Annotated in this window: 53 protein-coding genes (1 of these 53 running past the window's edge); 20 read left to right on the top strand and 33 right to left on the bottom strand. The window is 41.2% G+C overall.

The genetic code is table 11. The features are described 5' to 3' along the window. The 3 genes from RMZ43_RS12840 to RMZ43_RS12830 all read right to left on the bottom strand — a co-directional run. Nucleotides 1-574, bottom strand: the 5' portion of a protein-coding gene (locus RMZ43_RS12840) for a TIGR01548 family HAD-type hydrolase (protein ID WP_322650302.1). It extends 242 nt beyond the left edge of the window; only the first 574 of its 816 coding nucleotides appear in the window; its start codon is at nt 572-574; its stop codon lies beyond the left edge, outside the window. A gap of 40 nt (nt 575-614) precedes the next feature. Continuing rightward, nucleotides 615-1,085 carry a DUF29 domain-containing protein gene (locus tag RMZ43_RS12835; RefSeq protein WP_322650301.1) on the bottom strand — a complete coding sequence of 157 codons (471 nt, stop codon included), beginning with the start codon at nt 1,083-1,085 and terminating at the stop codon, nt 615-617. A 66-nt stretch (nt 1,086-1,151) separates the two neighbouring features. Further along, a complete protein-coding gene (locus RMZ43_RS12830; protein ID WP_322650300.1) occupies nt 1,152-1,622 on the bottom strand; it encodes a DUF29 domain-containing protein in 471 nt (156 codons plus the stop codon). Between the two features lie 139 nt (nt 1,623-1,761). On the opposite strand from RMZ43_RS12830, the gene RMZ43_RS12825 reads away from it, so the two are divergent. Continuing rightward, the gene (locus RMZ43_RS12825) at nt 1,762-2,061 is read left to right on the top strand and encodes a 30S ribosomal protein PSRP-3 (RefSeq protein ID WP_069071048.1); all 300 of its coding nucleotides are present in this window, start codon (nt 1,762-1,764) and stop codon (nt 2,059-2,061) included. Nucleotides 2,062-2,071: 10 nt separating this feature from the next. Here the strand turns inward: RMZ43_RS12825 and RMZ43_RS12820 are convergent, their stop codons facing one another. The 5 genes from RMZ43_RS12820 to RMZ43_RS12800 all read right to left on the bottom strand — a co-directional run bounded on the left by RMZ43_RS12820 (nt 2,072) and on the right by RMZ43_RS12800 (nt 9,342). Continuing rightward, complete coding sequence (locus tag RMZ43_RS12820) at nt 2,072-4,036, bottom strand: serine/threonine-protein kinase (protein WP_322654909.1); 1,965 nt, start codon at nt 4,034-4,036, stop codon at nt 2,072-2,074. 104 nt (nt 4,037-4,140) lie between these two features. Continuing rightward, the gene (locus RMZ43_RS12815) at nt 4,141-6,252 is read right to left on the bottom strand and encodes an SPFH domain-containing protein (RefSeq protein ID WP_322654910.1); all 2,112 of its coding nucleotides are present in this window, start codon (nt 6,250-6,252) and stop codon (nt 4,141-4,143) included. Between the two features lie 153 nt (nt 6,253-6,405). Further along, nucleotides 6,406-6,819, bottom strand: coding sequence for an ATP synthase F1 subunit epsilon (gene atpC / locus RMZ43_RS12810; RefSeq protein WP_094348863.1), 414 nt, complete (start codon nt 6,817-6,819; stop codon nt 6,406-6,408). Between the two features lie 107 nt (nt 6,820-6,926). Beyond that, nucleotides 6,927-8,375: a F0F1 ATP synthase subunit beta gene (atpD, locus tag RMZ43_RS12805; protein ID WP_012410748.1), complete on the bottom strand. Its 1,449-nt coding sequence runs from the start codon at nt 8,373-8,375 to the stop codon at nt 6,927-6,929. Between the two features lie 238 nt (nt 8,376-8,613). After that, nucleotides 8,614-9,342, bottom strand: coding sequence for a PEP-CTERM sorting domain-containing protein (locus RMZ43_RS12800; RefSeq protein ID WP_322650297.1), 729 nt, complete (start codon nt 9,340-9,342; stop codon nt 8,614-8,616). Nucleotides 9,343-10,070: 728 nt separating this feature from the next. Here RMZ43_RS12800 and RMZ43_RS12795 point away from each other — a divergent pair. Next, the gene (locus RMZ43_RS12795; RefSeq protein ID WP_428850727.1) at nt 10,071-10,283 is read left to right on the top strand and encodes a hypothetical protein; all 213 of its coding nucleotides are present in this window, start codon (nt 10,071-10,073) and stop codon (nt 10,281-10,283) included. 701 nt (nt 10,284-10,984) lie between these two features. Beyond that, nucleotides 10,985-11,809 carry a SirB1 family protein gene (locus tag RMZ43_RS12790; protein ID WP_322654911.1) on the top strand — a complete coding sequence of 275 codons (825 nt, stop codon included), beginning with the start codon at nt 10,985-10,987 and terminating at the stop codon, nt 11,807-11,809. A 62-nt stretch (nt 11,810-11,871) separates the two neighbouring features. Here RMZ43_RS12790 and RMZ43_RS12785 read toward each other — a convergent pair whose 3' ends face one another. Continuing rightward, entirely contained in the window at nt 11,872-12,312 is a 441-nt protein-coding gene (locus RMZ43_RS12785; RefSeq protein WP_322654912.1) for an SRPBCC family protein, read from the bottom strand. A 326-nt stretch (nt 12,313-12,638) separates the two neighbouring features. Between RMZ43_RS12785 and RMZ43_RS12780 the strand changes: the two genes are divergently transcribed. From RMZ43_RS12780 to RMZ43_RS12770, 3 genes are all read left to right on the top strand, one after another. Then, complete coding sequence (locus tag RMZ43_RS12780) at nt 12,639-14,291, top strand: mechanosensitive ion channel (RefSeq protein ID WP_322654913.1); 1,653 nt, start codon at nt 12,639-12,641, stop codon at nt 14,289-14,291. A gap of 226 nt (nt 14,292-14,517) precedes the next feature. Next, on the top strand, nt 14,518-14,832 hold the full coding sequence (locus tag RMZ43_RS12775) for a ribbon-helix-helix domain-containing protein (RefSeq protein ID WP_322654914.1): 315 nt from the start codon (nt 14,518-14,520) through the stop codon (nt 14,830-14,832). A gap of 2 nt (nt 14,833-14,834) precedes the next feature. Next, nucleotides 14,835-15,278 (top strand): type II toxin-antitoxin system VapC family toxin, encoded by a 444-nt coding sequence (locus RMZ43_RS12770; RefSeq protein ID WP_322654915.1) that lies wholly within the window; start codon nt 14,835-14,837, stop codon nt 15,276-15,278. Between the two features lie 75 nt (nt 15,279-15,353). On the opposite strand, the gene RMZ43_RS12765 is transcribed toward RMZ43_RS12770, so the two are convergent. The 3 genes from RMZ43_RS12765 to RMZ43_RS12755 all read right to left on the bottom strand — a co-directional run bounded on the left by RMZ43_RS12765 (nt 15,354) and on the right by RMZ43_RS12755 (nt 18,485). Further along, nucleotides 15,354-16,274 (bottom strand): alpha/beta hydrolase, encoded by a 921-nt coding sequence (locus tag RMZ43_RS12765; protein ID WP_322654916.1) that lies wholly within the window; start codon nt 16,272-16,274, stop codon nt 15,354-15,356. A 112-nt stretch (nt 16,275-16,386) separates the two neighbouring features. Next, a complete protein-coding gene (locus RMZ43_RS12760) occupies nt 16,387-16,683 on the bottom strand; it encodes a hypothetical protein (protein ID WP_322654917.1) in 297 nt (98 codons plus the stop codon). 182 nt (nt 16,684-16,865) lie between these two features. Continuing rightward, on the bottom strand, nt 16,866-18,485 hold the full coding sequence (locus RMZ43_RS12755) for a hypothetical protein (RefSeq protein ID WP_322654918.1): 1,620 nt from the start codon (nt 18,483-18,485) through the stop codon (nt 16,866-16,868). Nucleotides 18,486-18,573: 88 nt separating this feature from the next. Between RMZ43_RS12755 and RMZ43_RS12750 the strand changes: the two genes are divergently transcribed. Next, the gene (locus RMZ43_RS12750) at nt 18,574-21,855 is read left to right on the top strand and encodes an alpha-mannosidase (RefSeq protein ID WP_322654919.1); all 3,282 of its coding nucleotides are present in this window, start codon (nt 18,574-18,576) and stop codon (nt 21,853-21,855) included. 76 nt (nt 21,856-21,931) lie between these two features. On the opposite strand, the gene psbN is transcribed toward RMZ43_RS12750, so the two are convergent. After that, nucleotides 21,932-22,063: a photosystem II reaction center protein PsbN gene (gene psbN / locus RMZ43_RS12745; protein ID WP_109011889.1), complete on the bottom strand. Its 132-nt coding sequence runs from the start codon at nt 22,061-22,063 to the stop codon at nt 21,932-21,934. 85 nt (nt 22,064-22,148) lie between these two features. On the opposite strand from psbN, the gene psbH reads away from it, so the two are divergent. From psbH to pth, 4 genes are all read left to right on the top strand, one after another. After that, nucleotides 22,149-22,352 (top strand): photosystem II reaction center phosphoprotein PsbH, encoded by a 204-nt coding sequence (psbH, locus tag RMZ43_RS12740; RefSeq protein ID WP_322650287.1) that lies wholly within the window; start codon nt 22,149-22,151, stop codon nt 22,350-22,352. A 160-nt stretch (nt 22,353-22,512) separates the two neighbouring features. Then, complete coding sequence (locus tag RMZ43_RS12735) at nt 22,513-23,337, top strand: Rpn family recombination-promoting nuclease/putative transposase (RefSeq protein WP_322654920.1); 825 nt, start codon at nt 22,513-22,515, stop codon at nt 23,335-23,337. A 272-nt stretch (nt 23,338-23,609) separates the two neighbouring features. After that, the gene (locus RMZ43_RS12730; RefSeq protein WP_322650286.1) at nt 23,610-23,882 is read left to right on the top strand and encodes a TatA/E family twin arginine-targeting protein translocase; all 273 of its coding nucleotides are present in this window, start codon (nt 23,610-23,612) and stop codon (nt 23,880-23,882) included. A 148-nt stretch (nt 23,883-24,030) separates the two neighbouring features. Continuing rightward, nucleotides 24,031-24,672, top strand: coding sequence for an aminoacyl-tRNA hydrolase (pth, locus tag RMZ43_RS12725; RefSeq protein ID WP_322650285.1), 642 nt, complete (start codon nt 24,031-24,033; stop codon nt 24,670-24,672). 271 nt (nt 24,673-24,943) lie between these two features. Here the strand turns inward: pth and rpsU are convergent, their stop codons facing one another. Next, on the bottom strand, nt 24,944-25,123 hold the full coding sequence (gene rpsU, locus RMZ43_RS12720; RefSeq protein ID WP_322654949.1) for a 30S ribosomal protein S21: 180 nt from the start codon (nt 25,121-25,123) through the stop codon (nt 24,944-24,946). Between the two features lie 1,031 nt (nt 25,124-26,154). On the opposite strand from rpsU, the gene RMZ43_RS12715 reads away from it, so the two are divergent. Further along, complete coding sequence (locus RMZ43_RS12715) at nt 26,155-26,997, top strand: SPFH domain-containing protein (protein WP_322650284.1); 843 nt, start codon at nt 26,155-26,157, stop codon at nt 26,995-26,997. On the opposite strand, the gene folP is transcribed toward RMZ43_RS12715, so the two are convergent. Next, nucleotides 26,994-27,854, bottom strand: a complete 861-nt coding sequence (gene folP, locus RMZ43_RS12710) for a dihydropteroate synthase (RefSeq protein ID WP_322654921.1) — start codon at nt 27,852-27,854, stop codon at nt 26,994-26,996. The genes RMZ43_RS12715 and folP overlap by 4 nt on opposite strands. Nucleotides 27,855-27,906: 52 nt before the next feature. Further along, entirely contained in the window at nt 27,907-28,638 is a 732-nt protein-coding gene (gene tpiA / locus RMZ43_RS12705) for a triose-phosphate isomerase (RefSeq protein WP_322654922.1), read from the bottom strand. Nucleotides 28,639-28,857: 219 nt separating this feature from the next. On the opposite strand from tpiA, the gene RMZ43_RS12700 reads away from it, so the two are divergent. Continuing rightward, nucleotides 28,858-30,339 carry a GTP-binding protein gene (locus tag RMZ43_RS12700; protein ID WP_322654923.1) on the top strand — a complete coding sequence of 494 codons (1,482 nt, stop codon included), beginning with the start codon at nt 28,858-28,860 and terminating at the stop codon, nt 30,337-30,339. Between the two features lie 15 nt (nt 30,340-30,354). Here RMZ43_RS12700 and RMZ43_RS12695 read toward each other — a convergent pair whose 3' ends face one another. Both RMZ43_RS12695 and RMZ43_RS12690 read right to left on the bottom strand, forming a co-directional pair. Further along, entirely contained in the window at nt 30,355-30,666 is a 312-nt protein-coding gene (locus RMZ43_RS12695) for a hypothetical protein (protein ID WP_322654924.1), read from the bottom strand. Between the two features lie 60 nt (nt 30,667-30,726). Then, entirely contained in the window at nt 30,727-31,497 is a 771-nt protein-coding gene (locus tag RMZ43_RS12690; RefSeq protein ID WP_322654925.1) for an SDR family NAD(P)-dependent oxidoreductase, read from the bottom strand. A gap of 201 nt (nt 31,498-31,698) precedes the next feature. Between RMZ43_RS12690 and RMZ43_RS12685 the strand changes: the two genes are divergently transcribed. Further along, a complete protein-coding gene (locus RMZ43_RS12685; RefSeq protein WP_322654926.1) occupies nt 31,699-32,046 on the top strand; it encodes a hypothetical protein in 348 nt (115 codons plus the stop codon). Next, nucleotides 32,034-32,309 carry a type II toxin-antitoxin system RelE/ParE family toxin gene (locus RMZ43_RS12680; protein ID WP_322654927.1) on the top strand — a complete coding sequence of 92 codons (276 nt, stop codon included), beginning with the start codon at nt 32,034-32,036 and terminating at the stop codon, nt 32,307-32,309. The genes RMZ43_RS12685 and RMZ43_RS12680 overlap by 13 nt, the downstream gene beginning before the upstream one ends. Nucleotides 32,310-32,467: 158 nt before the next feature. On the opposite strand, the gene RMZ43_RS12675 is transcribed toward RMZ43_RS12680, so the two are convergent. After that, nucleotides 32,468-32,956, bottom strand: a complete 489-nt coding sequence (locus tag RMZ43_RS12675) for a hypothetical protein (RefSeq protein WP_322654928.1) — start codon at nt 32,954-32,956, stop codon at nt 32,468-32,470. A 163-nt stretch (nt 32,957-33,119) separates the two neighbouring features. Between RMZ43_RS12675 and RMZ43_RS12670 the strand changes: the two genes are divergently transcribed. Next, the gene (locus tag RMZ43_RS12670) at nt 33,120-35,042 is read left to right on the top strand and encodes a serine/threonine protein kinase (RefSeq protein WP_322654929.1); all 1,923 of its coding nucleotides are present in this window, start codon (nt 33,120-33,122) and stop codon (nt 35,040-35,042) included. A 98-nt stretch (nt 35,043-35,140) separates the two neighbouring features. Here the strand turns inward: RMZ43_RS12670 and RMZ43_RS12665 are convergent, their stop codons facing one another. The 8 genes from RMZ43_RS12665 to RMZ43_RS12630 form a co-directional block, all read right to left on the bottom strand. Then, nucleotides 35,141-36,721, bottom strand: coding sequence for a tetratricopeptide repeat protein (locus tag RMZ43_RS12665; protein ID WP_428850726.1), 1,581 nt, complete (start codon nt 36,719-36,721; stop codon nt 35,141-35,143). A 141-nt stretch (nt 36,722-36,862) separates the two neighbouring features. Beyond that, nucleotides 36,863-37,525 (bottom strand): heterocyst differentiation related protein, encoded by a 663-nt coding sequence (locus RMZ43_RS12660; protein WP_322650273.1) that lies wholly within the window; start codon nt 37,523-37,525, stop codon nt 36,863-36,865. 236 nt (nt 37,526-37,761) lie between these two features. Continuing rightward, nucleotides 37,762-38,589, bottom strand: a complete 828-nt coding sequence (gene trpA, locus RMZ43_RS12655; protein ID WP_322654931.1) for a tryptophan synthase subunit alpha — start codon at nt 38,587-38,589, stop codon at nt 37,762-37,764. A 111-nt stretch (nt 38,590-38,700) separates the two neighbouring features. Next, on the bottom strand, nt 38,701-39,012 hold the full coding sequence (locus RMZ43_RS12650) for a DUF3007 family protein (protein WP_322650271.1): 312 nt from the start codon (nt 39,010-39,012) through the stop codon (nt 38,701-38,703). A gap of 24 nt (nt 39,013-39,036) precedes the next feature. Continuing rightward, on the bottom strand, nt 39,037-39,249 hold the full coding sequence (ndhL, locus tag RMZ43_RS12645; RefSeq protein WP_100900242.1) for an NAD(P)H-quinone oxidoreductase subunit L: 213 nt from the start codon (nt 39,247-39,249) through the stop codon (nt 39,037-39,039). A gap of 768 nt (nt 39,250-40,017) precedes the next feature. After that, the gene (locus tag RMZ43_RS12640) at nt 40,018-40,215 is read right to left on the bottom strand and encodes a hypothetical protein (RefSeq protein ID WP_322654932.1); all 198 of its coding nucleotides are present in this window, start codon (nt 40,213-40,215) and stop codon (nt 40,018-40,020) included. Between the two features lie 174 nt (nt 40,216-40,389). Beyond that, entirely contained in the window at nt 40,390-41,706 is a 1,317-nt protein-coding gene (locus RMZ43_RS12635) for a hypothetical protein (protein ID WP_428850725.1), read from the bottom strand. Between the two features lie 10 nt (nt 41,707-41,716). Continuing rightward, complete coding sequence (locus RMZ43_RS12630; protein ID WP_322654934.1) at nt 41,717-42,187, bottom strand: hypothetical protein; 471 nt, start codon at nt 42,185-42,187, stop codon at nt 41,717-41,719. 270 nt (nt 42,188-42,457) lie between these two features. On the opposite strand from RMZ43_RS12630, the gene RMZ43_RS12625 reads away from it, so the two are divergent. Together RMZ43_RS12625 and RMZ43_RS12620 are read left to right on the top strand one after the other, a co-directional pair. Beyond that, nucleotides 42,458-46,744: a caspase family protein gene (locus tag RMZ43_RS12625; protein ID WP_322654935.1), complete on the top strand. Its 4,287-nt coding sequence runs from the start codon at nt 42,458-42,460 to the stop codon at nt 46,742-46,744. A 538-nt stretch (nt 46,745-47,282) separates the two neighbouring features. Then, nucleotides 47,283-48,602 (top strand): hypothetical protein, encoded by a 1,320-nt coding sequence (locus RMZ43_RS12620; RefSeq protein WP_322654936.1) that lies wholly within the window; start codon nt 47,283-47,285, stop codon nt 48,600-48,602. A gap of 12 nt (nt 48,603-48,614) precedes the next feature. Here RMZ43_RS12620 and RMZ43_RS12615 read toward each other — a convergent pair whose 3' ends face one another. Then, a complete protein-coding gene (locus tag RMZ43_RS12615; RefSeq protein WP_322654937.1) occupies nt 48,615-49,535 on the bottom strand; it encodes a lysylphosphatidylglycerol synthase domain-containing protein in 921 nt (306 codons plus the stop codon). Between the two features lie 465 nt (nt 49,536-50,000). On the opposite strand from RMZ43_RS12615, the gene RMZ43_RS12610 reads away from it, so the two are divergent. Together RMZ43_RS12610 and RMZ43_RS12605 are read left to right on the top strand one after the other, a co-directional pair. Then, a complete protein-coding gene (locus RMZ43_RS12610) occupies nt 50,001-50,570 on the top strand; it encodes a DUF6658 family protein (RefSeq protein WP_322654938.1) in 570 nt (189 codons plus the stop codon). Nucleotides 50,571-50,668: 98 nt separating this feature from the next. Beyond that, nucleotides 50,669-51,262, top strand: coding sequence for a hypothetical protein (locus RMZ43_RS12605; protein WP_322654939.1), 594 nt, complete (start codon nt 50,669-50,671; stop codon nt 51,260-51,262). Nucleotides 51,263-51,607: 345 nt separating this feature from the next. Here the strand turns inward: RMZ43_RS12605 and RMZ43_RS12600 are convergent, their stop codons facing one another. The 5 genes from RMZ43_RS12600 to RMZ43_RS12580 all read right to left on the bottom strand — a co-directional run bounded on the left by RMZ43_RS12600 (nt 51,608) and on the right by RMZ43_RS12580 (nt 57,572). Next, entirely contained in the window at nt 51,608-52,885 is a 1,278-nt protein-coding gene (locus RMZ43_RS12600; RefSeq protein ID WP_322654940.1) for a glycosyltransferase, read from the bottom strand. Nucleotides 52,886-53,275: 390 nt separating this feature from the next. Continuing rightward, nucleotides 53,276-54,535 carry a glycosyltransferase gene (locus tag RMZ43_RS12595; RefSeq protein ID WP_322654941.1) on the bottom strand — a complete coding sequence of 420 codons (1,260 nt, stop codon included), beginning with the start codon at nt 54,533-54,535 and terminating at the stop codon, nt 53,276-53,278. A 252-nt stretch (nt 54,536-54,787) separates the two neighbouring features. Beyond that, complete coding sequence (locus tag RMZ43_RS12590; protein WP_322654942.1) at nt 54,788-55,255, bottom strand: DUF2141 domain-containing protein; 468 nt, start codon at nt 55,253-55,255, stop codon at nt 54,788-54,790. 79 nt (nt 55,256-55,334) lie between these two features. Continuing rightward, nucleotides 55,335-56,318, bottom strand: a complete 984-nt coding sequence (locus tag RMZ43_RS12585) for a glycosyltransferase family 2 protein (RefSeq protein ID WP_322650258.1) — start codon at nt 56,316-56,318, stop codon at nt 55,335-55,337. Nucleotides 56,319-56,567: 249 nt separating this feature from the next. Beyond that, entirely contained in the window at nt 56,568-57,572 is a 1,005-nt protein-coding gene (locus tag RMZ43_RS12580; protein ID WP_322654943.1) for an NAD-dependent epimerase/dehydratase family protein, read from the bottom strand. Nucleotides 57,573-57,671: the final 99 nt, after the last annotated feature.

Genomic DNA, 57,671 nt, shown 5'->3' with positions numbered 1-57,671 from the left:
ATACTACAGCTAATTTTTGCTCAATTCCATTATCTAACTCACGAACTGTAGCGAAAAGCCCCGTAGGGTCAGGTTTCCCTGGTGCATCTTCCATCGCAATCAACACCGGAGATTCCAAACCCAAGCGTTTTCCTAAGACATAGTTAGCAGAAGCACGAGTTGCACCACTAAAAAATCCCCAAGCAATCCCGGCTTGGGTAAGTTGTTCTAAATAGCTAGGTTGTAGTAATAAGGGTTCATTACAGATATACCCTGTAAAATTATTTGGATTTGAGCCACGGTAGCGGGATTGAAAAAAAGCAACGATCGCACTGTAATCTAATTGCAGTTCTTCACGCGTCTGTCCTTGGGTTTCAAAGTAGCGGTAAATTAATTCCTGCGATGCTTCCCAATCGTTATTCCATACGCCTTCAGACTTCAGTTGGTCAATATCCAGTGGGGTTGGACGATATGCTTGGATAGTAAAATATTCTACGGTATCTGCGATCGCCCGGCGATAGGAACCGCTAACATCGCGCACAACACCATCAATATCGAAAATAGCGATCGCTTTTACTGAAGTTTGTTGAGTCATGGGACAGAGAGCTAAGGAGTTTTACATCATCATAATGCGCTCATGACTCAGGTAAAAAATCGGGGTCAAGGGCTTGCTCTGGCGTAAAGAAAGATTTTTCTGGGAAAATAGCAATGTCTAATCCAGTTTCAATCACAGCCAGCCGTCTAGCAGTTTGATAGCTTTCGTCAAAAACTTGCTCAAAGTAAGGTTTCAAACTCGGACTTTCCTTGAGTGCTTTTTGGATTCGCCTGCGGTGTTCCAGAATTGTGTACTGCCAACTTTTTGAGCGCCTTTCAGTTTGAATTTGGTATTTGAGCAGATGCATTAGCAATACTTCCAGATTGCTCTCCAATGCCCGTTTTTCACTTCTGCCCATCGTTTCAATTTCTTCAATCAAATTCTCTAAATCCAGTTCTGTGAGCCGACCTTGCTTGAGCAGTTCTGCTGTGGTTTGAATCCACAGGTAAAAATCTTGCTCGTACAAATCTGAACCAGATATTGTTTGAGAGTGGGGCAGTTGGGCAGTCACGTCGCTTCGCTCCGAATTCAAAAGTCAAAATTAATTAACAGTAGAATATTTTAGATCCAGTTGAAATTATGACTCAGGTAAAAAATCGGGATTGAGGGCTTGCTCTGGCGTAAAGGGAGATTTTTCTGGGAATATAGCCAAATGCAATTCAGTTTCATCGGCAGCTAAGAGTCTAGCATCGTCATAACATAGCCCGAAAACCTCATCAAAATAGGGTTTAAGGCTAGGACTTTCTTCTAGAGCTTCTCTAAGGCGTTTGCGATGCTCTCGAATTTTGGCTCGCCAACTACTAGACCGCTTCTCGGCTTGATATTTATACTTCAATAGATGCATCAGCACCACTTCCAAATTGCTTCTGAGTGCTTTCTTTTCACTCCTGCCCATTGTTTCAATTTCTTCAATCAAATTCTCTAAATCCAGTTCTATGAGCCGACCTTGTTTGAGCAGTTCTGCTGTGGTTTGAATCCATAGGTAAAAGTCTTGCTCGTACAAATCTGAACCAGATGTTGTTTGAGATTGGGGCAGTTGAGCAGGCATAAGCATTTTTTAGTTAGCGCCAACTAAACCTTATGGTAGACCATTCTCAATCACTGTTTGGTCATTTGATAGAGTATTGCGTTAAAATAAGCGATCGCTATCCTAGTTCAGTAATGCCCGGAAATTCCCGGAGGTGTGATTGACCAAGTTTATTTTGAAAATTCTGTGGTTAGACGAGAACGTTGCTCTTGCAGTCGATCAAATTGTCGGCAAAGGCACAAGTCCCTTGACTAAGTACTTTTTTTGGCCCAGAAATGATGCCTGGGAAGAGTTAAAAAAGGAATTAGAGTCCAAACATTGGATTACTGATGTGGATCGTGTCGAGTTGCTTAATAAAGCAACAGAAGTGATTAACTACTGGCAAGAGGAAGGCAGAAACCGTCCAATGGCAGAAGCTCAATTGAAATTTCCAGAAGTTGCCTTCACAGGTAGCGCTTGATATTACAAAATTAGCTATTGTCATGTTCTACAAGCTGCCACAGTTTGATAGTCTTGTCCCGGCTGCCGCTTGCAATTAATTGTGTAACTTTGCTCACAGCAACAGCAGATACTGAGTCTACATGACCAGAGAGAGTAACAATCTCTTCTGCTGTGCTTACCCTCCAAAGTTTAACTGTTTTGTCGCAACTTGCACTTAGGAGTGTTTCGCCATCGGCAGTAAAAGCCACAGCCACCACAGACCAAGAATGGCCTACAAGTGTGCAAATTAGCTGACCAGTGTTTACCTCCCACAATTTAATAGTGTTATCATCACTACCCGTCGCCAAAATTCGACCATCAGGACTAAAAGCGACTGTCAAAACCGCCCATGCATGACCCGAAAGGGTGCTTAACAAGCTATAGCATGGGCGGTTTTCAACAGGAGGCAAAGGAGCAGGGGGAATGGGGCAAGGGGACTCGGGGCCCCCACGGAGTGGGGATTGGGGGAGAGGGGGCAGGGGGAAAGGTGGAATGTTCTCCGCTCCTTGTGAGTGGTCTTTTAACTCAGCACTATTTATATCCCCCTGCTCCCTGCTCCCTGCTCCCCTGCCTCTTGTTGGTATCTGCCACAGGCGAATTGTTCTGTCATAACTAGCGCTGGCTAAAAGCTGTCCTTGGGGGCTAAATGCCACTGAATTTACCTTTAATTGGTGTCCAGCTATAGTGCAAATTTCTCTGCCAGTGTTGACATCCCAGAGTTTAATTGTCTTATCCCAGCTACCACTAGCGAGAATCTGCCCATCTGGACTGAAAGCAACTGATTTTACAGCGTGTGCGTGTCCCAAGAGGGTGCAGATTTGCTCTAATCTTTCAACCTGCCACAATTTGATAGTTTTATCATCGCTAGCAGTTGCCAGAATTTGACCATCAGGACTAAAGCTAACTGATTTTACAGCTTGAGAATGTCCTGATAAGGTAGCTAGGACTTTTTTAGTATTTAAATCCCACAATTTGATATTTTTGTCATCACTAGCACTGGCTAAAGTATAACCATCAGGACTAATGGCAAGGGCATTCACACTACTTAATGTCCCAGAATGCCCAGTTAAGGTATGCAAGCATCGCCAAGGAGGATTTGGTAATTTAAAATTTTGAGTTTTAGATTCCATACCCATTGCTTGCATAACTTCATCAGCCGATTGAAAGCGGCGGTTAACAGCCTTTTGCAGCAGCTTGTCGAGAATTTGCGCCAAGCGTAGACTCTTTGAGTCTTGTCGCCAGACATCGCTTACCTTAGTAGTAAGATATTGTTGCCAAACCCAGCAATCATTAGCAATATCATATAAATCAAAGGGAGAAATCTGAGTAAGTAAGTAAATACAAGTTACACCTAAGCTATATAAATCACTAGCAAAAACCGCTTTTCCTCTCGCTTGCTCTGGTGCAGCGTATTCTGGACTGCCGATACTGGTTTCAGATGTTAGGCAATCAATTTCTGTAACGATTTTTGCAGTGGAAAAATCGACTATAACGAAATTCCCTTTTTTAGTAATTGGGGATCTACGGATGATATTTTGGGGTTTAATATCGCGGTGGATGATGTTGCGTAGGCGTAGCCCGCCGCAGGCATCGCTAATAAACTGAAAAACTGGCAACACATCTTCTAAAAGTTGCCAAATCTGAGTTTCATTAAAAGCGCCTTCTTCTTCAACCACCTGAGCTAAATTAGTGCCTGCAATAAACTCTTGCACTAAATAGAAATGCCCATCTTGCTGAAAATAATTTAGTAATGCGGGAATTTGCGGATGCTTCCCTAATTTTTCTAGTTGTTGCGCCTTTTGCCCAAAAGTAATAGAAGTTTCGTATTCTGGCGATAATTCTTGAACGACGCAAGGAATTGGAGGAAACTCACCCTCATCTACAGCGAGGAAGGTTTTAGAGAATCCCCCTTTACCAATCTGCTTGATTAAATGATAACGTTCTTGTAAAAGCAAAATTTATCTACCTACAAGGTGGGCATTTTGCCCACAAGAAGATACTGTCGTTTGTTTTTTGTAAGGGCAGAACATTGTTATGCCCCTACCTCATATTCCTGATGTTACTTATCTACAGGAAAATTCACAACTATCGGTGGAAGACCGTTTTCTGTGGTTGATTGTCCATTGTTAACAACTGGTTGTGGATGCAAAGGTGTTGGTGTCAATTCGCCTTTCCCAGTTTGATTCCATAAAATCATGGATAGTAGCCCATCCACTAAGCCGTTATTGCTGCCATTACTGCCAACTAAGACATCTGGTATTAAGCGGACATTGCGATCGCCTATAATCTGCATTAGTTGCATTGCCGTATAACCTTGTGGCCCCAAAGCTTCCACACCAGCGCGGTAGGTTTCAGCTTTAGCGTTACCTGTAGCCCGAATACCTTCAGCCTCAGCAATTGACCGAAGTTTTGTCCCCTCGGCTTCACCAGTCGCCTGCTTAATTTGGGCTTGGGCTTTTAGGTCAGCAATATGTACACTCTGCTCCGATTTCACCATTTCTTGCTGAATATCAGCGAGTGCTGTCTCCCGGACAAGCTGCTGCCGTTGGGTTTGCGCCATCTGCTGGACTTCATAAGTCTTGCGTTCTTCTTCAGCAATTTTCCGGTCTGTCTGTGTCTGCATTAGTGATGCTGGTGGCTGAATATCACCAATCAGGGTGTCGATCGCTTGTACGTCATAAGCCCGCAATGCTGTTTTAATATACTCAGCAGCCTCAGATTGTCGTTCGCTCCGAGCGGTGAGAAAGTCTAGTACAGTATAGTCTTGGGCTGAGTTGCGGAAATAATTCCCGATAGTTGGTTCTAATACATGGTCTACTAGATTTTGCATTGCACCAACGCGAGAAATTACCTTCGGAGCATCTAAAGCACCCACATGGATAATTTGCGCTACTTCCAAATCAAAGGCAAACCCATCACGCGATCGCACTGTTAAAGAAGCCAGTTTAGCATCATAGCTGTGGCGTTCAGTCCGACCTGACCAGTTTAAAACAATGTTGGTCGTTGGCACGAGTTCAATCTTCATAATCCGAGAATTAATCGGGTGCTTACCAGGATATAGCGGTTCGACCCACACACCCTTATGTCCCTGATTCACCAAGTTACCGTGGGTGAAAGCTGCACCACTGACATCTTGATGCGCCTTACCCACGAAAGAAATTACTACACCCACATACCCAATGGGAATTTCGGTCATCGGCACTTGCTCAACTTGGACAAACCAAGGATTCAAGTTCCAAGAACCCGAAAGCAATATCTGTTCTTGCAAACCTCGCCGTCCACCGCCGTTAATAAATTTCTGACCATTTTGAAAGTTGTCGTGTCCCTCAATTATGGGGCCTGCGAGTTCACCAGCAGAGATTGGTAAACCATCTAAGGTAGTAACGATGCCTACTTTGTCAGACGCCAGATTGTACACCCGCAACTGTTCTGGAGTCATGCCATGAGTGCTAGCATTTGCTGCCATGATGACTTTAAACAGGGCGGTATTGATCCGGTACGTACCAGCCGTAAGAAAACCCATTTGCCGCCCTTTTTCCCCGCCTTGGGTGAGGAATTTCCGAGCATCTTGGAAGTTGTCACAACTGACAATTTTACCCAAAATCCGCTCTGGTGGGTTGGGTTGACCATCTGCTGCCACAATCAAAGCGATTTCCCCTTGGGGAACGACAACTACCGGGTCTTTTTTTACAGAATACTGCCAAGGCCAATAGCCCCAGTGCCAGCCAGGAGCTAAAGTATCTGCTTGCAAGCCAGCTTCGCCGTTGAGAGCAATTAAACTGCCGGCGGGGAGTCCACGCCCGGAAAGGGTAAATTTTCTAACTACAATACCGACTTCACGTTCGCCAATTACTACAAGTCCGCCAAAGAATAGGGGGACAAATATAACTAAACCCCCGACAACTAGGATGGGAACCACTACAACAGGATTAATTCCAGCAGCTTGATATTGAGTCCTGCTAATTTGTAACTGAGCAATATTTGATTTGGTCTGATTTTGCTGGACTGGTGCAGTAGTTGTTTTTACAGGGGTCGCATTGGCAGAGTGAATACTTCCAACCATCGTCAAAGATGTTGGCGCAGCCATCGCTAACGTTGCTACGATAGATGCTGCAAGACGAACTACCTTATTTTGTTTACGAGTACCAAGTAAAGATGAAAACCTTTTCATAATCTGTGCCCATCTGGGCAACTAATTAGCTAAGTTAACACTTCACTAAAACTAGGCTCGATTTCTTAAACTTGATGTAATTTTTTTAAAATTTAATAAATAATTTGTAGGCTGGACATTACCCAACCTACAGAGTTGAAATAGAAAGTAAAATTAGACCGAACCGCCAGCCGCTTGAAACCGAGCGCGGGCGCGTTTGAAGGCTTGATTTGCTTGAATTTGGGCTTGGCGATCGTCTGCTGACACTTGACTTAGACGAGCTTCTGCTTGGTTGTAAGCAGTACGCGCTTCATCAAGGTTAATTTTGTCGCCACGTTCAGCGCCGTTAACCAGAATTGTCACTTCATTTTCTTCGACTTCAGCAAAGCCACCCAAAAGGGCGATCGCTTCCCAATTCTGATTTTTAGCACCGCGAACTCGCATTACACCAGTATCTAGTGCGGTCAAAAGTGGTGCGTGTCCAGTTAGGATACCTAGTTGACCAGTAGTGCTAGGCAAAACTACTTCTTCAGCTGGGGCATCCCATACTGTTTTGTCTGGGGAAATTACACGAACGGTTAATGTCATTTGTCTTTTGTCCTTTGTCCTTTGTCTTTTGTCTTTTGCCACTAGTCATTAGCGATCGCACTAATGACTAATGTACAGACGCGATTAATCGCGTCTCTGACTAATGACTAACCTTTGATTTTTTCAGCTTTAGCGATCGCTTCGTTAATATCGCCAACCAAGTAGAAAGCCTGTTCTGGCAGAGCATCTAACTCACCAGACAGAATTTTTTGGAACCCTTTGATGGTATCTTCCAACTTCACATATTTACCAGGAGAACCGGTAAACACTTCTGCCACAAAGAACGGCTGAGATAAGAAGCGCTCAACTTTCCGCGCCCGCGCCACGATTAAACGGTCTTCTTCAGACAATTCATCTAGACCGAGAATAGCGATAATGTCTTGGAGTTCTTTATAACGTTGCAGAGTTGATTGCACCGCCCGAGCAGTATTGTAGTGTTCGTCACCTACAATGTTTGGCTGGAGCATGGTGGAAGTGGAACCAAGGGGGTCAACTGCGGGGTAAATTCCCTTAGCTGCCAAACCGCGAGACAGTACTGTGGTTCCGTCCAAGTGGGCGAAGGTGGTAGCAGGGGCGGGGTCGGTGAGGTCATCCGCAGGTACGTACACTGCCTGAATGGAGGTAATGGAACCTTCTGTTGTCGAGGTAATCCGCTCTTGCAGTTCACCTACGTCGGTTCCCAATGTGGGCTGATATCCTACCGCAGAAGGCATCCGACCCAATAGCGCGGATACTTCCGAACCTGCTTGCACAAATCGGAAGATGTTGTCAATAAACAGCAGCACATCCTGCTTGTTCACATCCCGGAAGTACTCTGCTACTGTTAATCCCGAAAGACCAACCCGCATTCTAGCTCCGGGTGGTTCGTTCATTTGACCGTAGACTAGAGCAATTTTTGATTCGTTGAGGTTTTCGTTATTGATAACCCCAGATTCAATCATTTCGTTGTAGAGGTCATTGCCTTCACGGGTGCGCTCACCCACGCCAGCAAATACGGAGACTCCACCATGCTGGGTAGCGATGTTGTTGATCAACTCCATCATGATGACGGTTTTACCAACACCAGCACCGCCGAATAGACCAATCTTACCGCCGCGTCGATAGGGAGTCAGAAGGTCAACAACTTTAATCCCAGTCTCGAACACGGAAGGTTTGGTTTCCAGGTCGGTGAATTTGGGAGCAGAGCGGTGGATGGGTAAACTTGCCTCAGCATTTACAGGCCCCCTGTTATCCACAGGTTCGCCAAGGACGTTGAAAATCCGCCCCAAAGTGGCTTTACCAACTGGCACCGTAATGGGAGCGCCTGTATCGGTGACTTCAAAACCGCGCACTAAGCCTTCGGTAGAACTCATTGCAACAGTCCGCACTTGGTTGTCGCCCAGCAGTTGCTGTACTTCAACGGTGATGTTGATTTCTTGTCCAGATTCGTTAGTGCCAACGATTTTCAAGGCGTTGTAGATTTGTGGCAATTTCCCGCCGGGAAATTTAACGTCTACAACTGGGCCAATGATTTGGGTAATGTAGCCAATGTTTGTTTTTTCTGCGGTTGTGACCATGCTGCGCCTAATGATTGAAGCTATATTTCAGATACGGTCGGACAAGACATAAATTTAAGCAATGTCACCTTTCAGATTAGCACTGAACGCCCCCACCTTCGCCTTAAATTGATCCTTAAGACTGGGGCTTGGGGATAATAGGCTAGGTTCCCGAACTGCTTGGGAGACTCGAAATCAAAAACTGCCATGTCTTGCAACAACAGACACAGCAGCCATCAAAATAGGTTAAAAATGAATTTTAGGCTTTAGATGCAGCTTTCTGGTGTTGTTTGCGTTTTAGGAGCGAAGTTGCACCGCAAGCACCGAATGCAATTAAACCTAATACAGATCCAGGCTCGGGAACTGACTTACTTGCAGGAGTAAAAGAAAGATTGTCATATACAAACGCATTAGTCTCTCCTATTCCAGTAAGGACAACCTTGCTGATATTACCCAAAGATGAAGAAAACTTTAACTGCTTCCACTCTCCGACTGCTGGAGTAATGGTGTCAGTACCTAGTAGCAAATTGTTGATATCAAATGCTTGTAGCTGGAAAGTAGTAGGCTCAAATTCTTCAGGAAACAAGAAATCAAATCCTCCAGCAGCAAAGATAGAGAAATCACTTATCAAGTCAGCAAAACTGATTGTTTCTGGGTCTGTTGGTAAACCACCGTCTGATAAGGTCGTATCACGATTGAACGCTAAAAAGTTAGAGCCGCTGAGTGCGTTAACTCCAAAGTTGCTGCCTTGATTCAATATAGAGCCACCACTCAGTTGAAATGGGCCACTAAAGGTTACACCCAAGGGGGCATACAAATTAGTAAGGGCAGTAGTGTCAGAAAATAAAAATGGAGCATCTATAGGATTGCCATTAGCATCAGTGTCGAAGTCAATCAAGCCAGCCTGTGCTGTACTGAAGGTTCCTAGAGTTATAAATGCTGTGCCGATGGTAGCTATTGAGAATTTCATTACAATTGAAGTAGCCATAAAACTCATTTCTCCAAAAAAATGTGTTAACAGTGGAAATATCCTCAACTGCCTACGCGAAACTTTCAGCGAAATTGCACATAACGCCTCAATGACGACAGGTGAAGTTTCAGCCTTTCGCTGCGATCGCAGATATAAACACTAGTGAAAATAACTAAACTTTTAAACTTAGCTTTTGTCTTCTAGTTATTTCAAGAGGTTTTATCTGTGTTTTCCTCACTTGCTTATTCACTTAGATTAGTGGCAAATTTTTTTTATAACTAGATTTTGTACGTGTATTCACATAAAAATTACATTCTAAACTAGAATAAATAACAGCCAGAGCTTAGATTTAATGGGACTTGTGTAAGCGGTATCAAATGAATATTTGGCTAAAACTTTGTAAACTTAAGTTGTTCCTTTAAAACAGATTTATCAACGTAATTATACGTATATTATATTTAAATATACCGTAATAACACACTGTTATGATGCTTACCTATTAAAACCGTAGTGGTTAAAAACTTAGGGTAGCGATGCCTGCGGCGAGCTTCTCTAAGAGACGCTCCGCGTAGCTTGCTTCTCTGTAAGAGTACGCCAAGGCTTGCTAAATTCTATTAGAAAAGTTTACATAAAAAATCTGCTCTCTCTAGCGATCGCAGAAAGAGCAGCTTAATACCATTTATTCAAATAGTTACTACACACCTTCTCAACGCAATTTCGGAATCTGAATAATTAATAATCAGTATTTGGTACTTGGATACTATACATCTTTATGCTTATACTACTTTAAGAAAGCTTACATAAAAAATCTACTCTCCCTAGCGATCGCCTACGGTGTACACACAAGTCGTAAAATCCCACCTAACACTTGGTTTCGTCCTCTAGCAATAGGATTATGCGATCGCTCACAAAACCTGTCCGCAGCAAGGAGGAACGACGAACGCAAGAGCGTGTTGTAGACAAGCAATCGCTTTAACTTACCGGATTATGTGATTACTTCGCTCCGTTATCACTGCGCTCGTAATGACAATTTAAGGGGTCTATAACGCCTGAAACCCTTTGAGATAGTACTTTTGTGTACACCGTAGCTAGTGATCGCAGAAAGAGCAGCGTAATACCATTTATTCAAGTAGTTACTACACATCCTCTCAACGCCATTTCGGAATCTTCCTTGATTAATAATCACTAATTCTTACTTGGATTCTATACATCTTTACACTGCTTAAAACAGATTTCGCACAAACTTATACTACGTTAAGAAAGTTTACATAAAAAATCTGCTCTCTCTAGCGATCGCAGAAAGAGCAGCGTAATACCATTTATTCAAATAGTTACTACACATCCTCTCAACGCCATTTCGGAATCTAATCAATCAGTAATATGAGTAAATTAATGCTGTTTAATAGCTTTATATTATACGTTTTTACATTTTTTATGTAAAAGCTCTACTTGATACTATAAACATGTATATTTGTCAATACGTAGGAGCTATATTAACCTATTTTCATTTTCTGGATAGATTAATGCCATGAAACTTATGTACAAACTAGATTTTCAAATCTTCTGAATATCCCTAATATAAAAATAGGTAGAAAAAACTATTTTCAGTTCAGTCAAGGCGTTCTCGCTTCATCCTCACACTTCGACCAAGCAAAAGCTTATGAATTTCTCGTCAGCACGACAATATTTTTATCAGGAGATTCAGCAGTCTGACGAACACATTGACCTAGCAAAGGCAGCTTTATATATTGCACAAGAAGAATATCCCAAGCTAGATCCAGAAGAATATCTCAACGCCCTTGATACAATGGCATGGGAGCTTCAAGAACGCCTGCCTGATTCACGATATCCTTTGCGGATGATTCAAAGTATTAATCAGTATCTTTATGAAGATTTAAAGTTTTCTGGTAACCAAATCGACTATTACGATCCGCGTAACAGCTTTTTCAATGATGTAATTGACCGTCGGCTAGGGATTCCTATTAGCTTGGCGTTGGTTTATCTGGAAGTTGCTCGACGGATCGATTTTCCGATGGTGGGTGTGGGGATGCCGGGACATTTCCTAATCCGCCCAGATATTGAAGATATAGAGATTTTTGTGGATGCCTTCAATGGCGGTGAAATAATATTTGCCCAAGATTGCGAAGAACGGCTGTCTCAACTTTATCAGCAACCTGTAACGCTACAACCAGAGTTTTTAGCTGTAGTCAGTAATCGGCAATTTTTGGCACGGATGCTGACAAATTTAAAATTTATTTACCTCAAACAGCAAGAGTTAGAAAAAGCACTGGCAGCAGTTGAACGAATTTTATTGCTGTTTCCTGGTGTAACTTTAGAGTTACGCGATCGCGGTCTGATCTATTATCAACTTGGTTACTACCCCCAAGCCGTAGACGACTTACAAAATTATTTAGCAAAAGTTCCCGATGCCCAAGATGCATCTGTAATTCGGCGGCTACTTACGGAATTGGGGAAAGAGGAGTAGAGAGGCAGGGGGCAGGGGAAGAAATAAGCAATACCTAATGACAAATGACAAATGACAAATGACTAATTTTGTTGTTCCGCGACTCGTTTGAGGCGGCGGAGTTGGGCTTGCATATCTTCTTTTGTCCAAGATGCGGCAAAGGTGTTAAAACCCCAACTAACTAAAGGGTTAGGGATATCGTACTCAAAGCGGTTAAGTAGAAGCGTTCCCTTTTCTGTTGGCTGACATTCCCAGCGATCGCGCCCTTGAAAAAATCCCTGAAATTCCCAAACTACCAAACCCGGTTGTCGTTCTACAACTACGCTATTCAACGTGGGTTTCAATATAGGAATTTGAATGATAAAACGGCTTTCACTGCCAACATCAGTACTCCAAGCACCCACAGGTTCGCAACGGAGAACGGGGTTGAGCCAGCGATGCATGAGAGCTAAATCGCTAATACAACGCTCTACCACTGTAGCTGTAGCATTAATTTGAATCGATTGCTCCAAAACTTGGGACATTCTATAAGCTGTTACTCATTTAAATTGCACATCCACTAGTCAGGTTGTCATTTGTCCTTTGTCCTTAGTAAACACAAATGACTAATGACGGTCTACACGGAAAATAGTGCAATACGTAGGCGCTGTTAGCTTATCTCTGATGCTGTTGCTGCAATTAGAGTAACGCCAAATCTAGCACTATCAGTAGATTAAATCAAATATTAGTAACAAAGTCAAAAATTACTCTTGATATCAATGACATAAATATATGTTTTTACTGGTAAATTGATAGGCAAAACACTGACTCAGTGTTTGCGGTGAATACTTAAGCATAATTCCCGACAACCATGAACACAACTTGGCAAGGAATAACCGAGGTGATAGGAGTTGCTTTGTCCACAAGGGTACAGCAATTTTTGGCACAATCGCCCAGTCTGCAACCGATACAACCAGCAGTGAATCAAGGAATTGCTGATGTGCAAGGTATTGTTCAACAGTTAATTCTGTTTACGCCCCGTCTGCTGGGGGCAGTAGCAATTTTGTTAGTAGGTTTGCTAATTGCCTTCGGTGTAGCCGCGCTGACGCGAGGAATCCTCAATCGCACAAATATAGATAACCGCATTGCCGCAGGGGTAACGGGTCGTCAAGATGTTCCCCAAGTAGAGAAATTAATCTCCAGCTTAGTCTTTTGGAGCATTATTCTGTTGACGGCGGTAGCTGTTTTACAAGCATTAGATTTAGAGGTAGCGTCTCGACCTCTGAATATTTTTCTCAATCAACTTACTGGCTTTTTGCCAAAGTTGGTTGGTGCGGGAATCCTTTTGGTAACTGCCTGGTTTTTAGCCACCATCGTCAAGATTATCACTGTACGCTCATTACAGGCATTTAACCTGGATGAACGTTTGAATCCAGAACCAGAAGACAGCGTACCCAGCCTCAATCAGCTGTCTCTGAGTGAGACTATTGGTAATGCTCTGTATTGGTTTATATTTTTACTGTTTCTGGCTCCAGTTTTAGATACTCTTGAACTAAGGCAGGCTCTACAACCAGTACAAGCTCTCATTACAGAAGTTCTGCTAATTCTACCGAACATTTTAGCTGCGGCGCTAATTGCTGTAGTTGGCTGGTTTATAGCTAATGTGGTACGGCGGATTGTGACAAACTTGCTGGCAACAACTGGCATCGACCATTTAGGTAGTCGGTTGGGATTATCTGCGGCTGCGGGGGTGCAACCTCTATCGAATATTATCGGCACAATTGTCTATGTTTTGATTTTGATTCCTGTGGCGATCGCAGCTCTCAATGCCTTAGAAATTAATGCGATCTCTGTGCCTGCGATCGCAATGCTGCAACAGATTCTCAATGCCCTCCCTGCTATCTTTACAGCCCTGGCAATTTTGATTGTTGCCTATTTTATGGGGCGGTTTATTGCGGATTTGGTTACAAGTATCCTTACCAATTTAGGGTTTAATAACATTTTCACTATTTTGGGTCTGACAACACCCAGTAGACGAATCGTAGTTTCAACAGAATCAACAATCCCCCCAATTCCAACCCGCACACCATCAGAGATTGCAGGCATTGTTGCCTTAGTGGGTATCATGCTATTTGCAACGGTGGCGGCGGTGAATATTTTGAATATTCCAGCCTTGACAGCATTAGTGTCTGGGATTGTGATCATATTCGGACGGATTTTGGCGGGATTGGTAATATTTGCCATTGGTTTATTCTTAGCAAATCTGGCTTTTAACATCATTACAAGTTCCGGCGACCGCCAAGCCCAAATTTTGGGACAAGTGGCGCGGATTGCCATCATTACCTTAGTTTCTGCAATGGCACTGCAACAGATTGGAGTTGCTAGTGATATTGTGAATTTAGCCTTTGGACTTTTACTCGGTGCGATCGCAGTTGCTATTGCCCTAGCCTTTGGTCTTGGGGGGCGCGATATTGCCCGCGAGCAAGTTCAAGAATGGCTAAACTCTTTTAAAGGTAGAAACTAATTCCTCTGTGACATCTCCCACCACTAAATCGTCCTTCCCGATTTTGGTGGGGGCTTCCAAGATAATCTGGCTACTGCTGTACATAGGCTCTTTGCTTTAAAGAGGGAATGATCTTTAATATGTAAGAGCTTTCTGCTGTTTTAGATAAATAACTGACTCTGCCTTTTAATATGCGATCGCTCTGGTAAGGTAGTAGATAAAATCAGCCTACCCAAACTTTCATAGTATGACTAACATTAAGATTTCCTTGCCTGAGTCAATGAAAGTCTTTGTCGAGGAACAAGTCGCTAAGGGCGGTTATAGTTCAGCTAGTGAATATCTTCAAGAGCTAATTTTTCAAGACCAACAGCGCAAAGATCAAGAAGAAAAACGCGCTCAGTTGATAGCGAAATTTCAGACACAGGGTCAACTGAATAACGAGGAGTTTGAACTAATTGCAGATAAGTTAGCTGACGAGTTTACGGCATACTTTGGGTTAGATTTACCTATGCTGTCAGATTATGCTGTGACTCGTGAGAGTATTTACGAGGATCATCCTTAACAGTGGTATACCTCATAGATACTAATATTCTGCTGCGTTTTGTAGATCGCACTCACCCACTACACCCAATACTACGAACTGCCATCCGAAAATTGCGACGTGATGGACATACACTGCAAATCACAGCGCAAAACTGCGTTGAGTTTTGGAATGTTGCTACAAGACCAGCCACAAAAAACGGATTTGGCTTGACACCAACAGATGCAGATCGGCTGCTACAACTGATTGAGCGTCTCTTTCCATTGTTGCCTGATATGCCTACTATTTATCCTGAGTGGCGTAAGCTTGTTGTCGCATTTAGTGTATCAGGTATCCAAGTGCATGATGCTCGTCTCGTTGCTAATATGAAGGTAAGCAGTATGACGCATATTTTGACGTTAAATACCAAAGATTTCATTCGCTATGCGTCTGAAGAAATTGTAGCGGTTGATCCAATAACACTGTAATGATTCAATGTGCGATCGCCCTTTGCTAGTAAATTTGACTCAACGATTGATAGAAAGAACGTTGTAGTAAGAACACTAAGAACTAGGAAACTCTAACTCACTGCTTCCTCGCCCTAACTGTGCCGTCTGGGGTGGTATATGTCGCTCTAACCAATCTTCCAAATCAGCTATTACTTCGTGGTAGTTTAGGTCACACTGAATTTCGTGATAGGCTCCTGGATACTCGATTCTCAGCTTATCTGTGCAATTTACCCGTTGGTAAAATATATCACTTCCCGCAGGTAAAGCAACTCGGTCTGCACCACCGTGGAGAATTAACAATGGTAATTGCCAATCAGCTGCGTGAGCATAAATCCAATCAACTGTTGCAAAAAATTCTGTAGCCAGACGGGCAGTAGCAAGGGTATGTCGCAGTGTATCTTGAGCGATGGCGGCTAAAACCTGCTGATCTCGTGAACCAGCACTCAGATCAATGCCTGTATTCAGGGTAAAACGCGGCCACACCCGTGAGAGCATTTTTCCTAAAAGCACCCGAATCGGTGAAACTCCAACTTTCCCTAAGCTTGGCGCTAGAGCGATCGCACCTTGCAAAACTGATGCTTTTTGGGGATGGCGTAGAATATAATCTAAGACAATCACCCCACCTAAACTATGACCCAAAAGAAAAATTGGGCATTCAGGATTCTGAGTCTGAATTAACTGTAAAAAGGCTCCTAAATCTTCGCAAAACTCACTCCAAGCGTTGATATAGCCTCGCTGGCCCGATGAGCGTCCATGACCACGCAAATCTAAGGCGTAGACAGCATATTGTTTGGGTATCAAATGCTGAACTATATTATTGTAGCGATCGCTGTGTCCTCCAAGTCCATGCACAATGGCTAATATTGCCCGTACTTTACCCTCTGGATACCAGCTTTGGTAATACAGTTCAAGTCCTCCAACACCTTGAAATCTGCCTTCTCTACGAGACACGATGCGATCGCTATGGTCAATCATCTGGTTAGTTTTTTAGATATTTTCCCAGCAAGCTATTAACATGTCAACTAATTATTAACCAACAGGAGCCAAATTATACGTTATTTCCTCAATTACATGTTGTGGTAAGGGTTTATTGCTCTAAAAAGTTTGTAACTTTGAAATTTGATGTTCCCTCCCAACAGTGATTTAAAAACGCATTTACCTGAGCATCTGCTGAGTCAGCCGATTCTCTAGAAGCGTTAAATTGCACTGCTGTCACAATATATTCAAAAATAATTACAAACTCTTTTCGGGGTGAAATTCTTTCGACTACAATTGTTTCACCTATTTTAGGAACTTGAGGCACATTCACTACAAATGTCTCAATTTTCGGTTTATCTAGTGGATTTTTGAAATTGAAATATTTACAATAAACAACAATTTTCACTTAGACAACCACCAATAACATTATAGATAAGCTAAATTATTCTTTAATTGGAAGATTATAAATATTATCATAGTTTTAAAAAAAATATCTACCAATTTATACAAATAATCCAAAATCCGGCTACAAGATGTAAACCTGTAAGCCCAGATGAAATCTAACAAATCTTAACTATGAATTACGAATCATTTACCCTGCCATAGTTGCCGTAACGACTGAAAAATCCTTACAAATCTCTCTTCTAGCCAGAGCATAATATAATCAACCCATTCTAAAAGTTGCTCTAAGGGGTGCTTTTCGTAACCTATTGAAGTTGCTTTGGTTTCTATCCAGTCTGGCTGCGCCTCAACTTGAGTGCTTTGGTGAAATTGCTGGTGTAAAATTTCCCCTTTCTGACTCTCACTCTCGCTTTTAGATTGGGAAATGCTAGTTCGGGTTTGTTTTGTAGAGGCAATTTTTCCAGATGTTTTTTTACTTCTTCGCACCAAACCAGATCCAACTTTAGGTTGTCTTATAGTTAAATTATTTTGTGGAAAATGTCCTGTTGATATTGAGGCTAAAGCAGGATTTGTCTCTCCAGAAAGTGCAACTGGTTTTTGGGCGATGGTTTCGGTGTCGCCAAATAGATCATTCCATGTTAGCCAAGGATTATCTGTTAAATCTTGGTTTTCCAACTGAGAGCTTTTGGACAAAGACTTTCTACGTGATGATAATAGTTTACCTGGCAATTTCTCATCGCTAGTTGTTGACTCAAGTGTTTTTCTATTCCCAACACCAAAAAAGTAATTAAGCGCTGCCTCAATCAAAGCCTGAACATTCAGTCTATGAGTTTCTAAACTGTCAGCATTGGCTGTAATTTCTCCTCTAGCAGCTAATTGCTCTTTGCCATAAAGAAATATATTTAACTGACTTTGGGCAACTTGAACAACTTTTTGACTACGTTCTTGTACAGGTACTAAAGCATTTGATTCCAATTTAGCAAAGGCTATATCTAGAAATGCTAATAATTTATCTGTATTAAGTAAATCTTTTGGTACCCCTTCAGCTAAAACTGAATTTTTAGCTATATTTCCATCAGTGAGTTTTGCTAATAAATGGTCAATTTGTGGTAATAGTTCCGTTTCTTTTTTAGCTATAATCAACCGCCAAGACTTCCAATAATTAGCAACTTCGTTAATAATGCGGTCTTCTAGTATTGCCTGTTGCTGGGGTGTCAAAATATCTAGAATTTCATTGTCGGCAGTAACAAGTACTAAACTACGATCTATCAAATTTGTGGCAATTCCCCGCACTACTGCAAGCTGCTGATGGAGAGCATTTTCTAGCTGTAAAGGGTTGAGACTTCCGCTCTGATTATCAGTAATATTTGATAATTGAGTAAGATTAGGATTATTTGTATACTTTTTAGCAAATTTTAGCCGTAAAACTCCCAAGAAAGCCAAAGGTTTGAAAAATTCAACTATTTTTGCAGGATTAGAAGCAGCTTCATTAGATGACAGATAATTGACTGCCTCTAGTACATGTTGAATGGGACTATCAACATTTGGAATTTTGGGTTGGAAACCGGTATCATTTGGTTGTAACTTTAGTCTAGTTTGTGGTTCTTTGGTCTGTAGCGTTTTCCCAGATGATTCAGATGACTGAAACAGTAGATACACTGGGTAAAGTAGTGCCTCCACACCCCACTTAGTAGCAACTTGCAAATGCCGGAAGGTGTGTTCCCACTGTTGTGTCACCCGCCGAGATTGCTGGTGGACAAAGTTAAATAGTCTGCTTTGATAACGCCCAGAGGAACCAGAAGACATAGTAGTAATTTTTTAGTTCAAGTCTTGTATAAGTTGTGAGACTCGCGCCAAACAATAAAAACGACCAACACCTCATCTTAGCGAATATATGACCCCGACTGTCTCTCAATCCCAGACCAAAATCATCTCACAAGCAATTGAGCAACTGCGCTCTTTTTGTCAAGTTAATCTTCAGTCTACTTGGCTATACCAGGAATCTGACCTGATTATTACTGATGTTGTAGCTGCTGATTTGTCTCATTGGCAACCTGTCCAGTTGAATGCTAAAGAACATATTGCTTGGACAGGCAAGAAAAAAGTGTTATGGCTAGTGCAAAGATTGGTGGTTCCCCAAGATTTACAGGGCTATCCCTTAGCTGGGTTATCTTTGCGGCTGGCGCTGGTTTGGTGGGCGGATTCTGCTGAGATTTATGTAAATGGGGAGTTAGTGCTGGAGGGTGATTTATTTGATTGTTCGCCTAGAGTGCTTCTCAGTCGAGGGGTAACGCCTGGGGAAGAGTTTATTGTGGCTTTGCGGTTAGTGAGTCCGGGGCATTGTGATGGTGCTTTAGTGCGATCGCTCCTAGTTTATGAGTCTACTGTTGATAATAATCCCGATCCGGGGTTTGTGGCTGATGAGTTGGCTGTGGTGCAACTTTATTTGGAAAAGTTTGCGCCGGAGAGGTTGGATGTTTTGGCGGCGATGGTGGGGGAGGTTACGAACCGCCAAGACGCCAAGGACACGGAGGAAGAAAAGGGAGAGTTCGTAAAGTCGTTTTTGTCTCTACGTCAAAATTTAATTCAATCTGACATCGGCGTTTGGGGGGATCAAAAATCCAAAATTTTCTTGTTGGGTCATGCTCATTTAGATTTAGCATGGCTATGGCCTGTGAGTGAAACTTGGAATGCGGCGCAAAACACTTTTGAATCAGTTTTGAAGTTACAAGCAGATTTTCCTGAGTTAATTTTTTGTCATTCGACTCCTGCACTTTATGCCTGGATTGAAGAACATCGCCCGGATTTATTCAGGGCAATTCAAGCACAGGTAGTTGCTGGACGTTGGGAAGTTGTCGGCGGAATATGGGTGGAACCGGAACTCAACATAATTGCAGGTGAATCAATAGTCCGTCAGCTATTGTATGGTCAGCGTTACATTCAAGAAAAATTTGGTAAGCTTTCAACTGTGGTATGGGTTCCAGATTCTTTTGGTTTTTGTGCCACTTTACCGCAGTTTTTCGCTAATGCCGGAATTGAGTATTTTGTTACTCAGAAGTTGCGGTGGAATGATACTACTAAATTTGATTATGGGGCTTTTTGGTGGCGATCGCCTGACGGTAGCGAAGTCTTTAGTTTGATGTCTGCACCCATCGGTGAAGCTATAGACCCAGTTAAAATGGCATCCTACGCTCTTGAATGGCAATCCCAGACTGGTTTAGCACAATCCCTCTGGCTTCCCGGTGTCGGCGACCACGGCGGCGGCCCCACCCGTGATATGTTAGAAACCGCCCAACGTTGGCAAAAGTCCCCTTTCTTCCCAGACTTAGAATTTACAACGGCTGAAAAATATTTACAACAAATCAAATCAGGAGTCAGAATTCAGGAGTCAGAATTCAGGAGTTATTCTCCCTCTGCTTCCTCTGCTTCCCCTGCCTCCCCTGCCTCTCCTCCTTTCCCCACCTGGAATGACGAACTATACCTCGAATTCCATCGCGGTTGCTACACTACACACGCAGACCAAAAACGCTGGAATCGTCGTTGTGAAAATTTATTGTATGAAGCTGAACTATTTGCTACTTTGGCAACCGTAAGCTGTGGTGTGACATATCCTAAAGCAGAAATCGAAGCAGCTTGGAAACTGGTGTTATTTCAACAGTTTCACGATATTTTACCTGGTTCTTCAATTACCCAAGTTTACACGGATGCGTTGCCCGAATGGCAGAAAGTGGAACAAATGGGAACGAAGATATTACAGGAATCACTTTTAGCGATCGCATCTTACATTACCCTATCAGAACCGCCAAAACCCGATAGTTTGTCTATTTTCGTTTTCAATTCTCTCAATTGGCAACGCTCTGAAGTAGTGTCTGTACCCTTACCCACGCCACCAACCACTACCCAGGAATGGCAGATTTACGATGCTTCTGGAAACCAGCTTGTCTCCCAATTATCTGAACCATCAATCCTACAATTTCTCGCTATCGAAATTCCACCCATAGGCTACCGTATATTTTGGCTTTCCCCCTCATCTCCCTTATCTCCCTTATCTCCCTCATCTCCCCCACTCCTCCCAGACTGGATTTTAGAAAATGAATTCTTACGAGTCGTTATAGACCCTGATACTGGAGATTTATCAAGTGTTTTTGACAAAACTTATCAACGAGAAGTTTTGAGTGGGGCAGGGAATCAACTACAAGCTTTTAAAGACAGTGGTCAATATTGGGATGCTTGGAATATAGACCCCAATTACGCTCAACATCCCTTACCCTCAACAAATCTTCTATCTATTCAGTGGTTAGAACAAGGGCCAGTGCAAAGTCGTGTGCGCGTGGTGCGTCAGTTGGGTGAATCGGAATTTTGCCAAGACTATATTCTGCAAGCTAATTCACCTCTGCTGAAAATAGCTACTACTGTCAACTGGCAAGAAAATCATGTATTAGTAAAAGCTGCTTTTCCTTTGAATATTGAAGCAGGCTTTGCTACTTATGAAATTCCCTGTGGCGCTATTCGCCGTCCAACTAAACCGCAAACCCCGGCAGAACAAGCAAAATGGGAAGTCCCCGCCTTACGTTGGGCTGATTTAACAACAGAAGACACAATCCAAAATTGTTGTGGTGTTAGTTTGCTGAATGATTGTAAATACGGTTACGACAGCAAACCAAATCAACTCCGCTTAACACTCCTACGCAGTCCTAATTGGCCAGACTCAGAGGCTGATAGAGGTTTTCACGAGTTCACATATACTTTGTATCCCCATGTTGGTAGCTGGGAATCAGCCCATACAGTACGCCGTGGCTATGAATTGAATATACCCTTACAAGTGATATTGAATCCCGTTAATCAAAACTTAGATAAAAATTCTCCCCTCTCAGCTAGCAAAGAGGGGTTGGGGGTGAGTTTCCTAGATTTATCAGCTGAAAATTTAATCTTGATGGCCTTCAAGCCATCTGAGGATGACCCACAGCAGTTAATTCTGCGGTGTTATGAATGTCACGGAGAAACAGCCGAGTTATCTTTGCAAAGCGATTTAGGGTTAAATCTAGGAGATACAGTAGACTTGTTAGAGCGTTCCTCTACTACTGAATTCTCATCTGAGCAACAAATATTGACGATACAGCCTTGGAAAATCGCCGGTTTCAAAGTAATACCAGCGATTAATCCCAAGCTGGAGTAAGCAACTAGTACTATGTCAGTGGTCAATTGTGGTTTTCCACAAACCATTGACAAATGACAAATGACAAATGACTCTTTTAGTCTTCGTGGTCATCAAACGGATCGTTCAATTGCTTGCTAGGAGGGCCAAAGGAGGTATAAATCGAAATTCCCGTGATGGCAATTACCACGGCAGCCACAGAAATGCTAAGAACTATTGCGGGTTCCATAATTGAGGAATAGATGATGAGTGCTATTCTTATAGAATATTACAGAAGATTAAAAAAAGCTTTGGCAAGTAATATTAGGTGAACTATGGCACAAAGGACTAGGTTGGGAGATATCCTGAAACCACTGAACTCTGAGTATGGGAAAGTGGCTCCAGGTTGGGGTACTACCCCTGTGATGGCTGTTTTTATAGGGCTATTTTTTGTGTTTCTGCTAATTATTCTGCAACTTTACAATAGAACACTGTTGGTTGAGGATGTAGTAGTCGATTGGCGGAGTTTAGGACGCTAAAGCATACACAGCTATCAAGTTTGGATAACAAGTTATGTTACACCCGGTTCTTCCGGGTTTTTTTATGAATTGCGATTTGCTACTGGGCAAGGTCTTGCGCCCCTAGTAGAAATAATTTGAGATAATTTATTTTTTGCAAGTCTCTTTATGTTGGTCATTCATGTCCTTTGACAACCTTTGCAAACTTTTGTCCGAAAAGCATCCTGCCACGTTTGCCAGTTGGGTATTAGGTACACCGCAAACTGGTGTCACAGTCCTCAAAACTGAATTGAGTATTGAACCAATTCGTGCTGATTACGTCACATTCCTACAACTTCAAGAACGCATTCTCCACCTAGAATTTCAAACTAAGCTCGAATCTACACCACCCCTACCCCTACGGATGCTTGATTATTGGGTAAGGTTGTATCGGTTGTATCGTCTACCAATCACTCAAGTTGTCGTATTATTGCTTCCTCCTACACCAGGGACAGTGATTGAAACTGTCTTCAATGTCGAAACTACCCGTCACGAATATCGCGTAATTTGCTTATGGGAAGAAAATCCCGAACTATTTCTCAACAACCAGGCTTTGTTACCCTTAGCACCACTAACAGCAACTACCCAACCCCAAGCCTTGTTGCAACAAGTGGTGGAACGAGTAAATCAACTTGAGCAAAGAGAACGACTAGAAATTTCCGCCTACACTCAAATCTTAGCCGGGTTAAAATACGAAAAAGACTTGATTAGAAACTTGTTTCGGGAGGGTATGATGCGCGAATCAGTGATTTATCAAGAGATTCTCGCTGAAGGAGAACAGCGAGGAGAACAACGCGAACGATCGCTCATTGTTCGTCAACTAACTCGGCGCGTGGGAGAATTACCTCAAGAGATGCGTGAGCGAATTGAAACCCTCGACCTAGAGCAATTAGAAAATCTAGGTGAAGCTTTGCTAGATTTTCAGGCGATCGCAGATTTAGAAACTTGGTTTAATACATCAGAGTAGAAGGGCTAATAATAACTTCTCACTTAACAGTTAAAAGTTTATCACTTTCAATGCTGGGTAAGATAAAGCCAGCACTATAACCAGTAACACGCCCTAGTTTGCGAGGCATGACCTATATATTCAAAACTGTAATTGTTCTAAGTCTTTGATTGTCAGAGACATAAGGCATCACTCCCTCGTGGGGCAATCGCTTTCTATGATAGGCGATTATTGAGTAGACTACATAAATATGTGAGTCTATGTAGTGGTTTTATAGTTTACAGGAGACAAAAATGAATATATTTGGTATTGGTCTGCCGGAAATGGCTGTAATTATGATAGTAGCGCTGTTAATCTTTGGCCCAAAGAAGCTGCCAGAGATTGGTCGGAGTGTAGGTAAAACTATTCGTAGTTTCCAAGAAGCTTCCAAAGATTTTCAAAACGAGTTTCAAAAAGAAGCAGAACAGTTAGAAGAAGCTGTCAAGACTACTGCTGAATTGGAACCTAAGCAAATCTACCCTGCTAAATCTGAGCAGGATACCACTAATTCTTCCCAACCTAGCTAGTACCGCAAGGCGGAAGTTAAAAGTCAAAAGTCAAAAGTCAAAAGTTAAAAGGCTTTAATTCTGGACTTTTTGGCTGTAATGAAATGATAGGTTTATTTTTGCCGCTCTGTACTATGAGAGTGCTGCATATCAATTGACTGTAGGCAAAATGACAGAAGCTGTTAAGCAACCAGCTTTAGTGATTCCCCAGCTAATTGTCGGGTTGGGGAATCCAGAAAGCAAGTACGACCAAACACGCCATAATATCGGCTTTGCTGCTGTAGAAACTCTTTCGCGTTCTTGGCGCATTTCCTTAGCAGAAAACCGCAAGTTTCAGGGTGAGTATGGCGAGGGTGTGGCCCCAGGTGGAGGTAAGATTCGCTTGCTCAAGCCGTTAACTTATATGAATCGCTCAGGACAAGCAATACAAGCGGTAACTAGTTGGTATAAATTGCCGCCTGAATCAGTGCTGGTGATTTATGACGATATGGATTTGCCTTTGGGAAAAACTCGTTTGCGGTTATCTGGTTCGGCTGGGGGACATAACGGTATGAAAAGTGCGATCGCACATCTTAGTACCCAAAACTTTCCCCGTTTGCGAATCGGTATTGGTAAACCCAAAGGTGCAGCTAACAACGATGATTCTGATGCTGTTTCTCATGTGCTGGGGCGATTTTCGGCAGCAGAAAATCAGCAGATGTCTCTTGTACTTCAGTTCGTGGTTGAGTGTATTGAACTAAGCCTCAAGCAGGGAGTAGAAAAGGCGATGAATATTTGTAATAGCCGCACCATTAATAATTCTGAGTCTTAGGGTTGGATGAATACTGCCTTGTAAGTTTGGCAAAGACGCTTATTTTAGTTGATGGGCAGCGATTTTAGCTTGTTCTATCTAACTGAAATAAACCCCTTAACGCCTTCTGTACATAGAACTAAGTGACTTATCTACACCCTAATTTGAGGTGCGGCATAGTTTGCTTAAATTTTGTAAGAATAATGGCGATGTCTACGACGGGCTAGGACTACATGCTGTTGCCTGTTTTAGGTCATAACCTCAAGCAACGCCAGTATCACATCAAATAGATTTATTTAAAACGTCTTGTGCGTCTAGCTGCCACTGCCTTACGTTTGCGCTTCTCTATCGGTGTTTCAAAGTGCCGATGATATTTCACATCAGCTAATATCCCAGCTTTGGAAACCTGACATTTAAACCGACGCAAAGCTGAGTCTATTCCTTCGTTCTCTCCTAGAACCACCTGGGTCATTCTTGCCTGTTCCTCATCATCAATAGTTTCCATTCTAATATTACCCCCAACCTTAGTAAAACCCCCCTAACCTAAAATCATCATTAAAAGGCTATTCATCCCCTTGAAGAGGGTTATGTGTACTTCTACGTCGTGAAATTGGTACTTAACTAAATGCTAATCTAAGTGTCATAATGCACTTTCAGATTCAATAAAGATGATGGGAAAATTATAATATTAAATTTTTATTACTGTAATATTAACTAGCTAATATTAAATTAATGTCTAACAATAAATTTAGTAAAATATGATGATTCATACAGATTTTTAAAGTTAATCCACCCTCATTAAATAATTTATATGATACTTTTAATGTGACGAAAATAATAAATAAACTTTAAATGCTAGTTGATTCTGAAAATTACTCTACTATTGAATAAAACTAGTATTATGCTAATCCTAATAAAACCCATCCAAAATTACTAGCTTCTCTACGAAAAAACACTAATATAAACACACCTATCATAATTGCTAATATCTAAATAATAGCTGGTAGTCTGCTGAAAAAAGGTATCTATTAATTGCTAAAAATTATGATTTTTTGATTAAAAACTATAAGCCTATAAACAGTAAAATTAAACATATAAGTCTGATTAACAATCTGCCTATAATCTTTTTATATTTTTAATGGCTAAAGCTAATTTTAATCAGATTATGCTAAAGTTTTAAAAACTTTTATAAATTTTACTATAATTACTTAGCCTAAGTAAATATACTGAATTGTGATCCAAGCTGTCTGAAGATGTCAGTACAGGTAATGTTGATTAGATAAAGTAGTCCTTGCCAGCATTTTATCAAGGTGCTTTAATAGCGATGTCTGACGACAAGAAGCAGAGCTTCTACGCATTCCGCAAAACAGCCTACTTACAGAATATGAACACCAGCAGCCATGTTCATAAAATTACAGATTCAAAACATTAAACTCAAAGATATGACAAGCTATTAGCATATCTTTGACACTAAATTCTCCCAAAAGCTGAATCGGAGTATATATGGAGCCAATCATTTTTATAGTTTTAGTGCTTATAGGTTATGCCTTAGGTTCTGCAAAACTGATTAATCAAGGTAATGAAGCCCTAGTCGAACGCCTGGGGCAGTATCATCGGAAACTTAAACCTGGGCTGAACTTTATTGTTCCCTTGGTAGATCAGATTGTGATGGAAGATACTACACGAGAGCAGTTTTTAGACATCAAACCTCAGAATGTGATCACCCAAGATAATATTTATGTAGAAGTAGATGCTATTGTCTACTGGCGCATTAGAGATATTGAGAAAAGCTTTTATGCTATTGAGGATCTACAAGGGGCACTGACACAGGTGACTACAACCACGCTCCGCGAAATCATTGCCCAGAACACTCTGGAGCAGACTAATGTCTCCAGAGCGGAGATGCACTCAGCTATCATAGACCAGTTGAATGAGGTAACGGGAGATTGGGGAGTTGAGATTCTCCGATTAGACCTTCAGAGAATTACTCTACCTGAGAGTGTACGCAAGTCGAGAGAAGAGCAGCAAGCTGCTGAAATCAAAAAACGGGCGCTGATTACTGAAGCAGAGGGGGAAAAGGAAGCTGCAATTAAAAAAGCAGAAGGAACTATGGCTTCAGTGCAAATAATTTCTCAAGCTCTCCGTTCCAATCCAGATAGTAGGGACATTCTGCGGTATCTTGTAGCTCAAGATTACGTAGATGCTAGCCAAAAACTTGGTGAGAGCACTAATGCCAAAATTGTCTTTGTAGACCCAGCAAACTCAAGTGAAATGTTTCAGGAGTTAATAGCCCACCCAGAAAATCCAGAAGGTAACGGCAAAAAACACGAAAACGGTAATACTTAACAATTAGCTTGTGCGGCTTTTCTCAGTAGAGCATCGGCTACTAATGAGACATCACGCATTTCTTGAACATCGTGAACTCGGAGGATATCAGCGCCATTAAAAATAGCAGCACAACAAGCTGCTGCCGTTCCCCAAATTCGTGCTTTGGGATCTGGTTGATTTAAAATGCGACCAATAAAACTTTTACGGGATGCTCCTACTAAGATAGGACAGTTGAGTGGTGAGAGCGATCGCAATCGGCGAAAAATTTCTAAATTTTGCTCATGGTTCTTAGCAAAACCAATACCAGGATCAATAATAATTTTATCCCGGTCAATGCCCGCAGCAGTTGCTACCTCAATTTGCCGATCTAAAAAACTATAAATTTCTCCGAGCAAATCTTGATAATCAGTCTGTTGCTGCATTGTCTGTGGTGTTCCCCGGATATGCATTAAAATAATCGGCACACCTAACTCTGCAACTGTTGGTAACATTTCTGAGTCAAAAGTGCCGCCAGAAATATCATTAATAATATCCGCTCCAGCTTCTACAGATGCTTTGGCTACAGCAGCACGGGTAGTATCTACAGAAATCGGGATTGAAATTTCTGGTCTTAGCACCCGTAACACCGATAACACGCGGTCAAGTTCCTGTGCCAGAGTTATTTGCTTTGCCCCTGGTCGAGTTGATTGGCCGCCCACATCGATAATGTCAGCACCAGCAGCCACCAGTGCTTGCGCTTGTACTAAAGCGGCAGAGGTAGTGTTAAACTCACCCCCATCACTAAAGCTATCAGGCGTTACATTCAAAATTCCCATCAAATAGGTGCGCTGTCCCCACTCGAAACAGCGTCCTCGAATTATCAAGTTGCTTAACATAAATCTACATTAGGCATTCCCATGCAGAGCATGGGAACGAAAAGAAAGCACATTACAGCGACTGAAAATTTACAATTCGAGCGAAACTCTCAGCTTCCAAACTTGCTCCTCCGACTAAAACACCATCAATTTCTGGTTGAGCCATGATCTCATCAATATTGTTCGGCTTAACTGAACCACCATATTGAATTGATACATTTGGATTACTCAACTGGCTACGAATTAAGCCAATTATCCGATTCGCCTCTGTTACTTCACAAGTGTCACCAGTACCAATTGCCCAAATTGGTTCATAAGCAATCACCAAGTTATCCTGATCAATATCTACCAAGCCTTTGTCAAGTTGGAGAGAAATCAGTGATTCAGTTTCTCCTGCATCTCGTTGTTGTTTAGTTTCGCCAACACAGAGAATTGGCGTCAAACCAAACCTTTGAGCAGTTCGGAGGCGTAGATTAACGGTTGCGTCCGTTTCACAAAAGTATTGCCGTCGTTCGCTATGACCGACAATCACAAAGCGCACACCAAGTTCTGTCAGCATTGGGCCAGAAATCTCACCCGTGTAAGCTCCATATTCTTCCCAGTGGACATTTTGTGCCCCTAGTTGGATGAGGCTACCGTGCAAACTCTTAGACAAAACACTTAAATCAGTGAACGGGGGGCACAATATCACTTCTCGCCCTTGGGGGGCTTCTTCTAAGTGGGGCAGAAATCCTTGTAAAAACTCCTGGGTCTCTGCCTGAGTTTTATACATTTTCCAGTTGCCAGCAATAACAATTTTCCGCACAGTTAATTTAGTCCAGATCCTAACGAGTTATTTAGATTGCATTTTTCAGTTTATGACTTTTTGTTAGTCATTAGTCATTGGGCATACTTATTCCCCTTGGCTCCTTTGTCTGTCTCATCTCGCCAAACCGCTCCTAAAAATAACTAGGATAGTAAAGGGGGTGTATCTAAAATCTAAAAACTAAAATTTAAAATCTAAAATCTAAAATCTAAAATTAATATGACTTCAACACTACCCATGCCTGAACCTCATCAAAGCGATTCCGCTAACACTGACGTAAATTCTCTCAGTTGGGAGGAAGAACTGGATAGTGCCATTTTCAGTTTTGAAGACATTCAGACGGAACTGAACTATAAACAAGCACAAACGGCGCTGCGAAACTTGGTAGCTAATCTCGACCTCACCCCCCAAGAAAAAATCGGATTGGAGACGGAAATTACTGATTTGGAAACCATGTTAGGGAAATTAGACCGCATGGTGTTACAGATTGCCGCTTTTGGCATGGTGGGACGTGGTAAATCTTCTCTACTCAATGCTTTGGTTGGGCAAACAGTATTTGAAACTGGGCCGTTGCATGGTGTCACTCGTGCTGCACAAAGAGTTAATTGGAGTATTAGTGAGGAAGCGATTGGGGAAACTGAACATGCTTTGCGAGTTACTCTCCCTGGTGTAGGTCAATCCCAGGTGGAATTAATTGACACTCCTGGGTTAGACGAAGTAGATGGTGCAACTCGTGCTGCGTTAGCTGAACAGATTGCTAAACAAGCGGATTTGATTTTGTTTGTGATTTCTGGCGACATGACAAAGCTAGAATACGCTGCCCTTTCTCAGTTGCGGGAAGCAGGTAAACCGATCATTCTAGTATTTAACAAAGTAGACCAGTATCCAGAAGCAGACCGGATGGCAATTTATCACAAAATCCGGGATGAAAGGGTGCGGGAATTACTTACACCCTTGGAAATTGTCATGGCTGCGGCATCGCCATTGGTAAAGACGGCGATTCATCGCCCTGATGGTACTAGGGGCATACAGTTGCGTACAGGTAATGCCCAAATTGAGGAACTCAAGCTGAAAATCTTGGAGATTCTGCACCGTGAGGGTAAAGCTTTGGTTGCCCTCAATACCATGCTTTATGCCGATATCGTAAATGAGCAGTTGATAGAACGAAAACTGATGATTCGGGAAGTGAACGCTAATGAGTTGATTTGGAAGGCTGTAATGACTAAAGCATTAGCGATCGCACTTAATCCCGTAACTGTGATAGATATTCTGAGTAGTGTGGTAATTGATATTGCTCTGATTTTGGGTTTATCTAAACTCTATGGCTTCTCTATGACTGAAGCCGGGGCTGTACAATTGCTACAAAAAATCGCCCTGAGTATGGGCGGAATTGGTGCTAGTGAACTGTTGGCAAATTTGGGCTTGAGTGGATTAAAAACTTTACTTGGTATCTCTGCAACAGCTACCGCAGGTGCTGCCCTTGGCCCTTATATATCCGTGGCAATTACGCAAGCGGGAGTAGCTGGTGTTTCTTCTTACGGCATTGGACAAGTTACCAAAGTTTATTTAGCCAACGGTGCGACTTGGGGGCCTGATGGGCCAAAAGCAGTGATTAATCGGATTTTGGCAAACCTAGATGAAACTTCAATTCTCAACCGCATTAAAGATGAATTACTCCACAAGGTAAAACTCAGAAAGTGATACATAGACGTAAAATTAATAAGATTCTGAAAAATACGTTGCTAAAGATTGAGAGTTTTTTCCAGCCAAGATAGGCTCTCCCTTTACTCCTCCACGGCTGAGAGTACAAATCTTATAAAGGTTTTCGCACTCAAAGATTGCCATAACTAGCTCTTTCCCCGTTTCATAAGAGGATGGTAAGGGTTTACCTACCTCGCATTCCATATTAATTTCGTTATCACGCCACTGTAACTTCCAAATACGCTTTTCGGTTATTGGTGCTTTGACAGACCGAGCAAAAGCACTATACACCTGCTCTGCTTTAATATCATCCTTAGCTGCTGGCACAAAAAACTTCATAGATGGTTACAAGTAACGTAAATTTCACGCTTCTTCAGCGTAACGCAGTTACCAAGGCAATCTGCTCCCATCCCATGAGAAAAACTGTCCACTATCGCCTTCTTGAAGCTGTTCGATGACAGTCAGTAATTGGGTAACGGTGCGTTCTACTGAAAATAATTTTTCCGCAGGTACATTTCCCTGAAAAGGACGGGAAAGTTGCGTATCAGTTGTACCAGGATGCAATGTCACTATTAATGTTTTAGGACAACTTCTTTTATATTCAATTGCCGCAGTTCGCATTAACATATTGAGTGCTGCTTTAGAGGCGCGATAGCCATACCATCCACCAAGTTGATTATCGCCAATACTGCCTAATTTAGCAGAAATAGTGGCAAATACGTTGCGTTCTCCATGACGAAACAAAGGCAATAGATGTTTAGCCAGTAAGACAGAACCAATACTATTTATTTGAAAGTAACGCAACAAATTTTCTGAATTTATCTGTCTTAAGCTTTTTTCAGGTTGCAAAGTTTCTTCATGCAACAGTCCTACACAGTTGACTACCAAATGCAGTTTGCCAACTTGGGTTAGTATTTTTTGAACAGCTTCAACAATCTGCAATTCGTCAGTAATATCCATCTTTAAACAAATTAATCGTTCAAAATGTTCGCCTGCAAGAGCTATTAAATCTGAGGCTGATTCCGGTTGACGAGAAGTTGCATAAACTTTGGTTATTCTGTCATCTTGTAGCAATTTTTTTACAAAACCTAAACCAATACCTTGGCTAGCTCCTACAATCAATGCGTTAACAGGATGAATTTCATCAATAAAAGACATATCAATTCATAGCTTTACAATTTTTATCTGCGGGATTAAGGAAACTTCCAAGATTCAGATTAATGGAGCAAAGCTAAGATCAACCATCCAGTTCCCCAAATATCCATTCCAGTAAGGTTTACCGTCAGACCAACAAGTTAAAATTAGATATGCTGGTGAAACGTGGAATTTTAATGAAATCGCGCTAAAAATCTCATACTTATGACAGCCAACAATATTAAACAGCAAATTTTAGAGCATCTTGAGGCATTGCCGGGGGAACAGGTAAAAAGTCTGCTCAAAATGTGGTTGACTGTAACTGATGGAGACTTAGAAGATTTTGAGCAGTTACTCAGTTATGAATCTACTCAAAGTATAGAAGAAATCTTTGATTACGGTGAAATAGATACAACATTAAATTTTCAGCCACTGACCCAAGCCCAAACGATTGAGCAAAGCCGTAAAGCTCTGGAAGCATACCGTAGGACAGGCACAGGAGTAGCACATGGGCGTGTGCGTGAATGGGCAGACTCTTTAGGAACCGATGAAGAACGTCCATGTCCCAGATAGTTTGGACGCAAACGGCAATTGATGACTTAAATCGTCATTACAATTTTATCAAACTTAATAATGCTGATGCAGCAGCACGGGCAGTACAAGCAATTGTCTCTTCGGGTGAGAGTCTACAGGAGAATCCTCGTCGAGGTGCGATTGTCGATGAAATAGCAGGATTACGAAAACTTGTAGTTTCTTTTGGGAAATACAGCTTTATAATTCACTACGTGATTCTTCAGGATGAGGTTGTAATTTTACGCATCTATCACGGGCGATAAAATCGACCTCGCTAATCAGGTTAACCACTAAAATTTCTCGGAGCATCACTCTCCACATTGTAGATAGGTTGAAAAAGCGATCGCATTAACTCATTAGCCCACACAGGTGGGCTATGTTCGTATAGCCCCAGAATTCTATTTTAAGGGCATTTTATTTATTAATCCTGTGGCAATTTAGCAAACGCCTCCTTAACTAACTCCTTAGACTTAGCATCTAAACGCAGCCAATCGACTTCACCGAATTCATCAATTAAACTAGTATCAATATCAGCACTTTCCTTCTCTAGGTTGTATTCAAGAAAACACACTTGATAACACAGTTCCCACAAATCGATACTTGCTTCTTGCTGTTGACGCTGTAAACGTAGATGATATCCTGGATGGGGCATCGGCAGACGAGCCAGAGTCTCTTTGATTTCATCTGCTTCTTGGGGTGTTGCAGTTTCCATTGCTTGCAATAGCTCAGTCACCAATGCTTTGATTTCATCAGTGGTGCTAGGCGGCCAAATCAAGACATCGTGGTAAGTTCCCGTCCAGGAAGATTCATCAAGCTGCTTACGGATATTGTCGATAACGCGAATGAAAGCAGGTTGCATGAGGATTTCAGCCTGCTGCCATGCAACTGAGTTTGTTATTTTGGGTGGCATTGGTAGTAAACAGGGGCACTAAAAGAAAAATAAACAGTCTGCGTTTATTAAAAAGCTGCGTTTTTAATCTAAATCTTTTCTCAAGATAGCGGATTTCATTGAAGAAAATTTGGAGATATTTATTACCAGCTGGAAAATTAGGTAATAACTCTGGGGAGTGAACATGATAGGCAAGTTACTAGATTATCGTTACCAAGTAATTCGAGTCCTCGCAATGGGAGGATTTGGTCAAACCTATATTGCCCAAGATACTAGGCGGCCCGGCAATCCCCTCTGCGTTGTCAAGCACCTCAAGCCCGGAACTGACCCCAGAGTTTTTGATACTGCTAAACGTCTGTTCAACAGCGAAGCCGAAACTTTAGAAAAACTGGGCAATCATGACCAAATACCCAGGCTGCTGGCGTACTTTGACGAAAACCAAGAATTTTATTTAGTACAAGAATATATTGAAGGGCATACTCTAGCTGAGGAACTTATACCTGGTAAGCGCTGGAGTGAAAGCGAAGTAATCCAACTATTACAAGAAGTTCTGGAAATTCTCGAATTCGTCCACCGCCAAGGCGTGATTCACCGCGATATCAAACCAGATAATATCATCCGTCGCGCCTTAGATAATAAGTTAGTTTTAGTGGACTTTGGGGCTGTGAAACAGCTGCGTACACAACTGGTAATAGCAGGTGGACAACCCTCTGCTACAGTAGTTATTGGCACTCCTGGCTATATGCCCACTGAACAAGGGCAAGGTAAACCCCGTCCCAACAGCGATATCTATTCCCTCGGCATTATCGCCATTCAAGCACTAACAGGATTATCGCCAACAGAATTGCAGGAAGACCCAGAAACGGGGGAAATCATTTGGCGTCATTCAGTAACTGTGAACCCTCGACTAGCGGCAGTGTTGACCAAAATGGTGCGTTATCACTTTAAAGACCGCTACTTAAACGCCACGCAAGCACTGCAAGCATGTAAAGAGGCGATTAATCCTGTACCTGCACTTTCCACATCTCAAGAATCTGCTAAAAATTCTAGTTACCAAACTGCTAAATCCCAGCCTCAAGTATCTCGGTTGCAAACTGTTGCAGTTGCACCAGCAAATCCTGTCCCCGCTAAACCTGCGCGTAAAGACTCTGACAAATTCGACCCATGGCCAATATTAATTGGCATATTATTGGCGGGTGGTACGGCTGCTTTGGTAGCAAATGTATCTCCAATGAAAAATTTAGCTTTTAATCTTACAGGTAACAATACTGCTTTAGCAAACAAATGCTCGGCTATTGTCGTTAAAAATTCTAATATTCGTTCTGAACCTAGTTCGAGAAATTCTGATATTGTGCAAACAGTTGCCGATAACACCAGTTTTGAGGTGACTGGCAAACGGACAAAACGAGGTTGGATAGAAGTTAAACTTAACTCTGGTGATTCGGCTTGGGTACGCTCGAATGTGATAACCAATAATCAAGAATGGGGTTCTTGCCTGCGCGAAAAAGGTATTGCAACTACGATTGTAGATGATAGTAGCTTGATTGCGACTCAACCGACTCTCAAGGCAAAACCAAAATCTAGGGATGTAGTAACTCCATTACCAGAAAAGCCCAAGGGGTCAACTGACGATGCTGGGAAAACAGAGCGATCGCAGCCTACTGATAACAATGCCAACATTATAGAACAAGCAAGACAGAAGTATGAATCAGGAGATATAGTTAGAGCGATCGCACTTTTAAAATCGGTTCCGGCAAATGCTGCTTCTGGTATCCAAGAGACAAGCAAAATGATTGCCCAGTGGCAAGATGATTGGGCTAAGGCAGAGGCGTTATCTAATGAAATCAACAAAGCAATAGATGATGGTAAATGGGATAAAGTTTTAGATTATAGAAACCATCCAGAAAAGTTGCCCAATACTAAATATTGGCGAAACAAAATAGAACCATTATTTAAACAAGCAGCAGAAAATCTAGCAAAACAGGCACTAACTCAGCTAGGAAATCAAGGTAATCAAAAGACTACCCAACAGAAACTTCCCGATACTAAGCAACCTGTTACTACAGAGACTCCTAATGCTACAAAAACTCCTGAAAGCGGTTTGTGAAATCAAAGTTTGTTAATTATAATGTTTCAGCATCTATTAGTAATAAGTAATAGATAATATTATTACTTTTACCTATCGATGTTGAACTAATTTGTTTTTTATTGATGTATATTTTCTGCGATTTGAAGGGCTTGTGCTAATAATTGTTCGCTTTTATCTTTTTCTTTTAATTGTGTGTACCCAATAGCGATCGCAGTTATCACCTTAACTTTATCATCATGGCTTTTAATAGTTTTAGCAACTTCAAGTGCTTGAGATAATACCTGCTCTGCTTTAGCAGGTGGTTCTGATTGAGTAGCTTGCTCAACAATTTTAGGCAAAGCTAAGGCTTTGATATATTGAGACTTTAACAAAAACCTTGCTTTGATAAAGTCAGACTCTGACGAAAGCAAGGCTTTGTTATAGTCAGACTCAAGATTCTCTTTAAGTACTTGAAAAGCTTGCTTGTATTGACTCTTTTTTGCATATTCAACAGCAACTACACCTAAGGCTTCGCTTTTATTATCAGAGAATTTTATTTTCTGGATCGCTTGAAAAGCTTGCTCATATCGCCCTGCTGCTGCACACTTCTCAGCAATTTCAACAAAAACATCTGGTAAATTAAGGCCAATAATTAAACCATCATGAGTGATATAAGCGTCTTTAAATTCTCTATAATCAGGGTAGTCCTTTATAGATTTGGCAAGCTCAATAGCTTGGTTGCATTGTCCCAGTTTTGCATAACCAATAGCAATATAGCCCAAATCCAAATTCTTGATTTTACCATCTTTTTCCTTTTTAACACTTTGAAGGGCTTGGGCTAACAACTGCTCTCCCTTAGCCTGTTGTCCAACTTGTGCATACTTGAAAGCCACTTTATCAATATCGTTTGGATATTGTGCATTTTGTGAGGCTTGCGCTAGCACTTGCAATACCTTTGCTTTTTGTCCAACTTGTGCATATTTGAGTGCAATTTCAGCCATCTCATCAGTGGTATTAGCTTTTTGAAGTGCTTGTACTAATACCTGTTCTGCTTGAGACTTTTGCCCAATTTGTACATATTTGAGTGCGATTTCAGCCATTTCATCACTGGCTTTAGCTTTTTGAAGTGCTTGTACTAATATCTGTTCTGCTTGAGCCTTTTGTCCTGCTTGTGCATACTTAAGTGCAACTTCAGACATTGCTGTAGATTGAGAAGCAATGCTACTAGATTGAGATAAAAAGTTAACGTCTTCAAAGATATATCTATGACCATCTATTGATATTAATTTAGCAATTTGAAAAGCTTTTTCGTATTGCCCTACTTGTGTTAGGCGAGTAGTAATATGTTTCAACCGAATATCACTGTATATTGGCTCGTATACTTGAAGAGATTTTGCTACTTGAAGTGCTTTGTCGTATTGTCCCATTTCTACATAACTAATTCCCAACTGCTCTAATAATTTGAGTCTAATGTAAAAAGACTCACTTGTTTTGATAGACTCATTTATTTTGATAGTCTGAATAGCTGGGGCTAATAACTTCGAGGCTTTATCCTGTTGTCCTAATTTTGCATATCCGACAGCAATTTTAGCTAAAAGTTCTGCCTGGACTGGTTGCTTACCATTATTTTTCTCGTAAATGGCAACTTTATCTACAGGTTGACAAGCTGCACAGACTGTAACAATTAATACTGCGTTAGCGCAGATCGTCAAAGACATCGCCAGTTTTTTGAGTTTCATGCGCTTTTTGAGCTTGATTAATCACTCATGTACTGTACAAAAAAAAGCATCTAGGCAGTATTTTAACAGTGTTACCCTGTATATCTCTTACCTAGATGCTTTATCCGATATTTTTTGTTGTTACTGCATTTCGTCGTACTCTGGGGCTTCAACTCGTCTTGTTTCCATCCGCGAAGCAGGCAAAAACTCAGCACGACGCACTGGAACCAAGGGTGGTGTATTTCCTTGGTAAGGGTGAATCACTTGTACAGTACGGGCTGGACGCTGCCGTGGTGAGAATAAAGCTAATACCCCAGCGACGACAACACCACCACCAATAGTGAGAGTTGCGCCTCCCACAGCCCAAAGCACGGGTGAAGACCACCAAGAACCTTGAGGCTGGAGTGTTGTTACTTTTTGTTGGTTATACTGCTGGGCTTGTTGCCACTGCTGCTGAGTATTGAAATTTTGAACTTGACCTTGGAGTTGTTGATTTTGCGCCTTCAGCTGTTCATTGTCGTTTTTTAAACGCTCCAACTGCATCTGCGTATTCAGCTTTTCCATCTCTAGACGCTGGTCTGTATTGGGAGCAGTCGGTGGCTGAACCTGACCGGGATACATTGGTTGCCCATAAGGCCCATAAGGATACATTTGTGGCTGCATTCCCGGCGCTACTACAGTTCCTGGCATTTGCGGAGCAACAGCAAAGTTAGGCTGTAGGGGGGTATTTGTTCCTTTGAGCAATACGAGAGCCGCCAGCCCAGCTACAGCAACCCCACCGATAAACGCCATACTCTCACTCATCGCCTTTGCTCCTCAATTGCGACCTAATTATAACTATTTGTGACTGACTCACTCTCACACTCATAAATTATGCCTACTTGATTTCACATAATACTCAAACTATAAGCGACTGGATCAGCTAGTTTTTTTACATCATGATATCTGATGTTAATATTCAAAACCATAACGGTCAAATTGTCTACCAAACAAGCATAGAAAAACCGCGCTGTTATACTTTTTTAATCTACTTTATTGGTCTAATCAAGAGGAGTATTTGTACTGGTGCTGGTGGTCTTGATGGCAGCCTTGAGACTTTGGCAAAATTGGGCGATCGCCGAAAGTCCCTGCTCTGGAGTACCTTCTGCTAACCGTTTTACAAAAGCACTACCGACGATCGCCGCATCTGCGCCCCATTCCTTTACCTGACGAGCTTGGGCAGCTTCGGAGATGCCAAAGCCTACACCGATGGGTTTATCAGTGACATTACGAATTTGTTTGAGTAAATCAGACACGCGATTTTCTAATTGCGATCGCACCCCTGTAACTCCTGTGACGCTGACTAAATAAATAAATCCTTGGGAAGAATGAGCGATCGCTTCTATCCGTTGGGCATCACTGGTGGGCGCTACCAACAAGATTACATCAATTCCCATCTTACTAGCTGGTTGGAGCAAACCTGCTGCTTCTTCCAAGGGCAAATCTGGTACTACTAATCCTGCAACCCCAGCCGCAGCAATTGAAGAGAGAAATTTTTCAATTCCCTGGTGCAGAATTGGGTTGTAGTAGGTAAATAGGACAATAGGCGATCGCAATTTGGGAGTAATCCCTTGCAGCATTTTTAGCACCTGCTCTAATTTCGTACCCCTTTGTAAGGCGCGAGTAGCAGCAGCTTGAATTACTGGCCCATCCGCTAGAGGATCGGAATAGGGTATACCCAGTTCTATAATGTCGGCTCCACTACGATCTAGAATCTGCAAGGCTTTTGCTGTTGTTTCTAAATCTGGATCGCCAGCAGTAATAAACGGAATTAGAGCGCACTCACCATTTTTTTTAAGGGTTTCAAAGCAATCAGAAATCGCAGTCATTTTTTGTCAAGTGTTAATAGCCAGTGGTCATCGGTCATTGATCATTAGTCACTGGTCATTAGTGAAGGACAAATGACTAATGACAAATGAGACAACTGACCAATGATAACTTTACACCTGAGATTGCTCTTCTTGTTCTATTTGGGCTTGAATTCGTGCTAGTTCTTCGGGAGTAAGCTCATCTAACCGTTTTTGCAGAAAGTCTTGCTCGTACTGTTCCCGTTGTTGGTGGTAGGTCATTTTTTGTCCCACCGCACGGAAAAAATAGGTGGCTAACCAGCCAACCAACCCACTGACTAGTAAAACTTGGCTCCATATACCAGCTTGCTGATTATCCAAACCGACTAGCTGCAATCCTATATAAGCCAAGCCGCCAGCAATAAAAACGCCCAAGCCAATTCCAATAGCGTCAATCCGTCGCATGAGAGTTATGACCTACCAATTTAGTTAAACTTCAATTTGTCGCCGTTGGGGTCGAAAATTTAGAAACGGCGATAGAACCAACAAACCCGGAAAGAAGAAGAACACCAAAAAGTACATAAAGGTACGCTCGATTGAGGTAGCTACATACCAACGCTGCTTCAGGTACAGCAAAATAGCAATTGGGATTACCAGAAGGTAAGCTCCAGCCAAAATCAGATACAGCAGGGCGACAATCATAAACTTTCAAGTCTTAAGCTTCTATTTTCCATCATAGGCTGAAGAGCGAAACTGAGGAAACTATTGACAAAAGGTAGTGTTATGCTACGATACTAAATCTGCCACCAAACAAATGCTCTGGTCAGACAAGATAAAAAACTTATCCAGATTAATTATGAGGAAACAAGGAAAACTTGCAACTCTAGAAAGCGATCGCTCAATCGGGAAAAAATATTTTTAATCTAGTTGGACAAAAGACACAATTGATGGTGGAATAGATGAGGAGGTATTTGCTGCCTCTAAAGAATAACTAGTTATACTAGTTGCAAAACACCTGCGGGGGTGTGGCGGAATGGTAGACGCTACGGACTTAGATAACTGAGCCTTGAAGGAGAAATCCCTCAAGTGGAAGCTCTCAAACTCAGGGAAACCTAAATCTGGTGTACAGACATGGCAATCCTGAGCCAAGCCCAAAAATTTTAGATTTGCGATTTTAGATTTGTGATTAGTCTTCAATCCAAAATTCAAAATCTAAAATCCAAAATTGAGGGAAGGTGCAGAGACCCGACGGGAGCTACCCTAACGTTAAGCCGAGGGTAAAGGGAGAGTCCAATTCTTAAAACCTGATTTTGCTAAAGCCATCAGGTAGCAGTGAAAACTGCGAAAGAATGAAAATCCGTTGACCGTAAAAGGTCGTGTGGGTTCAAGTCCCTCCACCCCCATTTGATACACAAAAAGACTTCTATACAAATTTGTGACTTTACCCATAACTTTGCTGCAACGGCAAGCTTATGTTTCCAAACAAATTTCTCTTTGCGCTGCCCTTAAAGCAGCGCGAACTTTTTTATCGCGAAAACATCCTGGTTTAGCTAATAGCTTTGAAATAGCTGCTTCACTAGGATAAATACCTTCAGTGTGAAATTGCCTAACAGCTTGTTTTACCTCCTCGCAACACTGGTCGATTCGCTTGAGGCGAGATTCTTTCATATCGGTATTGGCAAAAGTAACTTGAATAAGTTTTGGTTCTTCGTTAAGGCGTAAGGGATACCAATATTAAACGGGTCGTATCTTGTTCGCGCTAGCGTCTCCAAGGAGAAGGCTTGAACTTCTCTTCTCTACGAGAGGCTTCTCCTATCGGAGACGCTTCGCAAACGCCAACGCTTATCGCAATCGTTTTCTCAGCCACCAAACCATAAAACCAACAATGATTCCAAGTATTAGACTGGCACTTAAAGGATAGTTGCAAAAGAAGTCAACTTTCTTAAAAATATCTTTACAATCTTTTGCTGTCTCTCTTACCAGAGATACAGTTGCTATACCAGCACCAGCAACAGCTACAAGTTCTTGGAAGTTACCCTCTCGTTCAGATTTTTCGACTTCTATGCGACTACGAGTAGCGTTAATTGTATCTTCTAAAAGTTGCAAGCCAAGCTGCATATTTTCGATATCTTTAATAATTTGTGGTAAATATTTTTTATCGGCTAGCTCGCTAAATTTTTCTAAGAAATCTAACTGATTATTTTGACCTGCTTTTTCTTTAATTAACGCCAAGCGAAGTTGATAATTAGACAAATTAATTTCAATAATTTGTTTTTGGAAAGAAAGGTTAAGTAAGTCAATTGTATATTGCTGGAGAATTTTATCAATATTATTTAAAATCTTGCGAAAAGTTGTAATATTCTGTTTTTCTTGCCGAGAATTACTTTGATTGGTAATTTTTCTATTTTCTTCAATCTGTTTATAATGATTAAGCAGAGATTCTTTGACTAAACGGCTTTGCCAATAAGCCCACGAAATCTTACTTCGATAACAAAATAACCCCATCCAATCTTTATAAAATTCCGCAGCTTTTTCTGCGCTCTTTCGATGTGGATAAATAGCAATAATCACATGATGTTTGTGATTATTTGAATGAGTGGTTACTTTTTCTTGGCTCTGATTTATATTTTGCGATCGCCATATTTCAAAAACCTTTCCACCTAAAAAAGTACCTTTTTCTGGCTCCCAATAATTATCTTGAATTAAAGCAGAATAGCAATCTTTAGCAATATCTTCAGGATTTTGAGACGAGTTTTCTGGGAGCCAACCAGAAAGCAACCAGGTTCTTCCAATTATTGCTAGTTCTTGATTGAGTTTTTGTTCTATTTCAGTTTTTAAGATTGTAAAAGACTTAGCTGGTTGAGTTTCGGTTTGATTATTAATAGAACAATCAATTTGTAAGCCATAAGTGTCATTTAATCTAACAGGATAATAGTATCCTTCTAAAATATTATCGGAGGCAATAAAGTTAATTTGAGTAGGATGGGTAATCTCTAAATACTCGGTTTCAATATCAGGATCGTAGAATTTAGTATCAGAGGGTAATTGTTCTAAAAAAGCTGCTTGGTTCTTTTGCGTTTCTGCATCGGTTGTGTTTAAAGAAGTTTTTAGCGCATATAAAAACAAGTCGAGTGTAGGATATATTAAATCGCTCATCACAAGGACAAAACTAATTTGATTGATTGGATTGAGATAAAAATTGCTTCCATTTTTCTAAAAATGTCGCTTGTTTAACTGTTTCTTCTGGTTGAGAAGAACTACCAACAATGACTACAACATTATTAAGTTGATTTTCGTAGCCTGTAGCTTCATTTTTTGGTTTAAAGCCTCTAGTTATTAAAGACTTTTCAAGAGTATTTAGTCTATTAATTTCTGCTTCACTAGGAAGTAAATCATCAGGGATTTTTTCTAGATTATCTAATTGAGATTTATAAAATTGATAAGACTTATTTAAGTCAGGATTAGGGGTAATTATTTCTAATAAACGTCCTTTAATATAGTCTTCCCAAGCTTTGGGTTGGGTATCTAATTGCTTGGCAACTTCTTTTAAATTCTGTTTTTCTTGTTCTCCAAGGGCGGTTTTTAAGTCTTGAAACGCCAAGAGAAAAGCGATGATAGTATTATCAGCCTTTGTATTCATCCGTTTTTATACCAAACTCACTACGACTAGTATAAACATGATTTCAATGAGATAATTACAGCATATATTTGATGTTCAGTTTTTATTTTATCTGTCTAAAAAGAATAATTCTCTAAATAAAATGTGATTTATTATACCTTTGATTATGTAAATCAATTTAGTTTATTGCACTGGATTATAGTAATTTTTCATACAACATAAACGAATGCTGTAGACAGATTTTGCCAACAGTTTAAGCAAAAAGTTATTAGAGTCAGTCAGGTAATAAAAATGGCATCGGAATGGGCGGCTATTGTTATTGGAATTAATTATTACCCAGAGTACACTACTCTAAAGCCGCTAACAGCAGCAGCAGAGGATGCAGAGAAAATTGCCCAACAATTAGAAGTATACGGTTATAGACCTTTTCGCGCTCAGTGTTTACCTAGAACTTTAAACCAGAAGGGAGAGAGTACAATTGACCGCCAAGGAGCGGTAAAGGTGCAAGAATTAAGAGAAGCGATCGCTAATCTTTTCAATCCTCCTCCTCCTAACCCCATCCCAGAGACAGCATTATTCTTCTTTTCAGGACATGGGTGGTGCAAAACTGTAGCAGGCAAAGAAGAAGTATTTCTAGCTACCAGTGATGTTTTACCTGAAGCAGAAATCTATGGTATACCCTTAAGTTGGTTGGGTGAGCAGTTACAAAGAAGTCAGGCTAAACGAGTGGTTGTTTGGCTAGATTGCTGCTATAGCGGTGAATTGTTGAAGTTTATTCCCACAGATAAAGACTACTGTTTTATTACTGCAACCCGTTCTTACGAAACTGGAGTAGAAATTCCCCACACGCAGGGGTTGTTGACGGAGGCGTTACTTGCAGGATTGAACCCGGAAAATGACGCAGATGGGATCATCAATAGCCACAAGTTGGCAGATTTCATTATCAGCCAAATGCCGAATACAGTCCAGCGTCCGTTAATTGAGAATTCCCCACGAGCAATTCTGCTGACAACTAAGTTTTCGCAAAAAAGCTTTCAGGATAAGTGTCCTTATCGTTCTCTGTCGTATTTTACCGAGACAAAGGAAGATGCTGAGGTTTTTTATGGGCGGAGTGCGCTAACTGGGCAGTTGATTCAACAAGTAAGAGATAAGCATCGCCTAATTGCTGTATTAGGTGCTTCCGGTAGTGGAAAATCATCTATGTTACGGGCGGGGTTACTCTACCAGCTGAAGCTAGGGCAAGAAATTCCAGGGAGCGATCGCTGGACTTATATTACACCGTTTACGCCTAAAGAATCTCCTGTTAACAGTTTACAGGAGGCTTTTGCACTTTCTTTGCCAAGCTGCGGTGTAGATACAAGTCAAATTACCCCCCTTAATCCCCCCTTGGAAAGGGGGGAGACTGGAAAATCTAATTCCCTTCCCTTTGAGGAAACTGGACAATCTAGCTCCCTCCCCTTCACAAGGGGAGGGTTGGGGAGGGGTAATTTTACCCATGTCATTGGCGAGGAGTTAAAAGCATTAAACACACCAGTCATCTTGATTATCGACCAGTTTGAAGAATGCTTTACTATGTGCGGTGACAGCCAGCGCCAAGAATTCTTTGACTGTTTGCGGGAATTAATTGATTGTACAGATAACCTCTATATTTTCATTGGGATGCGATCGGATTTTCGGGGGAGATGGCGAGAATATCCCAAATTTGCGGGCAGAATCAATAAACCTTACATCAACGTCGAACACTTAAGCCGTGAGGAAATTGAAGAAGCGATTACTAAACCGGCTGATTGGGTAGGATTAGGCATAGAGGGAAGGTTAAAACAGCAATTAATTAATGATGTTGAGGATTACCCCGGAAGTTTGCCGTTGCTGCAATATACCCTAACAGAGTTGTGGCGTGAGTCGAGAAATCAAGGCGATGAGGTTCTCAGTCTGAAAACTTATCAGGATTTAGGCGGGGTGGAAGGAACGCTACAAAAACGCGCCGATGCAGTTTATGAAAATCTTTCACCAACAGAAAAAACTGTAGCGCGGCGGATTTTTCTGGAATTGACGCAAATGGGAGAAACCACAGATGTCAGGCGGCGCGTGCGTTTGGGCGAGTTGGTTAATTCTTTTCATTCTTTGGAACTTTTGCAACAGGTGAGTGAGAAGTTAGCGGATAAAGATGCACGATTAATTACCAAGACGGATGAGCCGGATTCCCAGGATGTAATTTTAGATGTTGTCCACGAAGCTTTAATCCGCCATTGGCAAATGTTGCGGGAATGGAAAGATGAATATAAGTTGGGAATAGTTATTGAGCGGCAAATTGAAGCGGAAGCCCAAGAATGGGAGAGGAATGAGAAAAAGCCAGGTTTCCTTAGAAAAGATGAGAGATTAGCAGTAGCAGAAGCGTATTTAGCTAAATTTGGTGATTGGCAAATGCTGAATGGGGTAGCCGAGGAGTATATTCAGGAGAGTCGAGAATTGCGCGATCGCCTTGAGCGAGAGGAGAAAGAAAACCAACAAAAAGAGCTTGAAGCAGCACGAGAGCAAAATCAAATATTCTTCATCTTATGGTATTACGCCCTAAACAAAGCCAAGGAAGCGATACAACAAAATGTCATTGCTCTAGCCCAAAGTTCTGAAGCTTTTCTAATGTCTAATAGGCAACTTGAGGCTTTAGTTGCAGCTGTAAAGTCAGGCAAACAACTTTTAGGTAAATCACTGAGAAATGATGCCAATTTAGAACAAGAGGCTAACCATCAAGCGATTTCAGCACTAAAGCGAGCAATTTACAATATCCAAGAGCGGAATCGCTTAGAGGGGCATGACACATTAGTTTATAGCGTAGCATTCAGTCCTGATGGCAAGATGATTGCTTCTGGTAGTTGGGACAAAACCGTGAAACTCTGGAATGCAGCTACAGGTAAGGAAATTACCACCCTCAACGGGCATAGCTTCTCGATCTGGGGTCTAGCATTCAGCCCCGATAGCAAGACCATCGCTTCTGCTAGTGCTGACGCTACCGTGAAACTCTGGAATACGGCTACAGGTAAGGAAATCACAACCCTCAAAGGGCATAGCGATTTTGTCCGGGGTGTAGCATTTAGCCCGGATGGCAAGACCATCGCTTCTGCTAGTGATGACGCTACCACGAAACTCTGGAATGCAGATACAGGTAAGGAAATCACTACCCTCAATGGGCATAGCAATAGGGTCTATAGCGTAGCATTCAGCCGCAATGGCAAGACCATCGCTTCTGCTAGTACTGACAATACCGTGAAACTGTGGGATGCGGGTACAGGTAAAGAAATCACAACCCTCAGGGGGCATAGCGATTTTGTACGGGGCGTAGCATTTAGCCCAGATGGCAAGACCATTGCTTCTGCTAGTAGTGACAATACCGTGAAACTCTGGAATACAGATACAGGTAAGGAAATTACTAACTTCAACGGGCATAGCAATCATGTCAATAGCGTAGCATTCAGCCCCGATGGCAAGACCATCGCTTCTGCTAGTAGTGACACTACGGTAAAACTCTGGAATGCAGTTATAGACAAAGAGAACAGCATTCTTAACGGGCATAGGAGTTGGGTCTGGGGCGTAGCATTCAGCCCTGATGGCAAGACCATTGCTTCTGCTAGTAGTGACACTACCGTAAAACTCTGGAATACAGATACAGGCAAGGAAATCATTACCCTTAGCGGGCATAGCAGTGGCAGTGAAGTCTGGAGTGTAGTATTCAGCCCCGATGGCAAGACCATCGCTTCTGCTGGTACTGACGCTACCGTGAAACTTTGGAATGCAGATACAGGTAAGGAAATCACCACCCTCAACGGGCATCGCTCTTCGATCTGGGGCATAGCATTCAGCCCCGATGGTAATACCATCGCTTCTGCTAGTGCTGACGCTACCTTAAAACTCTGGAATGTGTATACAAGCGAAGAAATCATCACCCTTAGCGGGCATAACAGTGAAGTCTGGGACGTAGCATTTAGTCCCGATGGCAAGATTATCGCTTCTGCTAGTGGTGACACAACCGTGAAACTCTGGAATGCGTCTACAGGTAATGAAATCACTACCTTCAAGGGGCATAGATTAGTGGTCTGGGGAGTTGCATTCAGTCCCGATGGCAAGATTATCGCTTCTGCTAGTGGTGACAAAACTGTCAAACTCTGGAATGTCGCTACAGGTAAGGAAATCATTACCCTCAACGGGCATAGCTTAGTGGTCTGGAAGCTAGCATTCAGCCCTGATGGCAAGACCATCGCTTCTGCTAGTGCTGACAAAACTGTCAAACTTTGGAATGTCGCTACAGGTAAGGAAATCATTACCCTCAACGGGCATAGCAATGAAGTCTATGGTATAGCATTCAGCCCTGATGGCAAGACCGTCGCTTCTGCTAGTGCTGACGCTACCGTCAAACTCTGGAATTTGTACCCAGATCACCTTAAGGATTTAATAATTTCTGGTACTCTCGACAAGCTAATGAACTACAGTTGCGATTGGCTACGCAGTTATTTGCAATCAAATCCCAATGTGAGCGATAGCGATCGCACTCTCTGCGATGGCATTGGTGCTAAGAGCAATTAGAATGTTCCCTTCCCTGCGGGACGCTACGCGTAGCTTGCTTCCACGAAGTGGTACGACTTCGCTCAGGAAACACTTTTTTTAATAGAAAGCGATCGCAGCGCCAAAGCATGATTTTGTCGAAGTAATGTCCAGCAAGGAACTGAAGTTCCTTGCTAATAGTAAAAGTCATCTTCAAATGAGTAAGTATATACCTAAGAATCTTTAGTGTACTGAAGTAGACGAAAGCTTGTAGCCTGAAACTAAAGTTCAAGGCGGGTGAGGAAGCCAACAGTTAAGCTTAAGTTGACACGTATGAGTAATACCGTGTCCTTAGCCGTGTAGTTTATTCAGAAGAAAATCGTTACAAAAGTAAGCAATTCCACTGAAATATTTGATAAAGGATTAAACAATTTATCTTTAATCCTTTATCTATAGCCGGAGTTTATCAAATTTGTGTAAAAAGATTACTGAATCTCTGAAGAATAGATTGATACTATTGTTTGCTGAGGTTAAGCTGGTAATAATATGAACAGGAAACCTTTTGATCCTGATAACTGGAATGACCGCTAATAGTTTATCAATTAGTCAGGAATATCCGCATTGTATTACGTCTAACTCTAGACAGGTAAGTGTGCAAATTGCACAAGAAGAGGTTTATAGCTTCTTCATAAGAATTGTCAATACAATGTCGCCAGATGAAGTTTTGTGCGAGTTCAAAGCTTTTTTCATAGACGGTCTTGATTTAGAATATTCTCATTCTGTACCTGAGATTTACCATCTTTTTCTAAATGATAAAGAACAGGAATTTCGTAATACACTTAAGCGCTGTATATATATAATAATTAATACTTGGAAAACTAATAGAAAGGATAAATATATCCAAGAATTAGTTAACTTATTTGATATTAAAAACTTAAAAGTAAAAGCTAATTATTTGCCAGGTTTAAATACCTGTAAAAGCTGGCTAGAGAATTTTATAAATAGCAAAGACTATCAAGAAATAAAACTATTTGCTGCTAAACATGACGAATTACATAAAGGTCATTGGGCTAATCGCTACACTTCCTATTTCTTAGTTGCTCAATCTGTTAACGAGAATAATCCAAGAGAGCAACAAGAGGCTGCCAAAAAGCTTTATAGACAGATTAAAGACAAATATAAGTTTGAACTGGCAATGTATATCGCTCGTTCTCAATCTACCGTCTCAAGCACAGCACGCTACAAAAATCCTAGTGTCTTGGGAGATAATGCTCTGCGTTTAATTAAAGCAATTGTTTTAAGAAAAGGTGCATTTAGCCATGAAAACATTGCCAATATATTTATCAAGCAAATTCAAGGACAAACCCTAGAACAGTTTAAAATAAGTATAGAAAAGTATCTATTTTTTTCTGTAGACAATCAAGAATTAGTTAAAACTTTGCGGCAACAGTTTGCAGAAACTTTATCTTTATGGAAGAAAGATTATAATCAAGAAATTCTTACTAAAGAATTGTTTTTGAGAGCCTGTAATCGAGTGATTGATTATTTTACCACAGAAAACGGGAAAGAGCCTTCTTTATTATTTGTATTACTACTTACTCAAGGTCACTCTTTAACATTGGTAATTATACTATTAAAAACTATTTTGATTTCTAGAAATTCTCGTAGACATTTAGAAATCAAAATTGCTCATTTGATTCGTTATTACGAAAAATATCCTGAAGAAGAGTGTCAGTGGGTAATTAATTTTATGGAAGTTTTTAATATAACGTTTGCAATTTACGCAGAAAATGTAGAATACAACTTGATTAAGGTGGAAGAAGATGAAAGCAGTAATCCGCAATTAAATCTGGATGCTTATCGGGTGTTTTCGCAGATGAAGGTGGATAGACAAAAATGAGTGTCGTCTGATTCATGATTTAGCAAGGCGTTCGTCTAACCAAGCCAAAGCAGCACCCGCAGTTTCAGATACAATACTAATGAGGCGATATAAAGCGATCGCACTAAATACTAAGGCAGATGGAAAGTGGTGTCGTAAAAGTTCATACGCGGTTGCTTCAAACACACCTAACCCACCAGGTGCACCCGGAATCACAAGCCCCAACAACCAAGCGCCGCTAAAAGCTCCTAATAATAAAGGAATTTGATTCACATTTAACGAACCCAAGGCGAACATAGTTAATATAAACCCAGTGGCTCGTAGTCCCATAAAGCCTAATTCTCCTAATAAAGGCCGTAAGGGATAGCTTTTAAGACTAAAGGGAACAGTTGCTTCAGTCGTGACAGCAGACTTTTTTGCTTTCAATTTGTATAAAAAGCGAATAACTGGGTTTAAAAACCAAGGATGAATCGCACAAAGAACTATAGCTAAACTCAGTAATTGTAATATTTTTAGAACAAAAGTACTATTAGCTGCTGCAAATTGGCTGCTGCATAAAACAATGATAATTAAAGCAGCTGTTAGCATGAGTAGGGGTTCTAGCAAAACGCTTAAGGTAGCAGCACCAGCAGAAATATTGGCATTTTTGGCGGCGATAATTCGCCCGTAGTAATGCCAAATATTACCTGGTAAATACTTTGCTATGTTTGTTTTTAGATAAACCTGGATGAACTCAGGAGGCGACACAGGTTGATTTAACTCTTTCAGAATCCAAGTCCAGATCCAGCCTGCCCAAGTATGTGCTAGTAAAGTAACGCCTGTAGCGATCGCTATAATTGCCCATCCTACCCCATCAATGCGAATAGCAGTTACTCCAATCCAATTATCCTTCAAAGCTTTCGCTAAAAAAAACAGCGTTCCGCCCAAAATTATCCAACGTAAAAATTGCTTCATAAATTTAGTAATTTAACGGTTAGAGCAACAAGGGGCCAATGCCTCAACTATTACAGTACATCAACGACCTATTAAACCAATTCGCAGTTCGCAGTTCGCAATTAGCAATTCGCAATTACGTTTTGTAACGGGGATTTAGCTTAGGCATCAAAACGCGCCGCTTGATGAAACAGGGGACTAAAATCCCTGAACTAGATTCAAAGCTTTTGAAGTATTAAACAGGTTCATGTAGTTCTTTTTACGCAACTTATATTACTTTATTTTATATCTCTCTAGAGTTAGATAAAAATATTGTTTTTATAGTAATTGAAATGTAGCCTGCGCTAGAGGTCAAGCGCATTTTATTATTCATATCCTTGAAAGAGGTTGTCAAATGAGCAAACCAAGACAAGCACAATAACTTGCTGACCACTCCAAAGATTCAGCAAACTCTTAACTTATTAATGTTTTGGTAAGGAGGACTACGTGAACACTGTGAGACTATTCTTGAAAAAAATAAGATTGCGCCAAATAGTAACTATCTTTTTAGCTGGACTATTGTTGATAGTTAGCACTGCTTGTAGTGGGGCAAATGCTCAAGGTGCAAATCCACAAAATCCTGCTGTACAAGCTGGCGGAGCAAACAATCCTTATAAAAATGGTGGAGACAACTATACCAACAACAAATTGTCTACCGATCCGAAAATAGCAAACCCAAAAGCTAATAAGGGACGCGACCAAGCTAGCTTACAACCAAGTTCGGAATTATTGATTGCTACAACAGATAGAGAATCCAAGATCCTTTATCCTGGTGCTGAGACACCAGCAGGTCGAATCGAGAAAGAAGCAGAACTACCAATTATCACAGATAAAGACTTCCGAGAACCTGAACCAGGTGGTTTGATTCAGGATGAATCAAAGGTAGGAAATCGGATTCAAGACCGGATTGAGACTGTAAAAGAGAATGTTGAAGAAGCTTCCGGCTTTTTACAAGATAAGGGAAATGAAGCTGCTGCTAGACCTGAATTACGAACAAATCCAGCAGTAGGCAAATAAAACTCTTATTTTTCTGAATGCCGTTGGATGTAAAATTAATTCCAAATGCCTTCTTGGTTGAAGTTTAAGTTAGTCGCAAAAATGCATGGAGTAAAAGTATGAAAAAAGCAATGAATTGGCTCAAAAGCATTCGTCCCTTGAAAGTTTTAACTGTTTTTTTTGCAGGAGCATTCTTATTTCTGACACAAGCTTGTGGCGATCCAGGAGTAGCAACACAACCACCACAGCCTAATGATCAACCAGGTTATACCAAACGATATGATCCCACAAAAGATTATCCTCTCTCTTCTCCTGAAGGTGGGATAAATAACTTTAGTGATGTAGATCCTAGAGCGAAATCAGATGAAAAGGCAGCTAATGACAGAGGTGATGCGCTGGCGAAAAATTCTCAAAAAAATGTCGATCAAAAGGGAATTGATAGCCCAGAACAATATGGTCGAAATTTCAAACAAGGTACACCCTTTGGTCAAAGAGTGAAAAACTTGGGCGAAGATATCGGCAGTTCAGCTGATGAATTGGGAAAAGGCGTAGTTAAGGGTACTCAACGAGGAATTGAAAATCTGAAGGGAAATACCCAGAATGCAGCTGAAGGCGTGACAAAGAATGTTCAGCGTAGAGCTGAGGATGCTGGTAAAAATGTTCAGCGCACAGCTGAAGATGCGAGCAATGCAGTGAAGAAAGCAGTTGATTAAAATTTAGTTCTTCAATCTCCTGCAAAAATATGAAAGTTCCCACACAGCTTTAGTCTGGGGTTATCTAAACAAAGCCTGCATAAGCAGGCTTTGTTTGATCTGTAGTTATACCAATTCTCCAATCTTACTGCATCTAAGTTTCTTAATTGCGTTAGCGTAGCGGGGCGTAGCCCATTGCGAATTGGTATTAATTGCTTATTAAACCGGAAGAACCCCACCCTCCCAAGCTATGCTTTATCCCCTCCCCGCAAGCGAGGAGGGGATAAAGCAGAGGCGGTCTGAGTCTATGATCGCACGCTTGAACTAACAGGCTTGGTCAAACGGAAGCCCCTGCATTCTTCAACGTTATCGTCTTATACTGCCTCTACCTACCTTTACCTTCTGTGATCCTTCAACAATTTGGTAAAGTTTATCTTCAAATTTTTGCATACATGCTGACCAATCAAAGTCAAGTATGGAGGAGCGAGCGTTCCGAGTCATATCTGCTTTCAAATTGGGATTTTCTAAAATCGCAATCACTTTTTGAGCAAAGTCTGTGGGGTTGTTGGCTTGGGCAAGAAAGCCGTTATGACCAGGAGATACCTGTTCTGAGGTTGAGGGTGCAATAACTGCAACTAGAGGGGTTCCAGAGGCTAGTGCTTCGTTATTTGTAGTGCAAAAGTTTTCCGTAATGGAGGGATTGACAAAGACATCCGCTCTGGCAAACCAACCTAAAAGTTCTGTACCATGAGACTCGCCCCATACAGTAATACCTGATCCAAATTTTTCGGCACGCTGACGAATTTCTTTATCTAGTGGGCCACTACCAACAATCACTAGATGAACATCAGGAATTTTGGCAGCAATGAGTGGAAATATATCAAGCAGTTGGTTAACATTCTTTTCTGGGGTGATGCGTCCGACAAACAAGAGAGTTGGTCGGTTGTCGTTAGGAATTGGGTTATAACAAATGTTTCGCGGGTGAAATTTTTGGCAATCAATGCCTTGATAAGGGACGTATTCGGCGCGTTGGCATTTCAGTTCTTCGTATTTAGTGAGTTGTTCTTTAGAAGAAAAGTAATTGAAGTCATAAGACTCACTAAATTGCTTGACTAAAATGGGAATGATGGGACGAACAAAATTAAAGAATTTATCCCCAAAGTAATATTTGATATATGCAACAATATCTGTATGGAAGAGTGATATTGTTGGTGTGCCTGTTCGTCTGGCGTATTCTGTACCAATTGGGCGACCATAACCTTGCAAGAAAAATGAGTATAAACCTCTCATTTGCGCGGCTTCTTCAACTATGATAATATCGGGCTGAAATTTATCCAGCAACTTGGTATCGCTCCAATATCGATAGTTCAACGGTTGAGGTAGAGACTTGTAAAATAGCAGGGGTTGTGTGGGGAATGCGTAAGTAGAGAGGTTGGGGAAAGACTGAATTTCATTTAAACCTGGCATAGGGCGATCGCCTACATTTTTGGGATAGCGATCGTTAATTTGTGGATGGATTAGAAAAACCTCATGTCCCTGCTCTAGAAACCAACGAACTCGTTGGTGTACTGCAACGGAAACTCCAGTTAAGAAAGGAGCGTACAATCCTGTAAATAGTGCAATCCGAAGTGGTTTCTTAGTCATAAAGAATGGGAATATTTCACAAAAATGCTGGTTTTGAAATTAGGACTTACGCAGCAAATGTTTCATAAACATTCTGATTCTTTAGCTCATAAATTCCCGCTAATATAGTTAGACTAAGGATTTACGCTTTTTCAAATAGCCGAAGTTTGAGATTGTGAAGAGGATGTTTATAAACCTGGATTATAAACTATGAAAGTATCCAAAATATTAAGCTAAAATCCCCCTTAATATATTTGTCTAAACCCTTACTATTAATACAAATACACTGGTGTATTTTGATAAGGGTTCTAACTAATATAATTCTACTAAATATAAGATTATATAATTTAAAGACTAGGGAATGTTTAGTGTAATAACTTTCATACCCTAGTTCATATTTAGCAATTTAATTCAAAGAGAAACCTTGCTATCAATAGGCTGATCCAACCATTGATAAGGGCGATATTCAACTAGCCGGACATTCCAAGGCCCTTGAACCCTATAGGAAACACCGCGCCAAGTAACTGTTGAAACCCATAGAGATGATAGCATCGCTAACCCATAAACCCATTGTGTCAAGGGAATCGCAATCAACATTTTGATGATTGTAGCAGCTGATAATTTTGTGATTGCCTGGTCATTAGAGCGAACCATTCGCTGTATCTCTAATTCCAATACGAGCATTATCAAAAGTAACCCGACAGTATAGACACTATAGCAGCCTAACAAGAGAGTCGCAGCTTCCCATTTTGCCTCTAACAACGACTCAAGAACTAAAATGATCAGTGCAGTAGGAAACAAAATACTAGAAACAGCTTCACTAACCAAAGCTAACCAACGTGGATGATAGAGTCGAGAACAAAGAATGAGGCGCTTGAGATAATCTATTAAGTTAAATAAATTAGTTTCTTCCCGATTTACAATCAGCAGCGAAGGCACAAACTTTACCTGCAACCCCTGTTTTTTGAGGATGTCGTGCATCATAAAATCTTCGCCTAAAGCTTGTCCCCACTTATCAAGCAGTTCTGTTTGGCGAAGCACTTCTGTTTTTACAGCTAAAGTCCCACCCCAAGGAATTTGAAAGAGAAACATTTGCACAACTGTGGCTACATTACCGGCGTATCGCACTAAAGATCCCCAATACTTACCTGTAGGTACATACCAACGATTACCGGTTGTTGCTCCTACTTTCGCATCCCCCAAAGGACTGACTAATTCTCGCAGCCAATTTATATGGACTATAGTATCAGCATCTACTAAAGCAACCACTTTGTAAGAATCATCCAACTCACCGACTGCTTGGATTAAAGAACTGCATTTGAGACTACAATTGTTGCGTACTATTCTCAAAGGGCTGATTTGAACGTTGGTCGCTTCTTGCTCTGTGATGGTTTCACTAGCAATTTTCCAAGCGGGATCTTCGTGACTATCAACTATCAATTTTAAATCATATTGTGGGTAGTTTTGATTTAGGAGCGATCGCAAACATCTAGGCAAAAACGGATCGGCTCCGCGTAGACAAAGAATCACTGCGGTTTTGGGTAACTGCTCATCTGGTAATAAGTTTTTTTTAGATGAGCGCAGATACCATATAAAAACAAGCGTTAAACACACCTGAATAACCAGCCAACCCGTCAAAGACTTAGACAGAAATATTGCCAAATCTTCCATTAAATTTTTAGTCTCCGACAGAATAAGGGATTGAGCATGGGGCATTGGAAAGAGGACAAGGGGCAGGGAGCGGGGAGCAGAGGGGAGAAGTAATACCAATTCGCACTCGCTTTTTCGCCCATTCGCAATTAAGAAACTTAGATGCAGCAAGACTTTTCTGATTTACATCTGTTGCTTCATTTTGGAGAATTGGTATAATTTTTGTTCTCCCTCTGCCCCCTTTCCCCTGCTTCTTCCCTACTCCCCACTGCTTTATGAATCCAGCGAATATTTCATAATGATGTTAACTGTTGTATTTTTGTTTACAACAAAACAGGCATCACGAAACTTTGGTGTACCTGTTTGTATAGACACAGTTGGATTTTTGGAAATTCCAAAACCTTCTTTGGGAATACCGAAAAAGTCTTTATTGAGTTTGCGATCGCCATTTTGATCATCAACTACAGCGACAGCATAAGTTCCAGGCTTCAAACCGGAAAATTGTTTTTTCACAGAATTGCCAGTAATCTTAGCGCAGCCACTTTGAGATCCGCTAGAATTACTCATCGGGAATCCTTGTTCACTTGCGTAAACTCTGAAGCAAATCTCACCTTTTTGATGATGTATTCCATTTACCACAACATTAAGTGTTGCAGTTGGCTCTGCATTCGCTGTTCTAGCAAAGCTGAAGCTTACTAAAGTAGCAAGCAAAACATGACAAACTTGAGATAGTTTCAACATAGTTTTGTAGTGAATAAGAGGTGATTTGTGGCTTGAAAAAAAGCTATATTTGCCAGCTTATTTTTCTGAAGTGATTCGTTCAAAGTCTGACTGGCTGTTTTTTAATTGATGCTGCTTGCAAACCTTTCCAAAGATTTAGCACCACCATTAGCAAATCTTTCAGCAGAAGATATTCTGCCCCTACTAACTGCTGATATAAACTTCTATAGCAACATAGCTGCTCATAGAAACTTAAAGAACTACGCCATATAGAGAGTAGATACTCCCATAATATTCTCCAATGTGGCAACAAAATTTGTCCTTTATTTGCTGAATCAAACCACACTGCATAGGCATAAAAATCAGGCAGCATACTCAATGAGTGTTTTTTTCTGTTGTTAGTAAACAACAAATAATTAGGGAAATACATACTCATTGATTGTTGCGGATGGCTTCTGGCAAAAAATAGGTATTCAGGAATTTCATAAAACCTACCGAGAATACCAAGTCTTAACAAGAAAATCCCATCTGCATTACCATAACCACCCATAGGCGGTGTTATTTTCAAGGCACTGGCGCGAATTACACCGTAACATTGATAACATAAATGCTTGGTCAGCAATTCGTGAAAACGCTCGTGTGGTTTTAGTGCATCTGCCTTGAGTTTAATATCATAGTTTTGGAGAAAACTCCCCTTTTCATCAATGAAATATGTTTGGGAATGACACAAGATGATAGTAGGATCTTGGTCAAGCACCTCAACACACTTCTTGATAAAATCTGGAGCATGTAGATCATCATAGGCTGCCCACTTAAAGTACTCACCCGAAGACAATTTAAAAACTTGATTGAAGTTACGGGCGCAACCGATATTATTGTCATTGCGGTAGTAACAAATACGCTTGTCTTGCTCGGCATAAGCTCTACAGATTTCTTCAGTTTTATCTGTAGATGCATTATCTGAAATAATTATCTCAAAATCTTCAAAGGTCTGAGCTAAGAGTGAATCTATGGCTTCTTTGATAAATTTTTCACCATTATATACAGGTAAACCAATGCTTAATCGTGGCTGATTGCTACTCATAGAAAACAACTATTCTAAAAACCTGTGGATTATTTGATGCTTAATTGCAGATAATTGTTAGGCAGATGCAACATAATAATCCAGAAGCCAGAATTTAGTAGGTAGGGTGAGGAACATAGCAAGATACCGCAGGGTAACCCAACATGAATTATCAAGGCTTTCTTAGGTTTCACTTATGTTCAACCCAACCTACTACTCTAATTATCCCTATTCCCTACTCCCCACTCCCCACTCCCTTCTCTCAAAAGACTATTTCATCAAGCTTTGAATATCTGTTTTTTGCAGCCATTCATGTGTTCGCTGCATTCCTGATTCTAGGTCAATTGTTGGTTTATAATTTAATAGGCTTTCTGCTTTTGCAATCGAACAAGCATAGGGACGAGTCATAAAATCTATAGACTCTGGTAAAATATCAACTTTTTTACGGAAAAGTTTTTGTCCTTGAACGCGTAGCTTTAAAAACAACTTGATTTCATCTTTCGGTAATGAAAGTGGTGCTGATAAACCTTCGATTGCTGCTAAACGCATAAAGTACTCTTTCCACGAAGTTTCTTGTCCGTCGGTGATATTAAATATTTCACCATAGGTTTCTTTTTCGATCGCAAGAAAGATAGCATCAATCAAGTTATCTATATATACATGATTGATTACTCCTTTACCTTCGTTGGCATAGGCAAATAATTTTTGACGCATCATTAGAATTGGTCTGACTATCCAAGGAATACTTCCTGGGCCATAGACATCTCCAGCTCGAATAATAATGATGCCAAAATCCGGAGAATTGTTTAGTTCCAAAAGTGCTTTTTCAGCTTCTATTTTCGTTTGACAGTATGGATTATTTTCGCCAGAGAGTGGGCCGGATTCTGTAATACCATTAGGATAGTTGAAACCGTAAACCATCACACTGGATAGATGCACAAATGTTTTGACACCAGATTGTTTAGCGGCTTTAGCTATGTTGAGTGTACCGCCAACATTGACATCACGAAAATGGTTAATTGCGCCAGCTTCTTCGGCAATTTGCTCTGTATGTAAAACGATATCTACTCCCTGGCAAGCTTTTTGAGCAATAGCAGAATCGGTGATACTACCAATAATTACTTCAACACCTAAATTTTGTAATTGTTTGTTCTGTTCTGTAGAAGTTTGCAGTCCACGGACATTGATTCCTTGCGCTATAGCTAGCTCGGCTGTACGCAAACCGACAAGTTGATCAATCCCAGTGATTAGCAGGGTTTTGTTTTTGAGGTTCATAAATTTGGACTTATTGTTAAATAACCTGAGTTCGGGTTAAGCAGATTGAGGTAAAAGCCATTCCATCTGAAGGCTGGGTTTCTTAGGTTGATGGCAATA

Source organism: Nostoc sp. CmiVER01 (assembly GCF_034531135.2).
Classification (GTDB): Bacteria; Cyanobacteriota; Cyanobacteriia; order Cyanobacteriales; family Nostocaceae; genus Nostoc.
Note: the sequence above shows the minus strand (reverse complement) of the source record. Positions and strands in the feature narration are given on the sequence as shown.

Coding starts and splice junctions, on each gene's coding strand:
- RMZ43_RS12615 (WP_322654937.1), bottom strand. CDS start 49,535: ATGAAGCAATTTTTACGTTGGATAATTTTGGGCGGAACGCTGTTTTTT.
- RMZ43_RS12730 (WP_322650286.1), top strand. CDS start 23,610: ATGAATATATTTGGTATTGGTCTGCCGGAAATGGCTGTAATTATGATA.
- RMZ43_RS12755 (WP_322654918.1), bottom strand. CDS start 18,485: ATGTCTTCTGGTTCCTCTGGGCGTTATCAAAGCAGACTATTTAACTTT.
- psbH (WP_322650287.1), top strand. CDS start 22,149: ATGGCACAAAGGACTAGGTTGGGAGATATCCTGAAACCACTGAACTCT.
- RMZ43_RS12640 (WP_322654932.1), bottom strand. CDS start 40,215: ATGAAAGAATCTCGCCTCAAGCGAATCGACCAGTGTTGCGAGGAGGTA.
- RMZ43_RS12595 (WP_322654941.1), bottom strand. CDS start 54,535: ATGGAAGATTTGGCAATATTTCTGTCTAAGTCTTTGACGGGTTGGCTG.
- RMZ43_RS12605 (WP_322654939.1), top strand. CDS start 50,669: ATGAAAAAAGCAATGAATTGGCTCAAAAGCATTCGTCCCTTGAAAGTT.
- atpD (WP_012410748.1), bottom strand. CDS start 8,375: ATGGTCACAACCGCAGAAAAAACAAACATTGGCTACATTACCCAAATC.
- RMZ43_RS12585 (WP_322650258.1), bottom strand. CDS start 56,318: ATGAGTAGCAATCAGCCACGATTAAGCATTGGTTTACCTGTATATAAT.
- psbN (WP_109011889.1), bottom strand. CDS start 22,063: ATGGAACCCGCAATAGTTCTTAGCATTTCTGTGGCTGCCGTGGTAATT.
- RMZ43_RS12765 (WP_322654916.1), bottom strand. CDS start 16,274: ATGATTGACCATAGCGATCGCATCGTGTCTCGTAGAGAAGGCAGATTT.
- RMZ43_RS12785 (WP_322654912.1), bottom strand. CDS start 12,312: ATGTCCCAAGTTTTGGAGCAATCGATTCAAATTAATGCTACAGCTACA.
- ndhL (WP_100900242.1), bottom strand. CDS start 39,249: ATGATTGTCGCCCTGCTGTATCTGATTTTGGCTGGAGCTTACCTTCTG.
- RMZ43_RS12780 (WP_322654913.1), top strand. CDS start 12,639: ATGAACACAACTTGGCAAGGAATAACCGAGGTGATAGGAGTTGCTTTG.
- trpA (WP_322654931.1), bottom strand. CDS start 38,589: ATGACTGCGATTTCTGATTGCTTTGAAACCCTTAAAAAAAATGGTGAG.
- RMZ43_RS12665 (WP_428850726.1), bottom strand. CDS start 36,721: ATGTCTTTGACGATCTGCGCTAACGCAGTATTAATTGTTACAGTCTGT.
- RMZ43_RS12660 (WP_322650273.1), bottom strand. CDS start 37,525: ATGAGTGAGAGTATGGCGTTTATCGGTGGGGTTGCTGTAGCTGGGCTG.
- atpC (WP_094348863.1), bottom strand. CDS start 6,819: ATGACATTAACCGTTCGTGTAATTTCCCCAGACAAAACAGTATGGGAT.
- RMZ43_RS12800 (WP_322650297.1), bottom strand. CDS start 9,342: ATGGCTACTTCAATTGTAATGAAATTCTCAATAGCTACCATCGGCACA.
- RMZ43_RS12670 (WP_322654929.1), top strand. CDS start 33,120: ATGATAGGCAAGTTACTAGATTATCGTTACCAAGTAATTCGAGTCCTC.
- RMZ43_RS12685 (WP_322654926.1), top strand. CDS start 31,699: ATGACAGCCAACAATATTAAACAGCAAATTTTAGAGCATCTTGAGGCA.
- RMZ43_RS12675 (WP_322654928.1), bottom strand. CDS start 32,956: ATGCCACCCAAAATAACAAACTCAGTTGCATGGCAGCAGGCTGAAATC.
- RMZ43_RS12790 (WP_322654911.1), top strand. CDS start 10,985: ATGAATTTCTCGTCAGCACGACAATATTTTTATCAGGAGATTCAGCAG.
- RMZ43_RS12750 (WP_322654919.1), top strand. CDS start 18,574: ATGACCCCGACTGTCTCTCAATCCCAGACCAAAATCATCTCACAAGCA.
- RMZ43_RS12700 (WP_322654923.1), top strand. CDS start 28,858: ATGACTTCAACACTACCCATGCCTGAACCTCATCAAAGCGATTCCGCT.
- RMZ43_RS12580 (WP_322654943.1), bottom strand. CDS start 57,572: ATGAACCTCAAAAACAAAACCCTGCTAATCACTGGGATTGATCAACTT.
- RMZ43_RS12815 (WP_322654910.1), bottom strand. CDS start 6,252: ATGAAAAGGTTTTCATCTTTACTTGGTACTCGTAAACAAAATAAGGTA.
- RMZ43_RS12630 (WP_322654934.1), bottom strand. CDS start 42,187: ATGAATACAAAGGCTGATAATACTATCATCGCTTTTCTCTTGGCGTTT.
- RMZ43_RS12735 (WP_322654920.1), top strand. CDS start 22,513: ATGTCCTTTGACAACCTTTGCAAACTTTTGTCCGAAAAGCATCCTGCC.
- RMZ43_RS12625 (WP_322654935.1), top strand. CDS start 42,458: ATGGCATCGGAATGGGCGGCTATTGTTATTGGAATTAATTATTACCCA.
- RMZ43_RS12680 (WP_322654927.1), top strand. CDS start 32,034: ATGTCCCAGATAGTTTGGACGCAAACGGCAATTGATGACTTAAATCGT.
- RMZ43_RS12715 (WP_322650284.1), top strand. CDS start 26,155: ATGGAGCCAATCATTTTTATAGTTTTAGTGCTTATAGGTTATGCCTTA.
- RMZ43_RS12690 (WP_322654925.1), bottom strand. CDS start 31,497: ATGTCTTTTATTGATGAAATTCATCCTGTTAACGCATTGATTGTAGGA.
- RMZ43_RS12620 (WP_322654936.1), top strand. CDS start 47,283: ATGACCGCTAATAGTTTATCAATTAGTCAGGAATATCCGCATTGTATT.
- RMZ43_RS12600 (WP_322654940.1), bottom strand. CDS start 52,885: ATGACTAAGAAACCACTTCGGATTGCACTATTTACAGGATTGTACGCT.
- RMZ43_RS12830 (WP_322650300.1), bottom strand. CDS start 1,622: ATGCCTGCTCAACTGCCCCAATCTCAAACAACATCTGGTTCAGATTTG.
- rpsU (WP_322654949.1), bottom strand. CDS start 25,123: ATGACCCAGGTGGTTCTAGGAGAGAACGAAGGAATAGACTCAGCTTTG.
- pth (WP_322650285.1), top strand. CDS start 24,031: ATGACAGAAGCTGTTAAGCAACCAGCTTTAGTGATTCCCCAGCTAATT.
- RMZ43_RS12775 (WP_322654914.1), top strand. CDS start 14,518: ATGACTAACATTAAGATTTCCTTGCCTGAGTCAATGAAAGTCTTTGTC.
- folP (WP_322654921.1), bottom strand. CDS start 27,854: ATGTTAAGCAACTTGATAATTCGAGGACGCTGTTTCGAGTGGGGACAG.
- RMZ43_RS12650 (WP_322650271.1), bottom strand. CDS start 39,012: ATGCGACGGATTGACGCTATTGGAATTGGCTTGGGCGTTTTTATTGCT.
- RMZ43_RS12590 (WP_322654942.1), bottom strand. CDS start 55,255: ATGTTGAAACTATCTCAAGTTTGTCATGTTTTGCTTGCTACTTTAGTA.